The organism is Brucella oryzae (assembly GCF_041929965.1).
GTDB classification, from domain to species: domain Bacteria; phylum Pseudomonadota; class Alphaproteobacteria; order Rhizobiales; family Rhizobiaceae; genus Brucella; species Brucella oryzae.
The window spans coordinates 56,087-113,757 of the sequence record NZ_JBHEEO010000001.1 but is presented as its reverse complement, the minus strand read 5'-3'; the positions used below and the strand labels follow the sequence as shown (position 1 = coordinate 113,757).

Sequence of the window (57,671 nt, the reverse complement as noted above, 5' to 3'; positions counted from 1 at the left end):
CAAGGTTCTTCTTGAGCGCAGTTCCTACCGGCATTCCGAGAATGGATATTTCACCCTTTGCGAGTTTCACAAATCCCATGATCGCCTTGAACAGGGTCGACTTGCCGGATCCGTTGATGCCAACGAGTGCTGTAATCGTTCCGGTTGGAATTGTGAAACTTGCATTGTGCAGTGCCATATGACCGTTGCGGTATGTGACGGTCGCCTCCCTCACATTGATACCGTCGACTGCGGTTTTATCCAGCGTGGTGAAGGTATTTCCATGAAGGTCTATGGGGGCATTCATTGCTTGAGGCCTTCCGCAATCGTATCCGAGGTGACCTTTAAGAGATCGATATAGGTCGGCACGGGCCCGTCTGGTTCTGAAAGGGAATCGACATAGAGAACGCCCGCATATTTTGCGCCGGTTTCGCGGGCGACTTGCTCGGCGGGAGCGGGGGAGACGGTGCTCTCCGAGAAGACTGCCATAATGCTGTTTTCACGTACTGCATCGATCACCTTTCGCACCTGCTGAGGGGTGCCCTGCTGGTCGGCATTGATTGGCCAGAGATAAAGCTCCTTCAAACCGAAATCCCGCGCGAGATAGGAGAATGCGCCTTCACTGGAAACAAGCCAGCGCTTATTTTCCGGAATAGCCGCCAGTTCGGATCGAATAGGATCGATCGTGGCCTTAATCTTCGCCTTATAAGCTTCGGCATTTGCCGTGTAGTTATCAGCGTTTGCAGGGTCGTTTTTAACAAAGGCATCACGGATATTGTTGACATAGATCAAGGCCGCATTGGGCGACATCCATGCGTGCGGATTGGGCTTGCCGCTATAAGGCCCTTCGCTGATGTCGATTGGCTCAACGCCGTTAGAGACCACTGCACTCGGAACATCTTTTAGGCGTGAAAAGAATTTTTCGAACCATAGTTCCAGACCAAGGCCGTTCCAGAGAACCAGCTTGGCACCTTGCGCTTTGATCAGGTCTCCAGGAGTCGGCTGGTAATTGTGAATCTCAGCGCCTGGCTTCGTGATGGACTCAACCGTTGCGGCATCACCAGCAACATTCTTCGCAATATCTGCGATAACGGTAAACGTTGTGACTACCTTGAATTTCTCCGCGAATGCGGCGCTGACGCCTGTCCAAAGGAAAGTTCCAGTCACGAGACCCAGAGTTATTGATCGCAAAACAGAATGCTGCATACCCTAATCCTTGTTGCAAATAATTTGCAATCGCATAACTGATTGATCGTTTAAGAGCAAGTGCGATTGGAATTCATTTGCATAAGGGGGGAATTATCTTGCGGCTCAAGATTCTGATTGCAAAACAAGAATACACCCTTAAATTGTATTATGATGGCGGTGCTAAATCTTGATTTGTGTTGTTTCTAAATAAGTGAATGGCCAAGGGGGATCGCAAAAATTTTAGATGGGCTGCAACTTTGTATTTTCTGTTTTCGAGTGGTTTTATTGAGGTGATAATGAGCTTAGAGATTGATTTTCGCCCGATTATTTCAGCCAACCAAGAATTTGAGAGGAGGGCCGATATGGGCGCGCAGGTGAGCGTGACGAGGAGTGGTTTGAGATGTAGTGTTACCCAACTTGGACTGACGACTTATCGTGGAAATGAGACGATGTTTATCATCTTGCGACAGCAGGTTCGCAATCTAAGGTGGTATTCTTCTGCGCCATGGGATGAGGCACCCAGCTGTTCAGCCGGAACCGTTTTCATCATTCCAGCTTCGACGGATTTATCAATCAACTGGTCCGCGTCAGTGGAAATAATAATCGGGCACCTTGATGGGCGCGTTTTGCAGGACGTACTTCTTGAAAGTTCAATCTTCAGAAGAGTTGAGGAGAATAGGAGCGTTTTAAGATCGTCATGCAAAGAGTGTTTACCAATATCCCATATGATTTGGGACGAAGTTTTCCAGCGGGACGGGTACAACAAATCCTATCTGAATGCTCTCAGCTTGGTTCTCATGCACACGATAGCGCGTAGCGTGCTGAGCGATCACGTTTTAATCGAGAATAAAGCTGGGTTAAGCAAGCTGGCGTGCCAGCAGATCGAAATATATCTCAACCAGAATTTTCGTAAGTCTCTCTCGGTTCCTGATATGGCATCATTTTTAGGAATATCAGCAGGACATTTCTCAACTTGTTTTCGAGCCAGTTTTGGACAGACACCTCATCAGTATCTGCTGGGACTGAGGCTTGATGAGGCTCAGCGGTGTCTCAAAGAGACTTCCATGCCAATAAGCGAGATTGCGCGTCTGTTGAACTTTTCAAGCCAGAGCCATTTAACAACCGCTCTACGAAAACACCGCCAGATGACACCTGGCGAGCTGCGTAAATAGAGCTTTAAGGGCTTCCTCAATGTCAATGGTTGGGGCGTCGTTCTGCTATGAGGCGGATGCTCCAAGGGTTGTTGATTGCTGTCGTGGCGACATGGGGTTGTTTAAGGGAACTCGGTAACCGCTTAAGTGTCCGTTGATTTCCGTTTGAACCATTTGCGCCAAATGTGAATTTCGCTTTTACGACGCCAGCGACGGACGCGATGAGAATCATGAGAAAGGACGATGAATCCAAGTGGCAGCATCCAAAAACCTAGAATCGGGAGAAAGCCGAGCGAACCGCCGACAACGAGCGAACCACCAAGCATGCGGCGCATCACGACTGATTGCGGCATAGGGATTCGCCTACCGAGAATCACAATGGCTTTTTTTCGAGGCGTTTCGGCGTATTGATCACTCACAGGCGTATCTCTTAGGCTGATGTGTTACAATTCACAGGAGGAAAACGTCCTATGGAATATAGGGTTTCCAGGGCATAATGCAAAAAGATGAAAAAAAATGGATTTAGCCCTTTGCAAACCTGAAATCCTTTTGCTATACGCCACCTCGCTGACGCAGCGAGCACCTGTTCCCCGGTAGCTCAGCGGTAGAGCAACCGGCTGTTAACCGGTTGGTCGCTGGTTCGAATCCGGCCCGGGGAGCCACTTCCATTCGGAAAGTGCTTATTTCTCAATGTTTTCAATGCCTAGGGTTTCCTTCCAGTACATAACGCGGTACACGGGAAGGTACACATGGGTCTTACCTTGAAGTACGTACAGAAGACTCCTGCCGGGACGTTTCGATACACGCCACCAAGCATGTCTGTGATGTCATTGATCCGCCTTCCGATGTTCTCATTTTGTTCGCAAGACAAACAGAGTCAAGCATGTCGCACGGATTTGCCAGACTTTTTTGTAACCCTTTGTAATTTATGGGAATTAATTTGCAGCATGATGCGGCAAGGCTAGCGGATCCAATACTGGCGCTAAGCCGCATAACTCATTGAATATATTAGGATAAATGTTGGAGGCCTCGCCCGGAATCGAACCGGGGTGCAAGGATTTGCAGTCCTCTGCGTAACCACTCCGCCACGAGGCCATCCGTACAGCTGTTGCCAAATCAGTTAGCAGCACCTTGGTCCGTTCCAATATTGATAGAGATCGGCCTCGTCAAGCCGTTAGAGGCAAATGTAGAAAATTTCTACAGAGGTTTATTCGCATCCTCTAGTTTCAGGGCTGCTCATCTCGATCAGACGGCGTTTGAGGGTGAGCCAGATTGCCTCTCGAGAAAGTGTAGCCTGTTTCGACAGCACTTAATCCAAACTTGTTTCTCAATCGGTCTACGGCATTTTCGGCCACGGCACGTTTGGTTGCTTGGGTATCGACAAGATCGGGCGGGTCGGCGCATTCACTTGAGGACAGTTCGCTAACGCCAATTCCTAGCAGTCGAAACCGTGTTCCATCCAGTTCCCTCTCAAGAAGTTGTAATCCTTGGCGGAATATTCTATCCGCAAGCTGGGTCGGATCGGATAGCTGTCGATTGCGCGTCCGTGATTTAAAATCGTGGGTTTTTAGCTTCAGAACCACAGTGCGCCCGGCTAATTTACCTGCTTTAAGTCGTCGCGAGACTTTTTCGGCGAGCGCGCGAAGGATCGGAACAAGATCGTTTGCGTCCGACAGGTCGTTATTGAATGTCGTCTCTGCTGAAACGCTTTTCATGCCATGGTCTGGCTCGACCCTGCGACTGTCCAGGCCCCGGGACAAACGATAAAGACGCTGGCCCATAGTGCCATAGGCCTTCATGAGCGCTCCTTCTTCCATCGCCTGCAGCTGGCCAATAAAACGAATGCCGTCGCTCTCCAGCTTGGCTGCAAAGGCTTTGCCGACGCCCCAGATCGTGCTGACCGGTCGGCCCCGCAAAAAGGCCAGTGCTTCTGCTTTGCCGATGATGGAAAATCCGCGCGGCTTTTCTATATCTGATGCAACCTTGGCGAGAAACTTGCAATAGGAGAGCCCTATAGATGCCGAGATTCCAACTTCGTCTTCTACTCGCTTGGCAAAGCGGGCAAGAACGATGGCAGGTGGCGCCTTATGCAAGCGTTCTGTACCGCTCAGATCCAGAAAAGCTTCATCGATTGACAGAGGTTCGACCAACGGTGTCAGATCGCGCATCATCTGCCGTATTTCGCGACCAACGCGAACGTATTTCTCCATGTTAGGCTTGACTACAACAGCATTTGGACACGCTTCAAGCGCCTTGAACATCGGCATGGCGGATCGTACGCCGTGAATACGAGCAAGGTAGCAGGCAGTTGAAACAACACCGCGTTTCCCACCACCGATGATGAGCGGCTTGTCTTGAAATTCTGGATTGTCCCGCTTTTCGACAGAAGCGTAAAAGGCGTCGCAATCTATATGGGCCAGAGATAATCTATAAAGTTCTTTATGACGTAGAAGTCGAGGACTGCCACACGCATGACATCGCCTGACCGTGTCCGATTTCTGCGGCGAAAGGCAATCGCGGCACACGCCTTTTTCCGGCCTGTTGGGTGCAGTTGTGTCAACCATGAGGATGAACCGTATGATGAACATAAAAGGAACATCGATTTATAGCATCGAAAGGTCGGAGTGCCACATGAATATACGATATCAGTTGGTCTTACACTTGACATTGGCGGGAATATCACCAAGTTTAGCATCATGAATAACCGTTTTGCATCCATACTCCATCGGGTCCATCCGATCACGGGATAGCTACCCTCGAGTTCTGCCTAGCGCAGGGGGACTCCGGGGGACGGTACGCCGCTTGTTCAATAGCGGATTTCAAATAAGCGCTTTCACCAAAATCAATCTGAACAGCTTCGTGCCCCAAAAGCATGGAGACTATTATCTTTTAACAGCAGTGAGCACTCGCCATGAGCGGAAAAAATCGCAAGAAGCCCAATATTGTTGTCAGCGAAATCGACTATGAACGCTTGATGGGGCTGGCCACCAATGTTTCGGAACGTCTCGAGGAGATCGCCGAGGAATTGATGGTTGAACTCGACCGCGCGAAAGTCGTTCCTGCAAAGCGGTTGCCGCAGAACGTGATTCAGATGGGGTCTGCGGTTGAGTTTCGTTCCAATGATGGGCAAGAACGCCGGGTGACGCTGGTGTACCCTGGCGAGGCAGATATTGCACAAGGAAAAATCTCAATTCTCACGCCTATCGGCACCGCTCTGATTGGCCTTACGCCCGGCCAGTCGATCTCCTGGACGGCGCGCGACGGTAAACCGCATGAGTTGAACGTTCTGTCTGTTTCGAATGAAGCCGAGGTTTCTGCGGCAAATCCTGCTGCTGAATAATTACCAAAAGGCCCGGCTTTGCCGGGCTTTTAATTTGTAAATTGAGATTTTCATTAAAGATGCTGATGCAGCCCGCCAGGCAAATATGACGGGGCTTTCTCGATTGTTGCTGGATCACGACCAGCCTCCTCACAGTAGCGCAGCAATGTGGGCTCATGTGCCAGAAAAAACTGTAACACACCGGCAAGAAAACCGGGTTCTAATGCGGCCTGTCGGATTGACGTGGCCTCTATGCCTGTGAGTGAGAGAAAGCGAGGCAGCAGATCTTTGTCCTGCGCCAGCCATGCCAACGCCTCAATAGCGATTGCTTCTGCATCTGCTTGGCTCATTAGCGCTCTCATGTGGTGTCTCCGCCTTTTTCATTGCATCGCCGAATGTGTAACGATCGACTTGTCGAGGAACAATGGAATTATTTGCCTTTCATCAACGAAATGAGGTTAGACTATTCGCAGTCTAAAAAGTGGGACCCTTCAGGTAGAGAAGAAAATCGAGCGAATGCCGGATTGCTACAGGGAATAAGACCAAGGAATTTTCGATGCCGAAAAGCGTAATGATTGTCGAAGACAACGAACTGAATATGAAGTTGTTTCGCGATCTCATCGAAGCTAGCGGATATGAGACCATCAGGACGAGAAACGGGCTTGAGGCACTGGACCTCGCGCGCGAGCATCGGCCTGACCTGATTCTTATGGACATACAGCTACCTGAGGTGTCGGGGTTGGAAGTTACCAAATGGCTGAAGGACGACGACGACTTGCGGCATATTCCAGTTATTGCTGTAACGGCATTTGCCATGAAGGGGGACGAGGAACGTATTCGGCAGGGAGGCTGTGAAGCTTATATATCCAAGCCGATATCGGTGCCGCGCTTCATAGAAACAATTAAATCCTATCTGGGCGACGCTTAGCGGAAAATAGGGCGAGGGGCATCATGACAGCACGAATTCTCGTCGTTGACGATGTGGATTCCAACGTGAAGCTCCTCGAGGCAAGGCTGCTCTCTGAATATTATGAAGTTGTTACGGTTTTTAACGGGCCGGATGCCATAGAGATTTGCCTGGGTGGGCAAATCGACGTCGTGCTTCTCGACGTATTGATGCCGGAAATGGACGGTTTTGAAGTATGTCGTCGATTGAAAGACGATCCGCGCACGTCCAATATTCCTGTTGTCATGGTGACGTCGCTTGATAGTGCCGAGGACAAGATTCGCGGCCTTGAAGCGGGTGCCGACGACTTTTTGTCGAAGCCTGTCAGCGATCTTCAGCTATTGTCGCGTGTGAAGAGCCTGGCGCGGCTGAAACTGGTCTCTGATGAGCTTTTCCAACGAACGGGCACAGTTGCCGATGCAGAGGTGGAAACGCTGCTGGCAAGTAAAATGGGCGGTAACTATGCTGACAAGGATGAGGTCGCCCGAATTCTCATCGTGGATGAGGATGAACTGGCGGCTGCACGCCTTCGTCTCATTCTTGGAGAGACCTATCGTGTCGACGTGGCAAGCGATGCCAATACGGCTTTGATCCGGTCGATAGATACGGATTACGACAGTATCGTCGTTTCAACCAATTTTACTTATTATGATCCGCTTCGTCTTTGTTCGCAGTTGCGGACCATAGAGCGCACAAGGCTGGTACCGATCATCCTTGTTGTACGGGAAGATGAGGGAGCGATCGTGGTGCGCGCGCTGGAGCTTGGCGTAAATGACTATCTGATGCGCCCGCTTGAGAAACTGGAGCTGTTCGCGCGCCTGCGAACCCAGATCAAACGGAAGTGCTACAATGATCTGTTGCGGCAGAGCCTCAACCGCACGATCACGATGGCGGTGACGGACAGTCTCACGGGGCTGCACAACCGCCGCTATCTCGATACGCATATGCCTGTCCTGCTGACACGCGCCATGGGGCGCGAGAGACCGTTGTCCGTTATCATGCTCGACTTTGATCACTTCAAACAGATCAATGACCAATATGGGCACGATGCCGGTGATGATGTTCTTCGTGAGTTTGCGATGCGTCTGCGCAAGAATATTCGAGGGATGGATCTCATGTGCCGTTATGGCGGAGAGGAATTCGTCGTAGTGCTCCCGGATAGCGATGTGGAAGCTGCGAAGGCTGTTGCTGAGCGAATCCGCATCGCCGTTTCGGACACACCCTTTGCTGTCTCCAACGGCAAGCATAGGGTCAGTCTAACCATTAGTATGGGTGTCGCTGGCCTGAGATTGGTAGGAGACAGTGCCGACGCGCTTTTCTCCCGAACGGATGCTGCGCTTTATCAAGCGAAGAAAGGTGGGCGTAACCGTATCGTCTCGTCAGCTGCCTGAAGATTGAACGAAGGTTGGAAACAAAAAAAGCCGTCTCTCATGAGACGGCTCAGATTGATTACAAACCCCTCGATTTTTGGAAGCAGTCAAAAACGAGGGGTTTTGATTCCGATTTGTTCACGTTCTGAATCTGGGACGTTCCGTGAATCTGAGGTCATTTTGACCCTGCCGGAGGTTTGTCAGCAGTCTGAACCGTCTCTCATGAGACGGCTTTTTATTTCAATCGTCTTGTCGATGACGACTGGAAACGAATTACTTGATCTTCGTTTCCTTGAACTCGACGTGCTTGCGCGCAATCGGGTCGTACTTGGTCTTTGTCATCTTTTCCGTCATCGTGCGGCTGTTCTTCTTTGTTACGTAGAAGAAGCCGGTGTCAGCGGTCGACAAAAGCTTGATCTTGATCGTCGTAGCCTTGGCCATATCGAATTACCTGCTCTGTATCTTTGCCGGAGCATGACCTTGCCGAAAATCGGTTCCCAATCTTCGGGATCATGCTCAATGGATGGAAACCTCCAGCGATTCCGGTAATCTCATCCGGCAGCGGAAATTTGGCGCGACACTACGTATTGGCGGCGAAAAGTCAAGCCCGCTTCTTCCGCAAAAGCAGCCTTCCTGCCGCAAAGAGTGCATATGCCGCAAAAAACACACCGAGAGTCATCGGGAATCCTTTTGGCCCCAACATGTCCATGCCGACGCCGACGGCCTGCGGTCCTGCAAGCATACCGATTGCATAGCAGAACACAAAGGCGGCATTGGCGGATGCAAGCTCACGGCCGGTCAGCTCCGATCCGAGATGTGCAAGACCAATCGTATAGAGTCCAGCTACTACGCCTCCCCACAGGAACAGGATACCTGCCATGAGATACCAGTGCTGCATGAGGTAGGGCAGGGCGATCATACCGATCAGGCCCGTTGTGGCGCAGAAGAGCAAAAGTTTGCGGCGATCTGAAATGCGATCGCTGACGAGGCCTAATGGAATCTGCATCAGGACATTGCCGAGGCCGATCATTGTAAGCAACAGGGCGGCGTCGGCTTCAGGATAACCGATGCGCGCACCGAAGACCGGAAAGAGGGCAAAGCCGCCGGTTTCCACAGCGCCGAAAACGAAAACGGCCATGGTCGCGGTTGGAACGGCAAAGATAAAAGGGAGAAAGGGGACATGTTCGCCTTCCTCGAAGTCAGGACTGTCCCGCCATGCAAATGCAACCGGTATGAGGGCGATCATAATGATGATGAAGCCGACATAAAAAGGCAGGCCGCCGGTGCTTCCGATCTTCGAGAATAGCCAAGGTCCGAGTGCAAAGCCTAGCGAAAGGGATGTGGAATAGATTCCAAGCACCAGTCCGCGCTTTTCAGGCGGTGCGGAGGCATTGATCCAGTATTCTGACAGCACGAAAAGCACGGTCAGCGCAAAATGTAGAACGATGCGGAGCGTAAACCACGCCCATAGAGGCTGGAAGAAGTGAAAGCCGAGAAAAGCTCCACTTCCAATGATAAGCATAAGGAAGATGGCTTTGACCACCCCCAATCGTGCAGCGATTGGTGCCGCAAGAGGAGCCGCTACGATGGATGCCAAGCCTGCGACGGCGGTATTGGCACCGATCAAGCTCGCGGAGTGTCCACGACTTTCCAGAAGAACGCTTAAAAGCGGGATGCCCAGGCCAATCGCCGCGCCGACCGCGCTGATTGTGGCGATAGCTGCAGCAAGCGAACGCCAGTGCATCTGGCCCTCCGCTGGCCCGCCGCCTGGTTCCTGCGGGACAAGATCGGCGCAGTGAATTTCTTTATTCATCAGGTTCAGATCACTTCGCGAACAAAGCGGCCGTACCGCTTGCTATATTGCACCACCGGTAAGGTAGCAGGCAGTTCAGCTTCGGTGTCCATGAGAAGCACGCGGGCTTCTTTCAGGATCGCCTGGGTAATGTGGGCGACGTCGAGTTTATCGATTTGGTCGATGGAAACCCAGTCCAGATTCTCCAATTCACCGCTGGGAACGAGTGGCTGCTGGCCCAGTTCCGGTATATGATCTCGGAATGCGATAAAAAAACGGGTATCGAAACGACGAACATTGTCCGGCGGGGTTACGGCACGTGCAAAATAGCGCAGACTATTCAGCGCTGGCACGAGGCCACTGTCAAGGAATGCCGACCAGTCGTGATGCAGGGGCGAGGCAATAGGTACAGAAGCTGTTTGTCCGATGCGAAGTCCCGTCTCTTCAAAGGTTTCTCGAATAGCGCAAAGACCGAGTGCACGGGCGCGGCGCAGTGATGCGCGAGAGCCCATGCCCGCTAGTAATTTGACAACATCACTGTCATAGAGTTCAGCTGAAGCAGCTATCGTACCATCAATCGGGTCTGCCCGACCGCCGGGAAAAACGAACTTTCCCGGCATGAAAGCAAGGCTGGCGTGGCGTCTGCCCATGAGGATACGCGGCTTGCTACCCGACCTGTCGACAAGCAACAGGGATGCTGCATCACGTGGCCGCAAAGCTTTAGAAGCTTTGACTGAAGAGGAGGGAAGCTGAATCATGGCAGTCATGGTGACCTTCAGGTCACGTCGCTATATTCACCTTCGCCTTTCTCCCCGAAACCATGCATGTAGAGCGCCCATTGCAGGCCGATAGTCGCGCCCTTCATAGGTTGAAGAAGCAACAGCGACATAATCACAGTCAGCGGTCCCCAGATCGCCATATGAGCCCAGAGTGGCAGATTGGTGGTTGCTTCCACGCCCATGAAGGCGCCAACGACTACGTGCCCCACGATCAGAATGGTAAGATATGCAGGAAGATCGTCGGCACGTTGTTCAGTGTAGTCTTCGTCACACACGGAACACTGTGCTACTGGCTTCACAAACGACCGGAAAAGCTTTCCTTCACCGCAATGCGGGCAACGTCCGCGAAAGCCACGCCACATAGCTTCGCCCAACGGGCGCTTCGGGTGGGCAACTTTCGGATTTTCGCTACCGAAAACCTGCACATTTTGCGCGGAATTGGCCTCTAGCGTGCTCATCAGCGACCTCTTCTCTTCTGACGCGGAATACCCGCGGGTTTACCCCTTCGCCCACGCATCGTCCGGCTCGCCTTATGATGTGAACGGGTCGACATCGGCAATGGATGCGGTTCCGAAACCATCTCAAAACGAAGCGCGCCCGCAACGGGGAGCGCTTCCACAAGCCGAACCGTCACTGTATCACCGAGTCGGAAGCCTTTACCGCTCCGTTCCCCAGCGATGGCATGGTTCGCTTCGTCATATAAATAGTATTCATGACCCAAAGTTGAAATGGGTACCAGCCCATCCGCGCCATATGTCGCAAGATTCACGAAAAGGCCCGCCCGCGTGACGCCAGTAATGCGCCCCTCATATTCATCACCAAGGTGCGCGGCGAGAAAATGCGCGATAAGACGGTCCACGGTTTCCCGTTCTGCCAACATGGCGCGACGCTCCGTAGAAGAGATAAGCGCGGAGATTTCTTCGAGATTCGCTTCTTCCTCCGTCGTCAGTCCGTCATTTCCCAGGCTCAGGGCCTTTATCAGAGCACGGTGAACAATCAGATCGGCGTAACGGCGGATCGGCGAAGTGAAATGCGCATAACGGCGCAGATGCAGACCGAAATGTCCGATGTTGTCGGGGCTATATTCCGCCTGACTTTGTGTGCGCAGCACAACCTGATTGACCAGTTCCTGATGATCCGTGCCTTCCACAGTCTCCAGAATCCGGTTGAACTGTGCTGGTTGCAGTTCAGCGCCTTTGGCGAGACTGAGATCAAGCGTGCGCAGGAATTCCCGCAATGTTTCCTGCTTGGCAAGCGCTGGCGCATCGTGAATGCGGAAAATCAGCGGCTGGTGTCGCCCTTCGAGGGTTTCGGCGGCGGCGACATTGGCCTGAATCATGAACTCTTCGATGAGCTTGTGGGCATCGAGCCGTTCTGGAACGATCACCTTGTCGACCTTGCCATCGGGCGTGAGCAGGATTTTCTTTTCGGGCAGGTCGAGTTCCAGCGGTTCGCGGGCATCGCGGCCCCGCTTCAACACGGCATAGGCGTTCCAAAGCGGCTTCAAAATGCTGTCAAGAATGGGTGCGGTCTTGTCGTCCGGCGCACCATCAATGGCAGCCTGTGCCTGCGAATAGCTAAGTTTCGCCGCCGATTTCATCATGATGCGATGGAATTTGTGCGATTTCTTGCGTCCGTCGGCTGCAAAAACCATACGGACGGCAAGGGCAGGACGATCTTCCAATTCGCGCAGCGAGCAGAGATTGTTTGAAATCCGCTCGGGAAGCATCGGTACGACGCGATCCGGGAAGTAGACCGAATTGCCGCGCTTCTGCGCTTCACGGTCAAGAGCTGAATCAGGGCGGACATAGGCCGCAACGTCCGCGATAGCCACGATGACGATCTGTCCGCCGGGATTCTCCGGGTCTTTGTCCGGTTCGGCGTAAACCGCATCGTCGTGATCCTTGGCGTCAGCCGGATCAATGGTCAGAAGCGGAACATCGCGCCAGTCTTCGCAGCCTTCCATCGTCGCGGCTTGCGCGGCTTCTGCCTCGCTGAGTGCCTCAGCAGGGAAAACATGCGGAATCTCATGCTCGTGAATGGCAATCATCGACAGGGCTTTTTCGCTGTCGATCGATCCGACCACCTGTCGCACCTTGCCGCGCGGCAATCCTTGACGCCGCGAGGAAATGAGGTCCACTTCGACAAGATCGCCAGCCTCGGCATTTTCAAGCTGTGCCGGATCAAGCTGAACTTCCGGCTGCTTCCGGCTTACCGGGTCCAGACGCCATTCGCCATTTCCAAGCTTGCGTACAATGCCCAGCACCGCATTCGTGCGGTGTTCGAGACGCTTCATCACGCGGGCGGTATAGTCCGCACCGTCGCGATCTTCATTGCGGAAAATTTTTGCCAGAACACGGTCGCCGACGCCGACAGCCGGACCGCCTTCGGAGGCCTTGTTCAGCCGGGTGCGGCGGATCAGGACGATGGGCGGCTTGCCATAATTGGCTTCATCCCATTCCGACGGGCGCGCCAGCAAACCGCCGTCTTCGTCGCGCCCGGTAATGTCAAGCACGGTGACGGCAGGAAGGGCGCCGGGGCGCGATAGTTTACGGGCGCGTTTTTCAACCAGGCCCTCGTCAGAAAGCTCGCGCAGTAGATCTTTCAAATAGACCCGCGCATCACCCTTGATGTTGAATGCTTTCGCCAGTTCACGCTTGCCTGCACGATCAGGGTTCTCCTCGATATATTTGAGAACCTCTTCACGGGTTGGCAGGAACGCATTGGGATCGCTTCTTCCATCAATGGATTTTGCTTTGGCTGCACGCCGTTCGGTCCGCGCGGATCGGCCGGTATCGGATTTGGAAAAACGGCGTGCCAATTGCTACTCCTCTACCGCCTCGGCCTTGGATTTGGCTTTCGACTTGGCCTTTGCTGGTGCCTTTTTCGCGGCTGGCTTCTTTGCAGCAGCTTTTTTTGCAGTGCTGGCCGAAGCCTTGCGGGCAGGGGCTTTCTTGCTCTTGGAAGAACCGGCCTTTTCCGTAATCAGTGCCAGTGCTTCTTCCAGTGTGACGCTTGCCGGATCCTTGCCCTTCGGCAAGGTAGCATTGACCTTGCCCCAATTGACATAAGGCCCGTAGCGGCCGTCGCGGACGGTTATCGCACCGCCATCGGGATGGTCGCCCAGCGTCGCCAGCGCCGTCGGTGTGGAACGACCGCGACCGCCGCCCTTCGACTGTTTATCGGCCAGAACGGACACGGCGCGATTAAGACCGACAGAGAATACCTCTTCCGCATTCTCCAGATTGGCGAAAGTGCCGTCATGGCTGACATAAGGCCCATAGCGACCGATACCGGCAGCAATCATCTTGCCGGTTTCCGGGTGCTGGCCGATGTCGCGCGGCAGGGACAGAAGTGCAACGGCTTTCTCATGGTCGAGCGCGTCGACGGTCCAGCCTTTTGGCAGGCTGGCGCGCTTTGCTTCCTTGCCTTCGCCGCGCTGGAGATAGGGGCCGAAACGGCCGGTCCGCGCGGTGATTTCCTCGCCGGTGAACGGGTCCTTGCCGAGCGACTTGGGCTCGTCTGCCGCTGCGGCTTCACCATTGGCGTCGCCGCCCAGCTGGCGCGTATATTTGCATTCGGGATAGTTGGAACAGCCGACGAATGCGCCGTACTTGCCAAGCTTCAAGGACAGCATTCCTGTGCCGCAAGTGGGGCATGAACGCGGGTCGCTACCATCTTCGCGGGCCGGGAACACCAGTGGCGCCAGCTCTTCGTTCAGGGCATCGAGAACATTGGTGACGCGCAGTTCCTTGATGTCATCGACATTACCGGAGAAGTCGCGCCAGAAATCGCGCAGAACATCTTTCCAGGAAAGCTTGCCGTCGGAAATGAGATCGAGCTTTTCCTCAAGATCGGCTGTGAAATCATATTCCACATAGCGCTCGAAGAAGCTTTCGAGGAAGGCTGTAACCAGGCGGCCCTTGGGTTCGGGAATAAGCTTGCGCTTGTCGATGGTGATATATTCACGGTCGCGCAGCGTGGCGAGCGTTGCCGCATAGGTCGAGGGACGACCGATGCCGAGTTCTTCCATCTTCTTGATGAGCGAAGCTTCCGAATAGCGCGGCGGCGGTTCGGTCGAATGCTGGGTCGCATCGATCTTCTCACGCGCCAGGGCTTCACCAGAACGGATTTCCGGCAGCTTCGCGCTGTCCTCGTCGTCGTCCTCTTCCTCGCGGTGATCCATATAGGCGGCGAGGAAGCCGTCAAACTTCGTTACCGAGCCGTTGGCGCGCAGCATGGCTGAGCGCGCGCCATTGACCGCCTCGATGTCCACAGTGGTGCGTTCGATATCGGCGGCTTGCATCTGGCTGGCGATGGCTCGCTTCCAGATTAGTTCATAGAGTCGGGCCTGATCCTCATCGAGATAGCGGCGTACGTCCTTCGGGTGACGCGAGAAATCCGTGGGGCGAATGGCTTCGTGCGCTTCCTGAGCATTCTTGGCCTTGCTGGAATAATAACGCGGCTTTTCCGGCACATATATTGCGCCGAAGCTTTTGCCGATGGCGTCGCGGGCGGCGTTGATCGCTTCTGGGGCCATCTGCACCCCGTCGGTACGCATATAGGTGATCAGACCGGCAGTCTCGCCCCCAACGTCGACACCTTCATAAAGCCGCTGTGCCACTTGCATGGTACGCGATGCGGAGAAACCGAGCTGGCCGGACGCAGCTTGCTGCAAGGTTGAGGTGGTGAATGGCGGTCCTGGATTACGCTTGGTCGGCTTCGCTTCGACGGAAAGAGCCTTGAAGCTTGCACCTTCCAGCATAGTGCGAATGGCTGTTGCCTGTTCGCCATTCTTGATGTCGAGCTTGCCAAGTTTCTTGCCGTCAACGGCAGTGAGGCGTGCGGTGAAACTGTCATTGCGCAGTGTTTTCAATAACGCAGCAATGTTCCAGTATTCCTCACGGATGAAGCGTTCGATCTCGGATTCGCGATCCGCGACAAGACGCAGCGCTACCGATTGAACCCGGCCAGCCGAACGCGCGCCCGGCAGTTTACGCCACAGAACGGGCGAAAGCGTAAAGCCGACGAGATAATCCAGCGCACGACGTGCCAGATAAGCGTCAACCAACGGTTCATCAATGTCACGCGGATTGGCGATGGCATCCAGAACCGCCTTTTTCGTGATGGCATTGAAAGCCACCCGCTTGACTGTCTTGCCCTTGAGCGCCTTTTTCTGATTGAGCACTTCAAGCACATGCCACGAGATGGCTTCTCCTTCGCGATCCGGGTCGGTCGCGAGAATGATGCCGTCACTGTCTTTCAGCGCTTTGACTATATCAGCAAGACGTTTGGAGGAATTGCTATCCACCTCCCATGACATTGCGAAGTCTTCGTCAGGACGGACCGAGCCATCTTTAGCTGGCAGGTCTCGCACATGACCGAACGAGGCCAGAACCTTATAGTTCGAGCCTAGATATTTATTGATGGTTTTAGCCTTGGCAGGCGATTCGACAACGACGACGTTCATTTAAAGCAGCCCAGATTCGCGCCCCATGGAGATAAAATACCTCCTCTCCGCGTGAAATTCGTTGCCTTCACATGAACAGCAGGCGGCGTTTGGTCAAGAGCAGGACGACAAAAATCACGAAATACAACTTAAGATAGCCTTTAAGCTGTGCGTAACCAGTGATTGCGAGGGGCGTGAGAAAATCAGTTTATATCACGAGGACATAGATACGGAGGAGACTGCAAGTTTATGTGTGATTGGCTATATGGGGCGGCCGTCTCGTTGAGGCTCAGGGCGCTTCAGACTGAATCCAACTGGGGCTATTCTGGAGGGGCCAAAGCGACCTGATTGCCGGCATATCGATGGAGTCGTCCAGCCAGGTCCAATTCCAGCAAAATAAGCTGAATTGCTCCGGTGTCCATACCTGTATGGCGAACAAGTGTGTCGATGTCGGTCGGCACAGGACCTAGAGCATTGATGACAATATCCCGCTGCTCCTCCGTTGCTATTGGTTGAAATGATTCCGGTTCTTCCATTGCGGGCGATAAAAGATCAGGCTGTACCGTTATATCCGTCTGATAGGCATTTGAACCGGCTAGTGGCCGAAGTGCTTCGATAACGTCGTTTGCTTCTGTAACCAGTGTCGCACCTTGTTTCAGAAGCAGGTTTGTGCCACGAGCACGAGGATCAAGCGGAGAGCCTGGAACGGCGAACACGGTGCGTCCCATGTCGCCGGCCATACGCGCACTGATGAGCGAGCCGGAGCGCTCAGCAGCTTCAACGACGATCAGCCCCAGCGACAAGCCCGCAATAATGCGATTGCGGCGCGGAAAATCACGTGAGCGCGGCTCTGCGCCCATCGGCATTTCGCTTATAAGCGCGCCGCCTTGTTCCGGTATGGTACGATAGAGGGGCAGGTTTTCGGGCGGGTAGGGACGATCCAGTCCGCCTGCAAGTACTGCTACCGTGCCTGTTTTCATGCTTGCGCGGTGTGCAGCTGCATCAATACCGCGGGCAAGCCCCGAAATAACAGCAAATCCGGCTTCACCAAGATCATGCGACAGACGTTCGGTAAAACGCGCGCCGATCACAGAAGCGTTGCGCGAGCCCACAATGGCAACGGGCGGCTTTCTGAAAACGGCGGCACTTCCCTTGATCGTGACCAAGGGGGGCGGGGCCTCGCAATTCTTGAGCTGCTGGGGATAATCCGGCTCGCCCATTCCGACCAGGCGGGCACCTGCGCGCTCAATTGTTTCAAGCTCGCGCTCAGCATCGTCCATGGACATGACGCGGATCGGGCGGGCGCTGCCGCCTCTGATATTGAGATCGGGCAGCATTTCAATCGCGTTTGAGGCTGAGCCGCAAAACAGAATCAGATCGCGAAACGTAACAGGGCCGATATGGTCGGTTCGGATGAGACGCAGCCAGTTGAGCCGCTGGCGATCGGAGAGGCGAATTCCAGTTTTCGAATTCGCGCTTTCCTTCATCCCTTGGCTCCGATCTTGCTCTCGGTACCGTTCAAAAGGCGCGAAATATTCGCCTTATGTTTGAAGATAACAATGACCGTCATGATCGCAAAGAGAATTGCGATCGCGGAATAGCTTCTCGAATAAAGCGCGATGGGAACAACGATGCTGGCGATAAGTGCTGCAAGGGAAGAATAACGCGTCAGGAGTGCTGTTACGATCCAGACGGCAGCGAAGACCAGCGCACCGGGCCATGCAAGACCGATAAGAACGCCCAGATAGGTGGCAACTCCCTTGCCGCCCTTGAAACCGATCCATACCGGAAAGAGGTGACCGATGAAGGCCCCGAAACCAGCGCCAATGGCGGCATCCGGCCCGTAGCGTGAAGCGACGAGAACGGCGACAGTGCCTTTGAGCATGTCAAAAATCAGCGTTGCTGCGGCGAGCTTCTTGTTGCCGGTGCGCAGCACATTCGTTGCGCCAATATTGCCCGAGCCGATGGACCGGACGTCACCCAACCCGGCGAACCGGGTCAGGATCAAACCAAACGGAATGGAGCCAAGAAAATAGCCGAAGATGAACGCTCCCATGAGCGTCAAGCTAAGGAATCCCGCTTCGGCCATGAACGTCCCCTTGTTTCTTGATTCCGCCTACCCGGAATTTTCGGATGATTGTTCCGGGTTATGCGGAGTTTTTCAAGCCGAGTAAACGGTTTTGCCAGCCACTAAGGTGTGGACGACGCGACCTTGAAAGCGAGCACTTTCAAAGCAACTGTTCTTCGAGAGCGAGTGCAGCTCTTCCTCGTGCACGATCCAGGGCTCATCCAGATCGACAATGGCGATATCTGCTCTGGCGCCCGGCTTGAGAGTGCCCGCATCAAGGCCGAAAATACGAGCTGGAGCTGTTGATAGCACTTCAACCAGACGCAGCAGCGGAATGCTGTCATTATGATAGAGACGAAGTGCGGCCCCCAGCAATGTTTCAAGGCCGATTGCGCCCGCTTCTGCATCCGAGAAAGGCAGGCGCTTGGTATCGACATCCTGTGGGTCGTGGGCGGAAACGATGATATCAATAGTGCCGTTTTTTACGGCCTCTACCATGGCAAGGCGATCCTGTTCGCTGCGCAAAGGCGGCGAAAGTCGGAAAAACGTACGGAACTCTCCAATGTCGTTTTCATTGAGCGACAAATGGTTGATCGAAACGCCTGCAGTTACCTTGGCACCAAGGTCCTTCGAGCGACGCACGGCTTCCGCCGACATTTCGCAGGAAAGCTGTGCGGCATGATAGTTGCTGTTGGTTAGCGCTGCTAGACGCAGATCGCGTTCCAGCGGAATCACTTCCGCTTCACGCGGACTGCCGGAAAGACCGAGCCAGCTTGCAAACAGGCCCTCATTCATGACGCCATTCGCGCCAAGATAGGGATCGCGCGTTTCGCAGGCAATCACGGCATCGAAATCGCGGGCATAGGTGAGCGCGCGCCGCATGAGCTGCGTATTGGCGATTGTCCGTCTGCCTTCCGTGAAGGCAACTGCACCGGCATCGCGCAACAGGCCGATTTCGGTCATCTCCTCGCCACCGAGACCTTTGGTGATGGCTGCTGCCGGGTGCACATTGATGATGGCCGTATCGCGCGCAGTCCGCTTGACAAATTCCACCAGAGCCACGTCATCGATCACAGGATCGGTATCGGGCATCATGATGATGGAGGTCACACCGCCAGCGGCTGCCGCACGGCTCGCAGATGCGATGGTTTCGCGGTGTTCTGCGCCGGGTTCGCCAATAAAGACGCGCGCATCGACAAGGCCGGGTAATACGGCTTTGCCATTAAGATCGATGATTTGCGCACCTTCGGGCGCGCCGTGATTTCGAGCGTCAGCTCCGGCGGCAACAATCTTTCCGTCGTAGATCAGAACGCTGCCGGTTTCATCAAGGCCGCGCGACGGATCAACGATGCGCGCGTTTTCAAACAGGATCGCGCTCATGCCGCTTCTCCGTTGCTGGGATTACGACGCGGATCGAGCAGGGCTTCCATTACGGCCATGCGCACGGCAACGCCCATCTCGACCTGCTGCTGGATCACGCTCTGCGGCCCATCGGCAACGTCGGATGCGATCTCGACGCCGCGGTTCATTGGGCCGGGATGCATGACGAGCGCGTCTGGCTTGGCGACTTTGAGCTTTTCTTTATCGAGGCCATAGAAGCGGAAATATTCGCGTACCGAAGGCACGAAAGAACCTGCCATACGCTCACGTTGAAGGCGCAGCATCATGACGACGTCGGCATCTTTCAAGCCTTCTTCCATCGAATTGAAGACTTCGACGCTCATATCCGCCATGCCGGAAGGTAGCAGCGTGGATGGCGCGACGACACGTACCCGTGCGCCAAGCGCATTGAGAAGAATGATATTGGAACGTGCCACACGAGAATGAAGCACATCGCCGCAAATCGCGACGATCAGGTTTTCGATCTGACCTTTGGCGCGGCGGATGGTTAGCGCATCAAGAAGGGCCTGCGTGGGGTGTTCGTGCGCGCCGTCACCGGCGTTGACAACCGAACAGCCGACTTTCTGCGCGAGAAGGGCAGCGGCGCCTGCCGAAGCGTGACGGATAACCAATATGTCCGGCTGCATGGCGTTCAGCGTCATCGCCGTATCGATGAGTGTTTCGCCTTTCTTGACCGATGAATTGCCCACCGACATATTCATGACGTCGGCGCCGAGCCGTTTTCCGGCCAGTTCAAACGACGATTGCGTTCGCGTCGATGCTTCGAAGAAGAGATTGATTTGTGTGCGACCGCGCAGCACGGACTTTTTCTTCTCAGGCTGTCTGGAAACAGCGATTTCCTGATCGGAAAGATCAAGAAGGCAGAGAATGTCCAGGGGCGAAAGCCCCTTGATGCCCAGCAGGTGGCGGTGAGGGAAAAGCGGAGGGACCGTTTGATTTGTCATGGCAAGTCATCCGTATAGGACCATGAGGCAGGTCCCGCAACCGTCCTTATAATGGCTTGAGGCGATTCACCAAGAAAAACCTGTGCTGTTCTGACGACAAATTGCGCAGGGGATGGCAAAATTTTAGCAAATGCAGTGCAAGAAACGTAAACTGAATTGAATCGCACAATACGGAATGAGCTTTTGAAAACGCACGACGTTACCAACCAGACGCCGCCCATGACGGGCCACAATGCCTATCTGGGCGATCCGCTTCTGATGCAGATTGCGGCACCGTTCCCGAAGGAGCTGCACGCCGATCTGGAACAGACGGGCCGTTTCGTATTGTCGACGGAAGCTCAGGATCTCGCACGTCTGGCCAATACCGAACTGCCGAAACTGCGCACGCATGACAGGCAGGGCAACCGTGTCGATCTCGTGGAATATCATCCGGCCTATCATGCGCTGATGCGCCGTTCCATCGCGGCAGGACTGCATTGCTCGATCTGGGAAGGCAATCCACTCGAAAGCGGTCGCCGCCATCAGGCGCGCGCATCGCGCTTTTTCCTGACCGCCCAGCTCGAGGCGGGACATCTTTGTCCGCTAACCATGACCAGCGCGTCGCTTGCCGCACTCATGGCATCGCCGGAAATCTACAAGGAATGGTCGCCGGTTATCCTGTCGCGCAAGTATGATTTTTCTCAGAAACCCGCTTTTGCCAAGCAAGGCATTACGCTTGGCATGGGCATGACCGAAAAGCAGGGCGGAACCGATGTACGCGCCAATACGACGCGCGCGACCCGCAATGAGGATGGCACCTATGCCATTACCGGCCACAAGTGGTTCATGTCCGCGCCGATGTCGGATGCGTTCCTGACGCTTGCGCAGGCGGAAGAAGGGCTTTCCTGTTTTCTGCTCCCGCGTCTTGACCAAGAGGGAAGCGGTAACGGTTTCTTTTTCCAGCGCCTGAAAGACAAGCTCGGCAACAAGTCTAATGCCTCGTCGGAGGTGGAATTCGAGGGCGCCATCGGTCATCTGATTGGCAATCCGGGCGAGGGCGTCAAGACCATCATGGATATGGTCACGCTGACGCGGCTCGATTGTGCTGTCGCATCGGCGGGGCTGATGCGCTCGGGCCTTGCAGAAGCGGTCCATCACAGCCGTCATCGTCAAGTATTCGGCAAGGTGGTTATCGAACAGCCTTTGATGCAGCGGGTTCTTGCCGACATGGCGCTCGATGTCGCTGGCGCGACGGCGCTTTCCATGCGGCTGGCACGTGCGTTCGATATGGCCGCAAGCGATCGCGCCGAGGCAGCCTTTGCGCGCTGCATGACGCCGGTGGTGAAATACTGGGTGTGCAAGATCGCGCCTGCACTCCTCTATGAAGCAATGGAGTGCCTTGGCGGCAATGGCTACATCGAGGAAGGCAATCTTGCGCGCGCCTATCGCGAGGCCCCGGTCAATGCGATATGGGAGGGTTCCGGCAATGTCATGGCGCTGGACGTGGTGCGTGTGCTGTCGCGTGCGCCGGGACTTTTCGATGAGGTGCTGGAGTGGATCGGTGGGCAGCTTGGTCCGCGCGGGCAGGGAACGCTCGATGTCCTGCGTGCCGCATTGCAATTGACCGAAACCGATCCCGGTGTCGCACGCCTTTTGACCGAGCAACTGGCCTATGCCGCTGCTGCCGCGGAATTGCGCCAGCTTGGAGCCGACGACGTGGCCGATGCGTTCATCGAGACCCGTCTTGGCGGCCAGTGGCGTTCGACCTATGGCATGCTGGATGCGCGCCATAATGCCGAACGGATTCTCGATCAGCTTTATCCGGCGTCGTAATCGTCGGATGCCGACCGCCTGATGCTATGCAGGCGGTCGAGCGCACCTTGAAGAATGAAGGATGCTGCAGCCGAATCGATACGTTCGGCCCGCTTGCCGCGTGAGACGTCCATGCCGATCAGCGCCCGTTCGGCAGCGACGGTCGACAGGCGTTCATCCCAGAAAACGAAGGGCAGGTCGGTCAGAGGCTGCATGGTGCGCACAAATGCCCGTGTAGCCTGAACGCGGGGACCGGAAGTTCCGTCCATATTTATAGGCAAACCGATGACGATAACGCCGACCTTGTCGGCGTCGAGCGCTTTCAGAAGCACCTGTGCGTCGATGGAAAACTTCACCCGTTTGATAACAGGGCGCGGATGCGCGAAGGAAAGACCGAGATCAGACACTGCAAGGCCGATGGTCTTGGTTCCCAGATCCAGTCCGGCAATCGTCTGCCCGGACTGAAGCAGCGCCGGAATTTCCTCGATTTCAATGACGGCCATCGGTCCTCATCGGATTTTGAAGTGGTTTCATATTGCCTTCAACTTTATCGGCGTCATATCTGTTCGCAAACCGGAAATCGAGCCCGAAACAGAGATTGAGGAGAAACCTGATGAAACTTACATGGCTTGGCCACGCCGCTTTCCGCATTGAAACGGCAAAGGCTGTTATTCTCGTCGATCCGTTTCTGAACGGAAATCCCGGTGCAAAGGGGATTGATTTCAAAGAGGCGACCAAGGGCGTAACCCATATAGCGCTGACCCACGGCCATGGCGACCATGTGGGCGATACGGTTGCCATCGCCAGGGAGCATGGCACGACAGTCATTGCCAATGCCGATCTCGCAAGCTGGCTTGGTAGTCAGGGTGTGGAAAAGCTCGATCCTGGCAATACGGGTGGCACGGTGGCGCAAGACGGGTTCACCGTTACCTTCGTCAATGCACTCCACTCTTCGGCAATGCTGACGGAAAACGGTGTTTCGCAGGCACTGGGCAATCCGAATGGTCTGGTATTCCATTTCGAAGATGCACCGACGCTCTATCATATGGGGGACACGGACATCTTCTCGGATATGGGGCTTATCAATGAGCTCCATCAGCCAGAAATCGGCATCGTTCCCATTGGTGATCGCTTCACGATGGGTGGCGCGGTTGCGGCTCTTGCCTGCCAGCGATATTTCAACTTCAAGACCGTGTTGCCATGCCACTACGCCTCATTTCCGATCATCGACCAGACAGCGGACAAGTTCGTGGCCGGAATGGCAGAACATCGGGAAACGAAGGTTATCGCTGATCCAGCTGGTACTGTTCATTCGTTCTGACTTTGGGTTTGAAGCGCAAGAAATGTTGCGCTTCAACAATCGCGCCGTTATAGCCGGTAGGAAAACTTTTCAGGGTGGCAGTTCGCCGCCCAATCTAGCATTTGCGGAGAACAGGATGTCCGTCGATATTTCTACCGTCAAACGCGTTGCGCATCTGGCGCGCATCGCCGTCAGTGACGACGATGCCGAACGCATGACTGGCGAACTTAATGCTATTCTGGGCTTTGTCGAGCAACTGAATGAAGTCAATGTCGATGGCATCGAGCCTATGACTTCCGTTACACCGATGCAGATGCGCATGCGCGATGACAAGGTAACGGACGGCGGCATCGCCGCAGCCGTGGTCGCCAACGCACCAGTTACGGAAGACAATTTCTTCGTCGTACCAAAGGTCGTGGAGTAGACCATGGCCATACGGGTTTCAGTCGAGACCCCCTTGCAGGATGATGTGCGCGCACTGGTCGAGGGCCTGAATGCGCATCTTCTGCCGCTGTCACCGCTGGAATTCCAGTTCAAGATGACAGTTGAGCAGATGGCGGGGCCAGATACGACGGTTTTTGTGGCGCGCGATGAAGACGGCAAGGCAGTCGGCTGCGGTGCGTTGAAGATGCACGAAGATGGCGTCGGTGAGGTGAAGCGTATGTTCACCCTTCCGGAAGTGCGCGGAAAGCGCGTTGGTTCGGTTCTGGTGGATGCGATCGTCGATCAGGCAAGGGCCAAGGACATTTCCCGCCTAGTACTCGAAACGGGTACAGGGCCCGGTTTTGCCGGTGCATGGCGGCTTTATGAGAATTCAGGTTTTACGCGCTGCGGTGTGGTTCTGGACTATCCGGATTCCGAATACAGCGCCTTTTTTGAAAAGCGTCTCGTTGAGGCGCACTGACAGGATTTGACGATGAGCGAACTGACCGCACTGACCATTGCTGAGGCGCGCGACAAGCTGAAGGCCAAAGCCATCACCGCGACCGAACTCACCGACGCCTATCTTTCCGCTATCGATTCCGCGAATGAAACGATCAATGCTTACGTGAAGGTCACTCACGATCAGGCGCGTTCGATGGCCAAGGCTTCGGACGAACGTATCGCCAAGGGCGAAGCGGGTGCACTGGAAGGCATTCCGCTCGGCGTGAAGGACCTGTTTGCAACCAAGGGTGTGCATACGCAGGCCTGCTCCCACATTCTGGATAGTTTCAAGCCGGAATATGAATCGACCGTCACCGCCAATCTGTGGGCCGACGGTGCGGTGATGCTCGGCAAGCTCAACATGGACGAATTCGCGATGGGCTCGTCCAACGAAACCTCCTATTACGGTGCGGTCAAGAATCCCTGGCGCGCTAATGGCTCCAACGCCGATCTGGTGCCGGGCGGTTCGTCGGGCGGTTCGGCTGCCGCTGTTGCCGCACAGCTTTGCGCCGGCGCCACCGCAACCGACACGGGCGGCTCGATCCGTCAGCCCGCAGCCTTCACCGGTACGGTCGGCATCAAGCCGACCTATGGCCGCGTTTCACGCTGGGGCACGGTTGCCTTCGCTTCGTCGCTCGATCAGGCCGGACCGATCGCCCGCGACGTGCGCGATGCCGCTATCCTGCTGAAATCCATGGCGTCGCTTGATCTCAAGGACACGACATCGGTTGACCTGCCGGTTCCGGATTATGAAGCTGCCATCGGCAAGTCGCTCAAGGGCATGAAGATCGGCATTCCGAAGGAATATCGCGTCGACGGCATGCCGGACGAGATAGAAGAGCTCTGGCAGAAGGGTATCCAGTATCTGAAGGATGCCGGCGCGGAAATCGTCGATATTTCGCTGCCGCATACGAAATATGCGCTGCCCGCCTATTACATCGTGGCGCCGGCGGAAGCGTCTTCGAACCTCGCCCGCTATGACGGCGTGCGTTACGGCCTGCGTGTACCGGGCAAGGACATTGCCGACATGTACGAGCAGACCCGTGCGGCTGGCTTCGGCAAGGAAGTGAAGCGCCGTATCATGATCGGCACCTATGTCCTCTCGGCAGGGTATTACGATGCCTATTATCTGCGTGCGCAGAAGGTGCGTACGCTGATCAAGAAGGATTTTGAGGACGTGTTCGCCAAGGGTGTACATGCGATCCTGACGCCAGCGACGCCTTCTGCCGCCTTTGGTATTGCCGATGAGGAACTGGCCAATGATCCGGTCAAGATGTATCTCAACGACATCTTCACGGTAACGGTTAATATGGCGGGTCTTCCGGGCATTGCCGTACCTGCCGGTATCAATGACAAGGGCCTGCCGCTCGGTCTTCAGTTGATCGGGCGTCCATTCGAGGAAGAGACGTTGTTTCAGGCAGCTCACGCCGTCGAACAGGCTGCCGGACGGTTTACTCCGGCAAAGTGGTGGTAAAAACCGATCTTCTTGTTCGCCGGGGCCTCCCCGGCGAATTTGTTTTTATGGCTGCATTGGCCGTCAGAGCCTGGCGGAGTGCGGCTGGTGATGTTGCATTGACCGCCGAGCGGCAAGAAACTCTGGAAGCAAAGTTCCTGTGCGATCTGCAAGAGAATGCGGATGGCGTACTTGTCGCCGAACGCGGCGGGACCATCGTTGGCTGGGGCGCGAGTGTGCCCCAAAGCAATTACATTTCCGATTTATGGGGCGATCCACCTCATCACGGGCAGGGGATCGGCACGCATCTGCTGGATGCCCTGATGGCACAAATTCTGCTTGATGGTTTTGATGAAGTACTGATCGGCACGCACGCGGATAATCTTCCCGCCATCAGCCTTTATAAAAAAGCTGGTTTCCAGATCGAGTGGCAGGAAGAGGAGTGGTCCGAAAGTTTCGGGAAAACGGTCGAAAAGGTGAGGATGCGCGCAAAGCTTTGAAGCCAGCTATCGCAACCATTGCCGAACGTTCTGTTGCGCCTATTCTTCTTGAGAGTGGAATCATCAGGAGGAGGGCAAGCGATGTGGATCATGTTGACGGAAGTGAACGGTGAAAAGCTCGCCGTGAATTTCAATCATGTTCTGTGCTACAATACTTATGGAACCGGCACACGCATAGTGACGCTGAGTACGGATCAGACATTCTTCGTAAAAGAATCAATTGAGGAAATTGAAGCCAAGCTCGGTATCAATGTGAAAGCCTGATCTTCATTTATCAGTGGCTTAAATAGTTTTATTGAAAAAGAAAATGAACGGCATCGGGCTTGCAACTGCCGTTCATCCTGGAAACACACTTTAGATATCCAGCTCTTCGACAAAGGCTGCACGGTCCTGAATGAAACGGAAACGGGCCTCTGGCTTGGTGCCCATCAGTTCATCGACAGTGTTGCGGGTTTCATCGACATATTCTTCATCCACCTGTACACGCAGAAGCGTGCGCTTCTTCGGGTCCATGGTGGTTTCCTTTAGCTGTTCGGCGCGCATTTCGCCAAGGCCCTTGAAGCGACCGATTTCCACTTTGCCGCGTCCGGTGAATACGGTGCGCAGAAGTTCATCCTTATGCGCTTCATCACGCGCATAGGCGACCTTTCCGCCCTGGCTCAGGCGGAAAAGCGGCGGCACCGCCAGATAGAGATGACCATTGCGGATCAGATCGGGCATTTCCTGATAGAAGAATGTGATGAGCAGCGACGCGATATGCGCCCCGTCGACGTCGGCGTCGGTCATGACGATGACGCGGTCATAACGCAGATCGTCTTCCCGATAGTTCTTACGCGTGCCGCAGCCCAGAGCCTGAACCAGATCGGCAATCTGCTGGTTTGCTGTCAGCTTTTCTCGCCCGGCGCTGGCAACGTTCAAGATCTTGCCGCGCAATGGCAGGATGGCCTGATTGGCGCGGTTACGCGCCTGTTTGGCGGAACCTCCTGCCGAGTCACCTTCGACGATGAACAATTCTGCGCCGGCCGCCGCGTTCTGCGTGCAGTCGGCAAGCTTGCCGGGCAGGCGCAGCTTGCGCGTTGCGCTCTTGCGGACGGTTTCTTTCTCCTGACGACGGCGCAGGCGTTCGTCGGCGCGGTCGATCACCCATTCCAGAAGGCGAGATGCTTCCTGTGGGGAAGCGGCAAGCCAGTGGTCAAACGGATCGCGGATCGCATTTTCCACGATGCGCTGTGCTTCAACGGTCGCCAGCTTGTCCTTGGTCTGGCCGACAAATTCCGGCTCGCGAATGAAGACCGACAGCATCCCTGCGGCCGATACCATCACGTCATCGGTGGTGATGATCGAAGCGCGCTTGTTGTTGGTCAGTTCCGCATAGGCTTTCAGCCCTCGCGTCAGCGCAATGCGCAGGCCCGCTTCATGCGTGCCGCCATCGCCGGTCGGAATGGTGTTGCAATAGGAATGGACAAACCCGTCGCCACCAAACCATGAGACGGCCCATTCGACAGCGCCGTGACCGCCTTGTTTCTCGGTCTTGCCTGCAAAAACCTCGCGTGTGACCTGATGTTCCTTGCCAAGCGAGGCTTCGAGATAGTCCTTCAAGCCGCCGGGGAAGTGGAACACGGCCTTTTCAGGTGTTTCCTTCTTCGGGTCGAGCAGGGAAGGATCGCAGTTCCAGCGAATTTCAACGCCGCCGAACAGATAGGCCTTCGAACGCGCCATACGATAGAGGCGATGCGGATCGAATTGCGCCGTCTTGCCGAAAATATCGGGATCGGGGTGGAAGCGGACGCGGGTGCCGCGACGATTATGCACTTCGCCGAGCTCTTCCAGCCCGCCTTGCGGAATACCGCGCGAGAAGCGCTGGCGATAAAGACGGCGATTGCGTGCGACTTCCACTTCCAGCACGTCGGAAAGGGCATTCACCACCGAAACACCGACACCGTGCAAACCGCCTGACGTTTCATAAGCCTTGCCGTCGAACTTACCGCCCGCATGCAGTTTGGTCATGATGACTTCAAGCGTGGACTTACCGGGCACCTGGGGATGTTCATCCACAGGAATGCCGCGTCCGTTGTCCGAAACCGTTACAAACCCATCGGCATCGAAGCTCACTTCGATGAAATTGGCATGTCCGGCGACAGCTTCGTCCATCGAGTTGTCGATGACTTCGGCGAAGAGATGATGCAGAGCCTTTTCGTCTGTGCCGCCAATATACATGCCGGGACGCAGGCGCACCGGCTCCAGGCCTTCCAGAACACGGATGGATGATGCGTTATAGTCGTCGCCTGTGGATGAAGCAGGCGGCGTCTTGGCCGTGACCGGCTTTGGAACGGAGAGCGACGGCGCGGCCACCGGTTGCGCGACAGGCTGCGGCGCCACAGTTTTTTCGCTCTGTCGCCCTTGTTCCTGTTCCCGTTCTCGGGCCCGGGCATTGTTGACCACTCTCGAGAAGAGATCGTTGCTATCGTCCATCTGTTCCGAAAAGCTCTCTGTCTGAATTTCAGGAGGTCTGTGTCGAGCTTACTCGCCATCGACCGGAAAATACTGTTCGCGAATCACCTAAATGATGCCATGTACGCTTGCGAAAGGCGACTAAAGTTCGCCTTACGTTCCGCTTTCGCACGGCTTTTTCAAAGGGTTTTGTTCAGAACCGGACTGATTTGCACCGGAAAGAAGGCGAAAGTCAAACCGCCGCGACATTTCCTGTCAAATAGGATGGAAACGCTGCGGCAGTTCGCATAGAGCGATTATGGGGAATGTTGCAAATACCGAGAGTTTGAAATGCAGAGCAGCGCGACAAGCGGCGTGGAAGCGCACGTCAAGGGCATGGCGATCATGGTGCTCTCGGTGCTTTTGCTGCCGTTGATGGATGCGATCGGCAAGTGGCTCGCCATGGTGGACAGCATGCCTCCGGCCACGGTCACCTTCATGCGGTTCTTCGTTCAGTGTTGGCTGATGTGCATCATCCTGCTCCTCACAGGCGGCTTTGCGGCGTTGCGGACACAGTACCTCGCTGGAAACCTCATCCGTGGAGCCTTGATGGGATTCGGTGGCCTCTGTTTCTTTACGGCGGTCAAATACATGCCGCTGGCGGATGCGATGGCCGTTTTCTTTGCCGAGCCGCTCATCCTCACGCTTTTCTCAGCGATCTTCCTGAAGGAAAAGGTGGGCTGGAGACGATTCAGCGCCGTTGGCATCGGCCTCGTCGGCACGATGATCGTGATCCAGCCTAGTTTTGAAATCTTTGGCGCTGTTTCGCTGCTGCCGCTGGCAACCGCCGTGACTTTTGCGATCTACCTGATCCTCAACCGCAAATATGGCGCAAAGGAAAGCCCGCTTGTAATGCAGTTCTATGCGGGCGTCGGCGGATGGATGATCGCCGGGTTCGCCATGATTTACGGAACCGGGGCGGGGATCGGCGACCTTGGTTTCGGCCTGCCGCAAGGCATCCTGCCCTGGCTGCTTCTGCTACTTCTGGGAACGATTGGAACCGTCAGCCATCTGATGGTGGTGCAGGCGTTCAAGCTTGCCCCGGCTTCTATGCTGGCGCCGTTCCAGTATCTTGAAATCGTCAATGCGGTTCTGGTTGGCCTAATCGTGTTCGGTGATTTTCCGACACCTTCGAAATGGTGCGGCATCGCCATCATCGTCGGATCAGGGTTTTATGTTTTCATGCGCGAGCGCCGCGTGAAAGCCGACGCCGTGGCTTGAGACAGACTCATTTCAGCTGACGCGCGCCGAAAACTGTCTCAAACGCCTTTCCAAGTGCGACGTCCATGTCGCCCATCGTCACCGGCAATCCGAGATCTACGAGGCTGGTAACACCATGTTCCGAAATTCCGCAAGGGACGATGCCCGCATAATAACCGAGATCTGGTTCGACATTGATGGCGATGCCGTGAAAGCTCACCCAACGACGGAGGCGGATGCCTATCGCAGCGATCTTGTCTTCGCACATGCCGCCATTGGCAAGGCGAGGCTTTTCAGGTCTTGTTACCCATACACCGACGCGATCCTCGCGACGTTCACCTTTAACGTTGAACTCGGCAAGGCTCTCGATGATCCATTGCTCAAGGGCAGTCACAAAGGCGCGCACATCCTCGCGGCGGCGTTTCAGGTCAAGCATCACATAGGCAATGCGCTGACCGGGTCCGTGATAGGTATATTCACCGCCTCGCCCTGTATTGAAGACAGGGAGGCTGTCTGGCGTCAGAAGATCGCTTGAATTGGCGCTCGTCCCCGCCGTGTAAAGCGACGGATGTTCCACCAGCCAGACAAGCTCGTTTGCTGTGCCGTCCCGAATGGCCTGAACGCGCGCTTCCATGAAGGCGAGGGCTTCTTCGTAGTCCGTCAGTCCTTCTGCAACGACCCAGTCTACGGGAGGCGCGTCGGCTCGTTGCGGCAGGAAATGCGTTTCCAGCGCATCGCGCTCGCGGGGTTTCTGTAAAGCTGTCTCGAAAATGGGGGAGGCGGAACTATTCGTCATGAGGAAAACATATGGCGGTTTTGCAGCGTAATCGCCAGATGTCAAAATGCCTCTCTGATCAATGATTCGCGAGCGGCGCTTCCTTTTCACAGCGATTGCGTCCTGTCTGCTTGGCCCGATATAATGCCCGATCAGCCGCGTTGACGAGATGGCTATAGTCGGGATGACCGTTGAATGCTGCAACGCCGATGGACAGAGTTACAGACTGACGTGCGCCATCAGGAAGGTTCAGGGGCTGTTTCGCTATCTGTCTGCGCAGCTCCTCGCCGATTGCAAAAGCTTTATTCTCGTCAGCTTCTACAAGAGCGACCAGAAATTCTTCTCCCCCATAGCGAAACACGAAATCACTCGGGCGACATAATGAAAGGATAGCTTCGGCTACTTGCTGAAGGACTGCATCGCCACTGCTATGTCCATATGTGTCATTGATGTTCTTAAAATGATCGATGTCGATCATCAAAATACTCAAATCCATAGCCTTTTGCGATGCCATTCGCACTTCGCGGGTCAGTATTGAGGGCATGAAACGGCGATTGAGGGTGCGTGTTAGAGGATCACGGCCTGTTTCCATTGCAGCCGCGGCCTGAAACAGTTCGGACAGCAGGAACTTCACCTCACCAATCTTGGTTTGAAACAGCCCAAGCGACGCTGCGAGTTCAGTCGGATTATCTTTGCGAGCGCTGTTAATGGCTGGCAAGAGCACATCATCGATATGTTCTACGTTCCGGCGGATGTTCTCCAACGTGCCGGAGTTAGAGAACATCAAATCTGCTTTATGCTGCAACCACAATCCGAAATCCGAGCTTGCAAGTGAGTGAAGCGGACTGTCGGAATTGCCATACAGGTTGAACAGAAGCGACTGGCTCCATTCCATGAGCGCGGCGCGTTGTGATTCACGTTCAAGCGGAAAATCGTGGCTGAGCGTGAAAGCCCGATAGGCTTCGTCGGTCTGGGCGCTTTCGCGTGCATCCTTCACAAAAGCTTGGCTCATGATTTCAATCGCGATGTCGATGGCATTGCTCACATGGACGATAAGGCGCGCCAGCACCTCGCGTGAAGCAATCTCCAGCCCGAGTTGACGAATGATCTCGTTTTTGAGCAGGCGTGCCCCCTGCATAACGACATGGATCGGCACATCGATACGAGCGTGAACTTCGCCGACCTTGCGCTGTTCGCGAATGAAAGCGTCAACATCGTCAGCGGTTCTCTGAAACATCTTCAGCAACCAGTCGCTCAGCGAATTATGCAGGCGTTCCTGCACTATTTTCTGGGACAGGAAAACTGCCGCATCGCGGTTACTCATAAGGCGGTCGTAAAACACACCGACAAACTGTTCACGGTGACGGGTAATCAGATTACGAAGACTGATGGAATGGTCCTCTGGCAAACTGCGGACAAGCTCGACCCATTCTGTCTGGGTCGTGCCCAGTCCGGTTTTCGACCCCCATGTAGTGTCGAGTTCAGAGGTCGAATAATCCATGTTCGTACTCCTTGCTAAGCCGCAAGGCTCCGCCCGCTACCGGTGCTGGACCGGTTCCGGATTGGCGTCGCGGATCGGAGATTCTGCGGTTCGCCCTTCCTTAGAAGGGACTATGTGCGAATTCAACAGGCTTCTGATATTCCGACTTTCTTAAAAATTATCCCAGCAAAACGGCTAGCTATTAATTAGGATTAATTCGGGCGTGCTTTTGTAAAGTGCGGTCGAGATTGATAGAGCGTCGTAAGATTAAGTGACTTTACCAAATGGCTGTTTGGCCTACCTATTTGCGGGCAAGATTCCAATTCTGGCCAATTCTCGAAAGGAACCCGGAATGAGATTTAAGTTACTTTCTGTAGCTGTCGCGCTTTTTGCGGTTACCGCCACCGCTGAAGCAGGTACACCTGTTGCTCCGACTCCAATTCCGGCAATCGCCACCGATGGCGCTGTCTCGGCTATTCAGGTCGATTACCGCTGCCGTCGCGGCATGGTCCGCACGCCTAGTGGTCGTTGTGTTACGGATCGTCGCTGGAGGGATGATCGCCGTCGATGGGATCGCCATTCACCACGTTATTATCGTGAACGCGATCGGGATCGACGCTGGCGCCGTGATCGCGACCATCGTCGCGAAAGAATCTATATCGAGCCACGTCGTCGCGGCCCACATAACTAAAAAAGAGCAGCGAGTTCGCTGCTCCTTTTATACTGTCTCAGTCTGTGTATCCGTGAATTTATCGAGTTGCGGAAAGACATCCGGTGTCATTGGGGCCAAGACATCAATGATCAATCCGCTCGGTGCAAAGTTTAAATCGCAATCGGCTTTTAATTCGCCTGTGAGTACGGAATAGAGCAGTCGCTGACCGAAACCGCGGTGCACAGGGCGTTCGACCGCGGGACCTCCACATTCGACCCAAAGCATGTGGAATTTCCGCTCCCCGTGCTTTTCGATGACATCCCAACTGAATTGGACCGTGCCGCTTTCATTCGAAAGTGCACCATATTTTACAGCATTAGTTGCGAGTTCGTATAAACCGAGCGTAAGCGAAACTGTTACTCGGTCACTCACGACGAGTGCTGGACCCTGTATCCGGATACGGTGGCCGAATGTACTGTTAAAAGGGGCAAGGGCGGTTTCGGAGATCTGACTGATTGTAGTGCCTGTCCAGTCTTCTCTCAGCAACATGTCGTGAGCCTGACTAAGCGCACGGAGCCGTTCGCTGAACAGTGTGTTTGCTATTTGGGGGTTGGTGGCATTGCGCAAGGTCTGGTTCGCTATGGATTGCACCATCGCCATTGAGTTCTTGAAACGGTGCGATATTTCGCGCGTAACCAACGCCTTGTCTGCCTCGACCTTTTTGCGTTCGGTGACATCTATGACAATGCCCAGAAAAGCAGGTTTTTTGCCGAGAAGGGCCTTAGCACGAGTTTCCACCCAACGCACCTGACCCAGCCTGTTGGTAATGCGATATTCAACCTGGAAAGACTTGCCGGTAGAAAGGGACTCCTGTGATCGCTGGATCAGTGTCATCCGGTCTTCAAGCATCACCATGTCAATGATTTTGTCGTAATTGACGGGTTCATCCGGTGTCAATCCAAAAATGCGTCGGTATTCGGCTGAACAGCTGATTTCACCAGTGTGGTAATCTCGCGTCCAGAAACCGATATTCGCCACATCGACAATGTATTGGAACTGATCATTGCTGCGTTGGTTTTCGATGGAAAGCGTTTCGCGTTCCTTTTCCAACTCGACCAGTTTGCCGAGCTCCAGCGTCACATCCAGCTGCGATGAAACGAAGTAATGAAGTTCGCCGTCATCCGTTTTAACTGGAGAAATATGAAGCCGGTTCCAGAATGGTTCGCCTGATTTCTTGTAGTTAAGGATATCAATATCGATTGACTGTTCGGTGTCGAGTGCCGCACGGATCATCTCGACATGTTTGGGATTCGTTGCCGAGCCCTGAAGGAAACGGCAATTCTTTCCGATGATTTCGCTGCTATCGTAACCAGTGAGGTTTTGGAAGGCCTTGTTAGCAAAGACTATCGGATTGTCCGGCAGACGTGGATTTGTAATGAGCATTGGCATGGGTGTCAGTTCAACTGCTGCCGTAAAAGGATTTGCCCCCTGGGAGAAGGATGCTTCCAACACTCTTACGGACGGCTGTACTTTTGTTGCCAATGCAAACCTCACTCGATGAAAACACTTACAAGCTGCCCTACTTTAAGCAAGCTATCTTACTGTCGCGCAATTTGCTAACAAAAATAAAGCCGTAGCCTGAACGAAATATTGTTTTTCGTTAAATTTTTGATGAAATCTCTATGGATTGCGAAATGAATACAACATCCACGTATTTTCCGCCAATATTCAGCGAGCATTCATAAACTGCCAGCAATGATAGCATCATTGAAATGGAGAAGCACAGGATGAACACCTTCAAAAAGATGATGGTTGGTCTTGTTGGTGCAGGCTTTCTGATCGGCGCAATGGCTCCGGTTCTGGCTGCACCTGTCATGTCAACTGCGCCTGCGGCAAAGAATGAGAATGTTCAGCACGTTCGTGATGACCGCTGGCGCCGGGGATCTCGGCATGGGCATTGGCGTGGACACCGGCCTGGGCCGAGGCCAGGCTGGCACGGACGTCCTTACCGTCCGGGGCCGGGGTATTGGAATGGCTATCGCGGCGACCGCTATTATCGCCACGGCTATCGCCGCCATAATGATGGATGGTGGTATCCGCTAGCAGCGTTCGGCGCTGGAGCAATCATCGGTGGTGCGATTGCCGCTCCGCCTCCGCCGGTCTATCGTGCCCCAGCCTATGGTTATAGCAATTCGCACGTCCAGTGGTGCTATAATCGTTACCGGTCGTATCGGGCTTCGGACAACACTTTCCAGCCGTATAACGGTCCACGTCAGCAGTGTTATTCACCATACTGACAGTGAAGTTCTGCCAGAATCAAAGAAGCCGCTCTTTAAGGGGCGGCTTTGTTTTTGTGGACTAAGTCTATCAAACGTATCCAAGAATAATTGTCATTCATATCAGTGCACTCTAAAAGGCGGTCGGAGCGTAGTTCGTGGCGTACTATTGAAGCGCTATCGGTCTCCGCTATTTTCACAAATGAGCGCCAGAGGAGGCGGGATGCGCCAGATTTTACCTAAAGCATTGGCTGGTATTGTTCTACTTGGAATACTGAGCGTAGTACTTGGTTCTTGGTACACGGTTGACGAAGGTGAGCGCGGTGTTGTTTTGCGCTATGGAGCAGTCTCTGGTGTTGCACAACCGGGACTTGGTTTCAAAATTCCACTGATCGATTCGATCGTAAGAATATCCGTGCAATCCAAAGCTGCGATTTACAACAGCATGGAAGCCTACAGCCGCGATCAGCAACCGGCCACGATGAATCTTTCCGTCAACTACCGCATTCCGCCAGATCGTGTGGAAGAGGTCTACGCGACCTATGGTGGCGAAGACGGACTTCTGTCTCGTCTTGTCGAGCGGCGCGTCTTTGAAGAAAGCAAAACTGTTTTCGGAAAGTTCAATGCTGTTGAGGCAATTCAGGAGCGTAGTCGTCTCAATCAGGAAATTGCGGAGGCGATACAGAACAGCGTACGCGGTCCGGTTATCATCGATACGGTGCAGATCGAAAATATCGATTTTTCGGACTCCTATGAGCAATCCATTGAACAGCGCATGCTGGCCGAAGTTGAGGTGCAGCGCCTCCGTCAGAATGCTGAGCGCGAGAAAGTGCAGGCTGAAATTACCGTGACGCAGGCAAAAGCGCAGGCAGATGCGCGTCGTGCCGAAGCACAGGCCCAGGCTGATGCTGTTCGCCTCCAGGCCGAGGCAGAGGCCGAAGCGATACGGCTGAAGGGGGAAGCCGAAGCAACTGCCATCAAGGCGCGTGGCGATGCGCTACGCGATAATCCAGGTCTTGTTGCATTGACGCAGGCAGAAAGATGGGATGGGCAACTGCCAAGCACAATGCTGCCGAACGGGGCGATTCCAATGCTGAACTTGAATAGTTCTCAGGAGGCGCCACAGAAGTCACCGAACTATTGATACAACCGAACAAATGAACAGCGTGGTTTTACCCACCGCGCTGTTCGTAGCCTTCGAGGTTTTCTGCATCCATTTTCATGCGCAAGTGCTGCTTGAGCATCGTGATCTTGTCGGTGTCCCATCCGGTTACGCCAGTTACTTCCAGCCAAGCATCGACATAGTGCTCTGGAGCATAGACATGCCCGTGTCCGATCGGCGTTGTCGTCCCAAAGGCCATATCGAGCGCGAGCTGGAGCATGGTAACTACTGGATACCACCGCAATTCTGGTGAAACATCCGGGCCACGCGGTGCCTGCATCCAGTCAGGTTGACGGTAGAAAGACAGGCTATCGAAGAAGGTTACCGGATCGCTGGCATATTGTAGGTAAACGACGCGCAATGGGCCCCAACGTGTTCCGTTTCCCGGCGCTTCGCCGTTCTGATTCATGAACCGTGCAAAGGAGCCGTCCCGGAATACTGGAAGCCATTCGGGCGTTCCCGGATTTCTCCTTCTGGTCATGGCCTTCCAGTCACGGCTCGAGAAGGGCGGGCCGCTCCACAGAGCGCCGTTGATCGGATCATCGAGCATTTCGAACAGTTCAGCCGAGACCTCGGAGTTCATTGCACCAAGGCTCAAACCATAGAGATACAGGCGAGGGCGCCGATCATGTGGCAGTTCTTTCCAGTAGTTATAGATGGTTATGAACAACGCCCGGGATGCTTCTGCTCCATATTCAGGTTGAAAGAACAACGATAACGGGCTGGAAAGATAGGAGTATTGCATGGCAACACTGGCCACGTCACCATCATGCAAATACTCTAGTCCGTCTATTGCTGCGGGGTCCACCCATCCCGTGCCGGTCGGCGTTATGACAACCAACACAGACCGCTCGAAACCGTTCTGCCGTTTTAGTTCCAGAAGCGCGAGTTCAGCCCGTTGCTCAGGCGTGTCGGCGACTTGCAAGCCTGCATAGACGCGTATCGGATCGACGGCCTTTTTGTCAGTCAATGTCGAGATATCAGCGGCGGCAGGACCAGAGGACACGAATTCACGTCCGGCCCGTCCAAGTTGGTTCCAATGCAGAAGTGAAGCGGCGCTACCGGTCTTGTTTGGCGCCGTCGGTTGCGGACGATCTGGCTCGATCAGCGCATCATATTCGCGAAATGAACGATCCAGAACCTTGAAGGTGGACTGAATGAGCAGGCCATTGGCGATTGTCCAGATAAGTATGATCGTGATTGCGACACCCAGTACATTTGCTACCCGACGCGGCATGACCAGTTGCACTTTGGCTGATACGAATCTCCCCAACCAAATTAGAAGCCGAATCAGGACCAACAGAACAAGAAATGTCAAAACCGCCAAAGCGGAAACGCTCATTGGGTAGGCGCTTGGGACTGGCTCCATGCTCATGACAGCCCGAACTGAGTTCTGCCAGCCAGCGGCCAAATAAAGCGCAGCAATAGCCACCGCAAGACAGACGACACCGACACCCAGATTGACTCTGCTGCGTAATCGATTTCGAGGTTCGGGCAGCTCAAGATAGTGCCACAACCAGCGCCACAATACGCCAATACCGTAACCGGCCCCGAATGCGATACCTCCCAGAATTCCCTGCATGACATAGGTTCGTGGAATCAGGCTCGGGGTAAGCGCTGCGGAAAAAAACAGCGTGCCGAGTGCTATGCCTACGCCTGATAAGGAGCGCCGGAAATGGGAAAACGCTTTGGTGGCAAGAAACATGAAGCACCACACGCCGATTAGAATACTTGAATGAATCTAGCCGTAGTATGGGTAGGCAGCAAGGCCCGGCATGGAGAAGTAAAAGCTGGATAATCTCGTTTCGGCATTTCGCGATTCAGAATCGCCTTTCCGTTGAGGAGTAGTCAGCGCTTGAACGAGCGTTGAAAGCGTCAGTTCAGCAACACTGCGCGACGACGTATGTCCCAGCCCTGTGATTTTTTTGAGTTTATGTTGGAGAAACCTGATTTTATGGTGTTGACCAATCCGCAAGCCGCCCTTATGTTCCGCCGCACTTCCGGGGGCGATTTGCTCCTTCTGGGAGCGCGTAGCTCAGCCGGTAGAGCAACTGACTTTTAATCAGTAGGTCCAGGGTTCGAATCCCTGCGCGCTCACCACTTCCTCTTCCACTCAGTTCACTCCACCTTTGTCGCAGTGACTTTGCACTGCAAGAATGTCATGAACTATCATGATCTTGCGGAAAAGAATTATTGGCGATCGGTCGGATACAGCCCTTTGGGTCGTATCACTGACGCTTGTTATTCTTTTACAGGGATTAATAACGGCATATGCGCAGGCTTCCATGGCTGCATGGAGTGCCGGTCCTTCATCTGTGATCTGTTCGGTTCACGCGCCGCCAACCGATGCAGACGCTCCCCTTAAAGAGCTCGCCCGGCATTGCTGCTCGACTCTGTGTCAGGCGGCGTGTGCGATCGGAACCGGACTGACGCAACAGCTGGTTGCGGCATCTTTCGATTCGATTGTTACGAAAGACACTGTCGCTTTTCCTTTGGCTGTTCGTGCGCCTCCCGGTCAGCTTGTTATAGCTGCGCAAGCCAGAGGCCCGCCTAGTTTGCACGATCTTTGAAAAACGAAGCCGCCGCTTCGCGACGGCAATTTTTTATCGTTTGGAGATATCGATGCAAAACCATCGTTTTATCGTGGTGGTCGTGGCTGACTACGCACGCAATTTCATAGATCACGCGCCGCGCTTCCCTCTCTTTTCAAGGAGGGCTCCATGACGGATACTCTTCTTGAGAGGAAAGCTGGCACACAAATACAGCAGAATGCCGCGAGCACCGGCTTTCACGCTTTCGTCACTCGACTTCATTTCTATGTCGGTCTGTTTGTCGGACCTTTTATTATGATCGCAGCCGTGACCGGCACACTTTATGTTCTCACGCCGCAGCTTGAAAACTACATCTACCGTGACCAGCTGCGGACCGCGTCACTTGGAACGTTACAGCCACTGGCAGAGCAGGTGAAAGCGGCAGAAACATTTATAGGTGAGGGCCCAAAACTTTTTGCCGTGAGACCTTCAATCGGTCCAGGCTGGAACACACGGGTTATGTTCAACCAGCCGGGATTGGGAGAATCTGAAAGCCGGGCAATTTTCATTGATCCCGTCACACTGTCAGTGAAAGGTGATCTCGTTGCCTATGGCACAAGTGGAACATTGCCGCTTCGCGCAGCGATTGACTATCTGCACCGCAATCTCATGCTCGGGGATTTTGGGCGTTATTACAGCGAACTCGCTGCATCCTGGCTTTGGGTAGCGACGCTTGGCGGTGTACTGCTTTGGTGGTGGAAACGGGACATCCGGCGCAAACAGCAGCAAACAAAAAATCTCCACCTGAAGACCCGCCATTTTCACGGTCAGATTGGCATCTGGATTGCTGTTGGTCTTTTATTCCTCTCAGCGACCGGCATGACGTGGTCGCAACTGGCCGGAGGAAGGATTGACCAATTCAGAGCGGCGGTCGGCTGGATTACGCCATCCGTCTCTACTGTTTTGAACAGGGCAGCGGAAACAGATCAACAGGATGCGCATCACGACCACAGTGGCATGCCGATGCCGTCCTTAGTCGATACAGCGAAGGACTATGTTGGGCAGCTGGATGGTGTTTATCTGGCTGCACGGCAGGCCGGACTCGATTCACCCATGATCGAGATTCGACTGCCTCGTTCATCGGATCAAGGCTGGCTGGTGCGTGAGTACGACCGGTCCTGGCCCACGCAAGTAGATACGGTTGCTCTAGATCCAAGCGATATGGGTGTGATCAGTCGTGCGGATTTTGAAAGCTTCCCCATCATCGCAAAATTGATCCGCTGGGGCATTGATCTTCATATGGGCGTCCTGTTCGGGGGCGCCAATCAGATATTGATGGCTGCACTTGGCCTGTCGCTGATTGTGATGATTGTTTACGGCTATCGCATCTGGTGGCAGCGGCGCCCACCGGCGGGGTCGGTGCCGAGGACATTGATCGTGAGCTGGAAACGCCTCTCTGTTGTGCAGCAAGTCGGGGTTGTAATCGCTTCCCTTGCTATCGGCTGGGCTTTGCCGCTGATTGGAATCAGTCTGATTGCATTCCTGTTGATTGATTTCGTTCGCTGGCAGCTTGGCGATCAAAAATCTGCTGTCGGCTGAAACATCAAACTGGCGCCGGCAATGCGGGCGCCAGTTTCGACAGAACTGTCAACTTGCTGGTCGCGGCGGCAATCCAGCCCGGGCGCGCATCTTTTCCAGAAGGCTCGCAGCAATAGGCTCATAATTTTCATCAAAATGATGGCCGCCAGCTAATTTCATGACTTCTATGCCCCTCAATTCGGTAGCTGTACAGGCGGTATCGTCCTCTTCCTCACCGTAGACACAAACCACACGGTCGAGCGGGATTGTCGAGATGGCCGGAACGACATCCTTGTCGCCATCCATTCCGAGCCAGCCTTCGATGGACACCTGAAACGTCGTCGTTGTTTCGACACCGAGAAGACCGATCATTTTTGTTCGGTCCTGTATGGCAGGGTCCAGATATTTCCACGCGAACGGGAACGTATCGGCACCGAATGAATAGCCCAGAACGGCAACGGGCAACTTGTTTGTCGGGTCTGCTTTTTTAATCATGGCGGTGGTGTCGGCGGCGATTTCTTCCGGTGTCCGTTCCGACCAGAAATAGCGAAGCGAATCCACCCCGATCACATGGACGCCATGAGCCTGCAACCATTCGCCAATGGACTTGTCGAGATCGCGCCAGCCGCCGTCGCCGGAATAGAAAACGGCAACCATGTCGGCTTTTCCTCCCTTGGCAGGCAGGTCGACAATGGGCAGGGCCTCGTTCTTGGCATCCTGGTCTGCCATGGCGACGACATTGTCGACGGCCATTTTGAGCCGGGCGGGAAATTCCGGTGCCGATTGAAGCACCGCGATATTTTCCTGGCGGGCTGTAATCGGATTGTTGACCGGTGAACCGGCAGGGCCGATCACAAGGGCAGGGGCCGGAAGTGCCGCATTGAAGCCATAGGTGAAGCCGCCATCCGGAGTCCTGATTGCATTGGCTTTTTCCGTGCACGAAGGCAGACGGGTTTTCGCCGGAACCGGATCAAGGGATACGGCACCTGCAATCGTTGCATCGGGAGAATCGGAGGCGGCGGCATAAGCGATGGTTGCGCCCTGGCCAATTCCTGTCAGGACAGGATGGAAATAAACGCCGAGATCGAGCCCGCGCAGCGCTTCCTTGGCGATAGCTTCGAAATCGGAGTCCAGATAATTGCATTCGCCGTCTTCCTTATCGAGAGCGGCGCGCCAAGGGCCAAGCTCGACGGGAAGGACAATCATGTTACGAGCGAGCATGGCATCCATGAAGCTCTTTTCCCGGTCGCCAATGCCGCCTTCGTCACTCAGCAAAATCGCGAGGCCGACAGGATCATTCTTCGGCATGTAAACAGGGATATTGGACAGTCTTTCCGCGCTGGCATGGATAACCGGCTCATCGGAATTGGTGATTCTTGTCCAAAGCCGAGCAATTTTGCCTGTATGCATTGCGCCATACACGCCTGCCGCGACCACCAGCGTCAGCCCAAGAATAATAAAGAGAACACGTCTTTTGGTCATTTGCGAATGAACTCCAGAGGGCTGCCATTGATGAGGGTTGTGGCATCGAGAAGGGCGCGGGGTGTCTCAAGGCCGCCTGGACAAACCATGTAATGCGGGGTCCAGACAGGGTCGAATTTTTCCTTGAAAGCTTTCAGACCATCGAAATGATAGAGGTCCGCGCCGCGGCGATAGATGAAGGCGCCAAAACGGTTCCAGCGGGACGCCAACCTGCTGCCGCTCAGGCCGGAAAGCGGAGCCGCACCGAGGTTGAACCACTTATAGCCTTCTTCCTTGCTGGCCATCAGCAGCTTGGCGAAGAGCGCGTCCATCAGGAGCTTGTGCACATTGGGCATATAGCGCATGAGGTCGACAGTGATTTCATATTTGTCCGCGCCGCGCCACATATTGGCGAAAGCCACGATTTCTCCGTCCTGTTTCAACACCGCGACGTCGAAACGTTTCATATATTCGTCATCGAAATAGCCCAGCGAAAATCCCTTTTCGCTGCCGGACTTGAAATCGAGCCAGGCGTCGGAAATCTCGCGCAGCCGGGGAATGAGCGGCAATACGTCGGATGCCGGAATGATTTCGAATGTCAGGCCATCCTTGTCGATCTTGCGGTCGGCATAGCGGAATGGCTGGCGGCGCGGGCCGTCAAGCGAAAAATTGGTAAGGTCAACGCGAGCGACTTCGCCGAGCTTCAGCGCGACCAATCCCATATCCAGAAACAGCGGCAGACTTTGCGGGCCAACACCGTAGAATACGGTTCGCAAGGCAAGCTTGTCGGCCAGTCCATGAAATGACCATGCAAGCTCCTTGCCGGTTTGTTCGTTGCCAATGGGATCCCCAAGCGCGATCAGGCTGCCGCCGGATTGCGCATACATGATGAAGGCGCTGTTATCGGGAGCGAGAAGAAATTGTTTGTCGCCGAGCAGTGCCAGAGCGGCATCCGTGTGCGGCCATCGAGCGACCAGTTCAGGCACGGCATCGGGTATCGAATAATCCACCTTCCGTTTGCGATGACCGTTTCGGTTGATAATCGAATAAAGACCCACTGCCGCGACAACGGCGAAGACAAGAACAGTCGCTCGCAGGAACCGGGGCGCATTGCCGTTCCAAGCGAAATCCCACCATAGATCGTTGGAATATTCCACATGACGGTAGACGAAAAAGCCAAGCCAAGTGGAAACAAGAACGGTTGTACCAACCGTCGCGATCCAGTTCCAGCTCAAGTCGAATGGCCCGGAAATCGGGCGACGGTAGAACGAATCCCGGAACCCCCAGAGCGTGAAGGCGAAAATGCAGAGAATGGTCGCTTCTTCCCAGTCGAGACCTTTCGCCAGAGAAAAAGTCGCACCGCTGAGGAGAAGGATTTGTGCGGCCACCCAAGCACGCGCCAGTCGTTTTGATAGCCCGCGTGCAACGATGAGCAGCGCGACGCCGACCAGGCTGGCGGCGAGATGCGACATCTCCATGAAAAACTCAGGAACAATGTCTGAAAGTACTTCAACGCGATAGCGAAGATCAGGCGTAGCTCCGGAAATGAGAAGAATGATGCCGCCGAGAAAGATAATGCTGGCGGAGAGACCCGGAATGAGAGGCTCGACCAGACGTTTGGCGAAGCGCGCCTGCTTGCTGAGCTTATGGCGGCGCCGCATGATCTCCCATATGAGAATGCCCGCCGTCGCCATAACAAGCGGCATGACCGTATAGACAAGCCGATAAGCGAGAAGCCCAGCAATGGCATCCGGTTTTCCGCCAAGGCCGAGCCCCGCAATGATCGTTGCCTCAAAAGTGCCGAGACCACCTGGAGCATGGCTGGCAATTCCGAGCACGATGGCGATCACATAAACCAGTGCGAAAATCGCAAAGCTTGGTACAGCATCGGCAGGCATGAGGACATAGAGCGTAGCGGCTGCAGCACCTACATCCACTAGTCCTGCGAAAATCTGGGTTAGCGCTCCTTTGGAATTTGGCAGACGTAGGTTGAACGACCCTATCGTGAAACTGCGCTGCCCATGCGATAGCCAGTAGATAACCCAGCCTATACTGCCCAGAATAGCGATACCCGCGACAATATCGATGCGGGAATCGATGGCGGAAAGCCAGGGCACATCTTGTGGATCGATGAGAAGCGCCACACCGACCATTATAATCAGTGCGAACCAGATCGCGAACCATGATGTTCCGACGATCTTGCCTATATCGGCGAGACTGACACCTTCGGCAGCATAGATGCGATAACGCAGAGCACCTCCGGTCAGCAGGGAAAACCCAAGCGCGTTGGAGATAGCGTAACCGGCTGCACCCGCAACGGCAGCAATGCGGCGTGGTATCTGGTTGGGTGCGATCGTATCAACTGCCACCACGTCGTAGAGCGCGACGGCTGCATAGCTCAGCGCCGTGAAGAATACAGCCAGAGCGAACGTCGTCCATGAGATATTGTGGAACGCTGCGAGCGTTTCCGTGCGAGACGTATGCTGGAGCAGATTTTCCAGCACATAGATCGCAAGCAACGCAATGGCGATGCCTGCCATTGCAAATAGAAAATGTTGATATCGCTTGAACCAGCTGAAATGTCTTGTCGACGTCGCAGTTGGCTTTGAAGGCGCTTCATTATCAATAAGGCTCATAGGAACGTCGTCCGGTTGGAGCAATATACTAAAAATCGCGCAATGATCTCGATTTAAGGCGAACTTGTGTTCGAGCGAGATGCCGCATTGAAAATATTCAAAGTAGAGCAGAAGTTGGTCTATATAAGACTGCGGTTGGGCTAGGCCGCAAGTGATTTGATAAATTGAAAGAGGTATTGGTGTTCGATATTTCATATATGACCGCCGCAGGAGCCGGTGCACTGTCGTTTCTGTCGCCCTGCGTTCTGCCGCTTGTGCCGCCTTATCTGTGCTACATGGCTGGCGTGAGCGTCGAGGATTTCCGCGCAGAGAAGGCGACAGCCGTTGCAGCAGCGCCTTCGGCGCGCCGTTCGCTGGCGTTTGCGGCAATTTGTTTTGTTCTTGGTTTCACGACGGTTTTTGTGGCACTCGGTGCCGGAGCGTCGTCCATCGGCGCTTTCCTGCGCGCATGGCAGCAAGAGATAGCAATTGTTGCGGGTATCGTCATCATTTTGATGGGACTGAATTTCCTTGGTATTCTGCGTCTGTCGTTCCTGTCTCGCGAAGCGCGGTTTCAGGCACGCAACGCTCCCGCATCGCCGCTTGGAGCTTATGTCATGGGGCTGGCATTCGCCTTTGGGTGGACGCCTTGTATCGGGCCGGTTCTCGGGCCGATCCTGACACTTGCCGGTGGTAGCAGTACAGTCGGTGAAGGTGCGTTATTGCTTGCGACCTACTCGCTTGGCCTCGGTATTCCATTTTTGATTGCCGCCCTTTTTTCCGGCGCATTCATGCGGTTTCTTTCGCGTTTCCGGGTGCATCTCGGCAAGGTGGAGAAAGCGATGGGCGCGCTTCTTGTTGCGGCAGGCGTCTTGTTCCTGACCGGAGGCATGCAATCATTCTCGTACTGGATGCTTGAAACCTTTCCTGCACTCGGGCAAATCGAAGGTCTTTTCCTGAAGACTGGCGTGTAAGTTTTCATAGACGCTTTGATGTTATGAGCGAAGATCATCTCAATTTTCTGGACGACACAATGACAGATCGTACCTGCCTTTCCATCGTGCTAGCTGCTGGCGAAGGCACACGCATGAAATCCAGCCTGCCCAAGGTGCTGCATCAGGTGGCAGGCTTGCCGCTGGTCTCTCACGTGGTCAAGGCAGTTCAGGGCACCGGCAAGAGCGATGTTGCGCTGGTCGTAGGACGCGGCGCCGAGGATGTGCGTGCAGCGGTGGAAAAGAATGCAGGCCCTGTGTCGGCTTTCGAGCAAAAGGAACGCCTCGGTACGGCCCACGCCGTTCTGGCAGCGCGCGAAGCAATCGAACATGACTATGACGATCTGCTCATTGTTTTCGGTGACACGCCGCTGATCGAAGCACAATCTCTGCAAAAGGCCCGTGAACGACTGTCCGCAGGCGCTGATGTTGTCGTTATCGGTTTCCGTCCAGATAATCCTCACGGTTATGGTCGTCTGATCGAGGTGGACGACAAACTTGTTGCCATCGTTGAGGAAAAAGAAGTAACGGAAGCGCAAAAGCAGATCGGTTTCTGCAATGGCGGGCTGATGGCCGTTCGCGGTCAACACGCTCTGGCGCTTCTGGATGCGGTGGGTAATAACAACGCCAAGGGTGAATATTACCTGACCGATATCGTCGCTATCGCCCATAGCAAAGGCATGAACGTAACGGCCATCGAAGTGCCGGTGGATAATGTCATCGGCATCAACAATCGTGTCGAACTGGCCGAAGCAGAAGCCATCTGGCAGCAGCGCAAGCGCCGCGAAATGATGCTTGCAGGCGTGACTCTTATCGCTCCGGAAACAGTATTCTTTTCGCACGACACGCTGATCGAGGCTGATGTTATTATTGAACCGAATGTCTTCTTCGGTCCAAATGTGCGTGTATCGACAGGAGCCTTGATCCATTCCTTCTCACATTTGGAAGGTGCCGATGTCGGTCCGAGGGCAGAGATAGGACCGTTTGCGCGCTTGCGTCCCGGCGCAAATCTCGGTGAGAAGACCAAGGTTGGCAATTTTTGCGAGGTGAAGAACGCCATCGTACACAAAGGCGCAAAAATCAATCATCTGACCTATATCGGCGATGCAACAGTCGGCGCATCCAGCAATATCGGTGCTGGCACGATCACCTGCAATTACGATGGCTACAACAAGTATAAGACGGTGATCGGCGAAAACGCATTCATCGGCTCGAACAGTTCGCTGGTTGCGCCGGTGGAAATTGGCGACAACGCCTATATCGCATCGGGCAGCACGATTACCGACAATGTTCCTGCCGATGCGCTGGCCTTCGGTCGTGCCCGCCAGGAAACGAAAGAAGGGCGGGGGAAAATCCTGCGAGAGAAGTACGCTGCCATCAAAGCGGCTAAAACCTTTACCAAATGAATCGTCGAATTGTTTAAGCGAGCGGCAATCCCTTGGGTTGCCGTTCTGCATTAGAATCTTTAAACCGCGATGCAACACGCCTGAACGTCGGATTTGGAGCAGCCTATGTGTGGAATTATCGGCATTATCGGAAATAACGAAGTTGCTCCGCTTCTTGTGGATGCACTGAAGCGGCTCGAATATCGCGGCTACGATTCTGCCGGTATCGCCACACTGCAGAACGGTAAGCTCGATCGCCGCCGCGCGGAAGGCAAGCTGGTCAATCTGGAAAAGCGTCTGGCCGGAGAGCCACTTCCCGGCGTCATCGGTATCGGGCATACCCGTTGGGCCACGCACGGTAAGCCTGTAGAACGCAATGCGCATCCGCACATTACCGAGCGTCTCGCGGTCGTTCATAACGGCATCATCGAGAATTTCGCCGAGCTTCGCACCATGCTTGAGGCGGAAGGCTACGATTTCCGGACGGAAACCGATACCGAAGCTGTTGCCCATCTGGTGACGCGCGAACTGGCAAAGGGCAAGTCTCCAGTTGAAGCCGTGCGCGACAGCCTGCCGATGCTGCATGGTGCCTTCGCACTCGCTTTCCTGTTCGAAGGAGACGAAGAACTCTTGATCGGTGCACGTCAGGGGCCGCCGCTTGCCGTCGGTTATGGCGAAGGAGAAATGTTCCTTGGTTCCGACGCCATCGCACTTTCGCCTTTCACGGATACCATTGCCTATCTCGAAGACGGCGATTGGGCCGTTCTGACGCGCAAGGGTGTGACCGTTTACGATGAAAACAACAGCGAAGTTGAGCGCCCAATCCAGAAGACGCAGACGGCAAATATGCTCGTCTCCAAGGGTAATCATCGTCACTTTATGCAGAAGGAGATGTTTGAGCAACCGGAAGTGATTTCCCACACGCTTGCCAACTATCTCGACTTCACGACGGGTAAGGTGCGCCAGGAAGCGATTGGTATCGATTTCAGCAAGATCGACCGCCTGACGATTTCTGCTTGCGGCACGGCTTACTATGCGGCATCCGTCGGCAAGTACTGGTTCGAACAGATAGCGCGCCTGCCGGTCGATAGTGATATCGCTTCCGAATTCCGCTATCGCGAAATGCCGCTCTCGAAGGATTCGCTGGCGATGTTCGTGTCGCAGTCAGGCGAAACAGCTGATACGCTGGCTTCGCTGCGCTACTGCAAGTCGCAAGGATTGAAGATCGCTGCAGTCGTGAATGTCACCGGCTCGACCATTGCGCGTGAATCGGACGCCGTTTTCCCGACGCTTGCAGGCCCTGAAATCGGCGTTGCTTCCACCAAAGCCTTTACCTGCCAGCTCTCTGCGATGGCCTCACTTGCAATCGCGGCGGCGAAATCACGTGGTGCAATCGATGACACGCGTGAGCAGGAGCTGGTACGCCAGCTTTCGGAAGCACCACGTTTTATCAATCAGGTTCTGAAGCTGGAAGATCAGATCGCTGCGATGTGCCATGAACTGGCCAAGGTCAATCATGTGCTTTATCTCGGTCGCGGCACGTCCTTCCCGCTGGCGATGGAAGGCGCACTGAAGCTGAAGGAAATTTCCTATATTCACGCCGAAGGCTATGCTGCCGGTGAATTGAAGCACGGTCCGATTGCGCTGATCGATGAAACCATGCCGGTTATTGTCATTGCACCGTCGGATCGCCTTTACGAAAAGACTGTTTCCAACATGCAGGAAGTTGCCGCCCGCGGCGGTCGCATTATCCTGATCACCGACAAAAAGGGCGCCGAGGCAGCCAGCATCGACACGATGGCTACCATCATTCTGCCGGATGTGCCTGAATTTATCACGCCGCTCGTCTATGCGCTGCCGATCCAGATGCTGGCCTATCACACCGCCGTTCTGATGGGCACGGATGTCGACCAGCCCCGCAATCTCGCAAAGTCGGTAACTGTTGAATAAAATCAGCTTATTGTAGCGCTTACTTTATAGAGTGATTGAAGTGGCCGCGTCAGCGGCCATTTTGCTATCCTGCTCTCAGAAGCCTGATCGCTTCGTCGCGCCCGAAAAGATAAAGCAGGACGCGCAATGCCTGTCCGCGCTCGGATTCCAGATCTGGGTCGCTTGTCAAAATATAGCGCGCATCCTTGCGGGCGATTTCCAGAAGATCGCCATGCGCTTCAATGGATGCCAGACGGAACCCCGGAGTGCCGGATTGGCGCGTGCCGAGCAATTCACCTTCGCCGCGCAGTTTCAAATCTTCTTCGGCGATGCGAAAACCGTCTTCCGTCTCGCGCATGACCTTTAGCCGGGCTTGTGCAATTTCACCCAGAGGCCCCTTGTAAAGCAGCAGGCAGGTCGAGGGCCGGTCGCCGCGTCCCACGCGGCCGCGCAGCTGATGCAATTGCGACAGACCGAACCGTTCAGCATGTTCAATAACAATGATCGTGGCATCGGGGACATCCACGCCGACTTCGATCACGGTCGTCGCGACCAGAACTCGCGTTTCGCCCTGTTTGAATGCTCGCATGGCCTCGTCTTTCTCAACACCGTTCATGCGGCCATGGATAAGGCCGATGCGCTCACCGAAGACGGGCTTGAGGCTTTCGAAACGTTCTTCCGCCGAAGTCAGTTCAACGACTTCGGATTCCTCCACGAGCGGGCAAATCCAGTAGATTTTTTGTCCTTCTCCAACGGCTTTTCGGATGCGCTCGACAAGTTCGCCCATGCGTTCCATTGGCACAATGGCAGTCGTGATGGGCTGGCGTCCGGCAGGCTTCTCGGTCAGTTTCGACACGTCCATATCGCCGAAGGCGGTAAGGACGAGGGTCCGCGGGATAGGCGTAGCCGTCATGACCAGCATATCAGGTGCGGAACCCTTGGCAGTCAGCATCAGACGCTGATGCACGCCGAAGCGGTGTTGTTCATCGATGATGACCAGAACGAGGTCGTGATATTCGACCTTTTCCTGAAACAGCGCGTGCGTGCCGATGACGATGTCGATGTCACCGCTTTTCAATCCTTCAAGTACGGCGTTCCGGTCACGACCCTTTTCGCGGCCAGTCAGGAGCGCTGCCTTTAGTCCTGCCTTTTTGGCAAGCGGTGCAATCGTCGCAAAATGCTGGCGTGCGAGCACCTCGGTCGGAGCCATAAGAGCGGATTGACCGCCGGATTCGGCAGCGTGCGCCATGGAAAGCAAGCCCACCACCGTCTTGCCGGAGCCGACATCGCCTTGCAAAAGCCGCAACATGCGCTCCGGCGATTTGAGGTCTGTGATGATTTCGCGAACGGCCTGATCCTGCCCCTTGGTCAAGCGATAAGGCAGGTGCCGCATGATTTCGGCGACGATGCGTCCTGTGCCTTCCAGAGGGCGACCGGAAAGTCGCCGCGTCTTGGCGCGGACAAGGGCGAGCGCCAGTTGCCCGGCCAAAAATTCGTCATAGGCAAGCCTGCGTCTTGAAATACTTTCAAGCGTGATGTCGGAAGGGTCTTCCGGCAGGTGAAGCGTGGTGAGCGATTGCTGGAAACTGGTGAAGCGTTCGCGTGCCAGCAAGGGTGGGGCGATCCATTCCGGCAGCAGAGGCACGCGGCTCAAAGCTTCCTTGACGGCGCGTGCCAGTGTCTTGGGCGACAGGCCCGCAGTCAGCGGATAGACAGGTTCGACCATCGGCAGATTGGCCGCATCTTCGAGGCTTGCGATATAGTCTGGGTGGACCATGGAGGCCCGACCGTTGAACCATTCCACCTTGCCTGACACGATGACCGTTTCGCCTTCAGGGAGCATTTTCTGCAACCACGGCAATTGTGCATGGAAGAAGGTCAGCGCGATTTCGCCGGTGTCGTCATGGGCAAAGACGCGATGTGGAACATTACTTCTGCCGGGCGGTGCGGGTTGATGCTGGTCGACGGTGACTTCCAGCGTGACGATGGTACCTTCCTGTGCAAGCGCAATGCCTGGGCGGTTGCGTCGGTCAATCACACTATTCGGCGGCAAGAAAAGAAGCTGGCCGACTTTCGGTTCGGCACCGGGTACATCGGTACCTAGAAGTTTTCCAAGCAGGCCGGCAACCTTCGGGCCAATGCCGGAAAGCGAACGAACGGAAGCAAAAAATGGATCAAGCATCGATGGGCGCATAGGGCTGAGCATTAACTGCTTCGTCTCACGGTGCAAGGGCGGTGCGCAATCTTTCTGTGCTCTTTTTGTTCTTGTTGGATAAACGGGTTCCCGTTTGCGGCGCAGATGCTATATACCAGCAGCAATTTGAATGATTGGAGCTTACCGAGGATGACTGGCAGCACACTGGCGACGGAAAATCTGGATGTACGGCGCCGCAAGCTTCTGTTTCGCGCTTGGCATCGCGGTATGCGCGAGATGGATCTGATCCTTGGGCAGTATGCGGACGAGTATATTGTCGGCTTCAACGATCCGCAGCTTGATGAGTTTGAGCATATTCTTGAAGTGCTTGACCGCGATCTTCTCAAATGGGTGACGGGTGAAAGCCCGATCCCGGCAGACTACGATACACCTCTGTTCCGCGATATTGTCGCCTTCCGCGACCGCATAGAATTCTGAGTACAAGATTCCCATGCCCGTTTTCAGCAAACTAGGTCTCAAGTCCTCCAGCGCGCTCGGGGCAAATCGTCATGTCGTGATCGATGGCGTTGCCGACGGTTACGAGGCGTTCTGCCTTATCCGTCTGGCGGAAGAGATCGGCGAACGCGGGCCGATCATGTATATCGTGCGCGACGGGCAGCGCATTGCCGATCTGGAGCAGGTCTTGAGTTTTGTGGCACCGGATATGCCGGTTCTGCATCTGCCGGCCTGGGACTGCTTGCCTTATGACCGCGTATCGCCCGGTGCCGATGCATCGGCGCGCAGGCTCGCTGCTCTCAGTGCGCTGTCCCAGCTTAAAAAGACGCCGCATCCGGCGATTATTCTCACGACCGCCAATGCCGTTCTGCAAAAGCTGCCGCCGCAAGCGGCGATTGCCGAACAGGTAATTTCCGCGCGTCCCGGCAATCAACTCGACATGAACGATCTGGCCTCCAGGCTGGAGCGTAATGGTTTCGAGCGCGTTTCCACCGTCCGTGACATCGGTGAATTTGCGGTTCGTGGCGGCATTCTCGATCTTTATGCGCCGGGTGCGGAAGAACCGCTGCGGCTTGATTTCTTCGGCGATACGCTGGAATCGATCCGTGCTTTTGATCCCGCTTCGCAGCGCACCACGGGCACGCGCAAGGAATTCGTGCTCCAGCCGATGAGCGAAATCACGCTCTCGCCGGACATGATCAGCCGTTTCCGCAAAAATTACGTCGCGATGTTCGGGGCGCCCCAGCGCGAAGACGCGCTTTATCAGGCCATCAGCGAAGGCCGCCGCTTTGCAGGCATGGAACACTGGCTGCCGCTGTTCTATGATAAGCTCGATACCGTATTCGATCATGCAGGCAATATGCCGGTGGTGTTCGACCATCTGGTCCATGAGGCGCTGACCGAACGCCACACCATGGTCGTGGATCATTACGAAGCGCGGCTGAGGCAGGCGGAAGGCAAGGAGCCGGGCAGCGATGCCGTGCCGTACAAACCGGTCAAGCCGGAAACGCTTTATCTCACACCGTCAGAGGTCGAGAAGCACGCGGAAGCCGGGGGCATGCGCATTGACCTGACGCCGTTCGGTGCGCCGGAAGTTACAGGGCGGACGATTGTTCATGCCGATGTGCATAAGGGGCGCAGCTTTGCCGAGGAGCGCGCCGCCACCGACGTGAACCTGTTCGAGGCGGTGGTGAAGCATATTGCCGAACTGCGTGCAGCGGGCAAGAAAGTGCTGGTTGCTGCCTGGACTGAAGGTTCTCTCGACCGTCTTTTGCAGGTGCTTGATGAACATGGGCTGGAAAAGATCGAGTCAGTTGACCGGCTTTCTACCGTCAAGGCGCTATCGCGCGACAAGGTAACGGCGGCTGTGCTGGCCGTCGAGAGCGGCTTCGATGCTGGCGATCTCGTCATTGTGGCCGAGCAGGATATTCTGGGTGATCGTCTTATCCGCCGTTCCAAGCGTCGCAAGCGCGATCAGGATTTCATCTCTGAAGTCGCCTCGCTAAACGCTGGCGATATTGTCGTCCATGTCGATCACGGTATCGGCCGCTTCATTGGTCTCAAGACCATTACCGCCGCTGGCGCTCCGCATGACTGTCTAGAAATCCATTATGCGGGTGATGACCGGCTGTTTCTGCCGGTCGAAAATATCGAGCTGCTCTCGCGTTATGGTTCGGAAAGCTCCGATGCGGTTCTCGACAAGCTTGGCGGCGGCGCATGGCAGATGCGCAAGGCCAAGCTCAAGAAACGCCTGCTTGAGATTGCCGGGCATTTGATCCAGATCGCCGCCGAACGGCAGATGCGCGGTGCGCCGGTGATGACGCCGCCGGACGGACTTTATGCCGAATTCTCCGCTCGCTTTCCCTATGATGAAACCGATGACCAACTAACTGCTATCGAGTCCGTGGCGGATGATCTGGCTGCTGGTAAGCCGATGGATCGCCTGATCTGTGGCGATGTCGGCTTTGGCAAAACGGAAGTAGCGCTGCGCGCCGCCTTCATTGCTGCGATGAGCGGTGTTCAGGTGGCGGTCGTCGTGCCGACGACGCTTCTGTCACGCCAGCATTTCAAGACCTTCTCGAAGCGCTTCCATGGCCTGCCGATCAATGTTGCTCATGCCTCGCGTCTTGTCGGCACGAAGGAACTTGCCGCGACCAAGAAGGGGCTGGAAGAGGGAACGGTCGATATTGTCGTCGGCACGCATGCGCTTTTGGGTAGTTCCATCAAGTTCAAGAACCTTGGCCTTCTCATCATCGATGAGGAGCAACATTTCGGCGTCAAGCACAAGGAGCGGCTGAAGGAACTGAAATCCGACGTCCATGTGCTGACCCTTTCGGCAACGCCGATCCCGCGCACCTTGCAACTTGCGCTGACCGGCGTGCGAGAACTCTCGCTTATCACCACACCGCCCGTCGATCGTATGGCAGTGCGCACCTTCGTTTCGCCGTTCGATCCGCTCGTCATTCGCGAAACGCTTTTGCGCGAACGCTATCGCGGTGGCCAGAGTTTCTACGTCTGCCCGCGCATTTCGGACCTCACGGATATCGAAGAGTTCCTGAAAACGCATGTGCCCGAACTGAAAGTGGCCGTGGCCCACGGACAGATGGCGCCGGGCGTGCTGGATGACATCATGAATGCCTTCTATGACGGCCAGTATGACGTGCTTCTGTCTACGACCATTGTGGAATCCGGCCTCGATATTCCGACGGCCAATACGATGATCGTGCATCGCGCCGATATGTTCGGCCTGGCACAGCTCTACCAGCTGCGCGGTCGTGTCGGTCGATCCAAGCAACGCGCCTTTGCACTATTCACACTCCCGGCGGGTAAGATGTTGACGCAAATGGCGGAACGTCGCCTCAAGGTTCTGCAGTCGCTCGACACGTTGGGCGCAGGCTTTCAGCTTGCCAGTCACGATATGGATATTCGCGGGGCAGGCAATCTGCTCGGTGAGGAGCAATCGGGCCATATCAAGGAAGTGGGCTTTGAGCTTTATCAGCAAATGCTCGAAGAAGCGGTTGCTACGCTCAAGGGTACGGGCGAAGTGGAAGACAGCCAGTGGTCACCGCAGATTGCGATCGGCACCGCCGTGATGATCCCCGAAGCCTATGTGCCCGATCTGCAACTGCGTCTTGGCCTTTATCGGCGGCTTGCCGACCTGGAGGAGCCGCAGGATATCGACGCCTTCGGTGCGGAGCTCATTGACCGTTTTGGTCCGATGCCTGACGAAGTGCAGCATTTGCTCAAGATTGTTTACATCAAGGCGCTCTGCCGTCGCGCCAATGTTGAGAAGCTCGACGCCGGTCCGAAGGGTGTGGTCATCCAGTTCCGCAATGGGACATTCGCAAATCCGGTCGGGCTGGTGAAAATGATCGGCGAACAGGGCTCCATGGCCAAAATCAGGCCGGATCAGAGCATCGTCTTCATCCGCGACTGGCCGACACCGGAAAAGCGTCTTAACGGTTCCGCTGTTATCATGACGCAACTCGCCAAGATTGCGGCGGGTTAATTACCGGTCCTCGGCAATTCCCGGCTCGAAGCCTTCCGCTGTCTGGCGGATGGCATCGGCAAGAACATCTGCCGTCTGTGCGCCCATGACGGCATATTTTTGATCGATGATGAAACAAGGCACGCCGCGCACGCCAATGCGGCTGGCAGTGTCGATTTCTTCACGAATCGTTGCCTTGTCGGCCTCGCTTTGCAGGAGGCGGGCAACAACTGCGGCATCCATGCCGACACTTGCCGCCGCATCCACCAGCACTTCATGATCGCTGATATCCTGTCCCTGCTCGAAATAGAGCGAGAACAACATGCCAACCATCCGGTCCTGCGTATCAGGAGCAGCCTGTGCAGCCCAGTGGATGACGCGATGTGCATCGAGCGTGTTGGGTGCCCGTGCAATCGCGTCGAAATCGAAAACGATACCGTTCTCGTCACCGAGCTGGGTCAGTTGCTTGTGGATGTCATCGATTTTCCCACCACTGCCGAATTTCTCCCGCATATAGGTTTGGCGATCCTTACCCCGCGGCGGCAGGGTAGGATCAAGTTGGAAGGGACGCCAGCGCACTTCCGCCTCCACATCCGGGATCATGGCGAGGGCGGCTTCAAGGCGCTTGCGCCCCAAAAAGCACCATGGGCAGACGACGTCCGAGACGACATCGATCGTTATCTTTCTGGCGGCCATGGCAATCTCTCCGTGCAGGAACCGGAGGCATCGCCTCCGGTTGAATACTCATCATATATCGGGTGCATGTAGGGCGCGTTACACTGACGTTAAAGCCCGGTCACGGTTCTGCGCGCCACCATGTCGGCAGTTGATAGCCGTAGAGCGAGGTTTTCTGCGGATGCTCTATGCGATCCCAGCGCGCCACCCACTGATAGGGCAGGTGGTAAAGCGGAACGTAGTAATCCCCGGAGATAAGCACACGATCAAGCGCGCGGACCGCACTCACGAAATCGGCGCGGCTTCGGGCTGCCAGCAGTGCTTCAATCATCGCATCTACTGCCGGGTCGGCAACGCCCGGATAGTTGAAACTTCCCTGAACGTCACGCGAGGCTGCGCCCCACCGCATCCATTGTTCGTTGCCGGGTGACAGCGACCCGGTCAGTGCGCCCAGAATCATGTCGTAATCAAATGTCTGAAGGCGTTGTTGATATTGTGCATCGTCTGCCGTGCGTATCTCTGCCGTGATCCCCAGTCGTGCCAGATTGCGCTTATAGGCCAGCGCGACCTTCTCCTCATCGGGTGATCGCGTCATGATCTCGAAAGTCAGAGGCTTACCCGAAGGGTCCATGGCGAGGCCATGTTCAAAATGGAAACCGGCTTCCATCAGGAGATCATAAGCTTTCTTTGCTGGCGTACGGTCGTGGCCGCTGCCGTCTGTTACGGGCGCATGCCATGTACCGTTCATGACATCTGCGCGAACAGCATCCGGGAAAGGCTTGAGCAATTGCTTTTCGCGGTCATCGGCCGGCTTCCCGACAGAAGAAAGTTCCGAGCCTTCCCAGAAGCTCTGTGTGCGGCGGTACTGATCGGCGAAAAGGTTGCGATTTGCCCATTCGAAGTCGAACAATAGCCCAAGAGCCTGCCGGACACGGCGGTCAGCGAAAATCGGACGGCGTGTGTTGAACACGAAGCCCAGCATGTTGGCTGGTGTGCCCTTTTTGAAGCTGTCCTTGATGACCCGGCCCTGTTTTACAGCCGGGAAATCGTAGAGCTTTTCCCATCGGGTCGGGTTTGCCTCGATGAAGATATCCAGTAGGCCCTTCTTGAAAGACTCGAACAGGGACGTCTCGTTTCGATAATATTCAATCGTCAATGTATCGAAATTGTCGAGGCCGCGCTGCGATGGGAGATTCTTGCCCCAATAGTCAGGGTTACGCTTGTAGATGATACGCTGCCCCGGTTGCACACCGGAAACGAGATAGGGACCGCTGCCGACTGGCGGCTTCAGGGATGAATTGCCGAAGGTCTCCGGATCGATAGCGTGTTTCGGCAGCACGGGCATCGATGAAGCGATCAGCATCGGAAATTCGCGGTCCGACTTGTCGTTGAAAGTGAAACGAACGGAGCGCTCGCCTGTTTTCTCGATCTTTTCGATGCGACTCATCCGGTTGTTAAAAGGAGGACGTCCTTTTTCCGTCAGAATATCATAGGTAAAGAGTACGTCGTCTACCGTTACGGGCTGGCCGTCCGACCATTTCGCGTTCGGATTCAAAGTGAATTCGATCCATTTGCGGTCCGGATCGATGGCAACTTTTTCCGCAAGCAGGCCATAGAGCGTAAAAGGCTCGTCCCGCGAGCGCTGCATGAGCGTCTGGTAGACCATATTGCCGAGATCGATATCGCCGAACAGGCCGCGTGCGGTCGTACGCATGCTTTTGAGCACAAATGGGTTGAGGCTGTCGAAAGTACCGACAACGCCCATCGTGAAGGCACCGCCCTTCGGGGCATTAGCGTTTGCGTAAGGAAAATGGGTGAAATCAGCCGGAAGCGCCACATCTCCGTGCATGGAGAGCGCATAGTCGGGCTGTGCTTCGGCCATCGCCTGCACCGGCATCGCGCCGACGACAGCTCCGGCAAGGCTCGCAAGAACCACCTTGCGGAGGAAGGCAATCAATCCGTTCAACTTCAATCGTCCA

48 protein-coding genes and 3 tRNA genes (1 of these 51 cut by a window edge) are annotated in these 57,671 nt (G+C 55.0%); 23 read left to right on the top strand and 28 right to left on the bottom strand.

Translation table 11 applies throughout. The features are described from left to right. Both JNC70_RS00545 and JNC70_RS00540 read right to left on the bottom strand, forming a co-directional pair. Positions 1-286, bottom strand: the 5' portion of a protein-coding gene (locus tag JNC70_RS00545; protein WP_280952389.1) for a manganese/iron ABC transporter ATP-binding protein. It extends 620 nt beyond the left edge of the window; the window shows 286 of its 906 coding nt (coding positions 1-286); the start codon lies at positions 284-286; its stop codon lies off the left edge, out of view. Continuing rightward, the gene (locus JNC70_RS00540; RefSeq protein ID WP_104757551.1) at positions 283-1,185 is read right to left on the bottom strand and encodes a metal ABC transporter substrate-binding protein; all 903 of its coding nucleotides are present in this window, start codon (positions 1,183-1,185) and stop codon (positions 283-285) included. Before JNC70_RS00540 ends, JNC70_RS00545 begins: the two co-directional genes overlap by 4 nt. Positions 1,186-1,382: 197 nt before the next feature. On the opposite strand from JNC70_RS00540, the gene JNC70_RS00535 reads away from it, so the two are divergent. After that, positions 1,383-2,339, top strand: a complete 957-nt coding sequence (locus tag JNC70_RS00535) for a helix-turn-helix transcriptional regulator (protein ID WP_245414830.1) — start codon at positions 1,383-1,385, stop codon at positions 2,337-2,339. Between the two features lie 122 nt (positions 2,340-2,461). Here the strand turns inward: JNC70_RS00535 and JNC70_RS00530 are convergent, their stop codons facing one another. Then, entirely contained in the window at positions 2,462-2,671 is a 210-nt protein-coding gene (locus JNC70_RS00530; RefSeq protein ID WP_249126780.1) for a hypothetical protein, read from the bottom strand. Positions 2,672-2,905: 234 nt separating this feature from the next. On the opposite strand from JNC70_RS00530, the gene JNC70_RS00525 reads away from it, so the two are divergent. Then, positions 2,906-2,980 (top strand) — tRNA-Asn (locus tag JNC70_RS00525). Positions 2,981-3,339: 359 nt separating this feature from the next. Here the strand turns inward: JNC70_RS00525 and JNC70_RS00520 are convergent. Both JNC70_RS00520 and JNC70_RS00515 read right to left on the bottom strand, forming a co-directional pair. Then, positions 3,340-3,413: transfer RNA gene (locus tag JNC70_RS00520), tRNA-Cys, on the bottom strand. A gap of 131 nt (positions 3,414-3,544) precedes the next feature. Next, entirely contained in the window at positions 3,545-4,882 is a 1,338-nt protein-coding gene (locus JNC70_RS00515; RefSeq protein ID WP_104756986.1) for a DNA polymerase IV, read from the bottom strand. Between the two features lie 347 nt (positions 4,883-5,229). Here JNC70_RS00515 and rnk point away from each other — a divergent pair, with 347 nt between their 5' ends. Next, complete coding sequence (rnk, locus tag JNC70_RS00510; RefSeq protein WP_104756951.1) at positions 5,230-5,658, top strand: nucleoside diphosphate kinase regulator; 429 nt, start codon at positions 5,230-5,232, stop codon at positions 5,656-5,658. A gap of 53 nt (positions 5,659-5,711) precedes the next feature. On the opposite strand, the gene JNC70_RS00505 is transcribed toward rnk, so the two are convergent. Continuing rightward, positions 5,712-5,999, bottom strand: coding sequence for a DUF3572 domain-containing protein (locus tag JNC70_RS00505; RefSeq protein WP_104756952.1), 288 nt, complete (start codon positions 5,997-5,999; stop codon positions 5,712-5,714). 194 nt (positions 6,000-6,193) lie between these two features. Between JNC70_RS00505 and JNC70_RS00500 the strand changes: the two genes are divergently transcribed. Further along, positions 6,194-6,565, top strand: coding sequence for a response regulator (locus tag JNC70_RS00500; RefSeq protein WP_104756953.1), 372 nt, complete (start codon positions 6,194-6,196; stop codon positions 6,563-6,565). 23 nt (positions 6,566-6,588) lie between these two features. Beyond that, positions 6,589-7,974: a PleD family two-component system response regulator gene (locus JNC70_RS00495; RefSeq protein WP_104756954.1), complete on the top strand. Its 1,386-nt coding sequence runs from the start codon at positions 6,589-6,591 to the stop codon at positions 7,972-7,974. A gap of 252 nt (positions 7,975-8,226) precedes the next feature. On the opposite strand, the gene rpmG is transcribed toward JNC70_RS00495, so the two are convergent. The 10 genes from rpmG to JNC70_RS00445 all read right to left on the bottom strand — a co-directional run bounded on the left by rpmG (position 8,227) and on the right by JNC70_RS00445 (position 20,386). Next, on the bottom strand, positions 8,227-8,394 hold the full coding sequence (gene rpmG / locus JNC70_RS00490) for a 50S ribosomal protein L33 (protein ID WP_002966024.1): 168 nt from the start codon (positions 8,392-8,394) through the stop codon (positions 8,227-8,229). Between the two features lie 160 nt (positions 8,395-8,554). Continuing rightward, entirely contained in the window at positions 8,555-9,697 is a 1,143-nt protein-coding gene (locus JNC70_RS00485; RefSeq protein WP_104756987.1) for an MFS transporter, read from the bottom strand. Between the two features lie 74 nt (positions 9,698-9,771). Further along, positions 9,772-10,512 carry an NUDIX hydrolase gene (locus tag JNC70_RS00480; protein WP_104756955.1) on the bottom strand — a complete coding sequence of 247 codons (741 nt, stop codon included), beginning with the start codon at positions 10,510-10,512 and terminating at the stop codon, positions 9,772-9,774. An 8-nt stretch (positions 10,513-10,520) separates the two neighbouring features. Next, the gene (locus tag JNC70_RS00475) at positions 10,521-10,982 is read right to left on the bottom strand and encodes a DUF983 domain-containing protein (protein ID WP_104756956.1); all 462 of its coding nucleotides are present in this window, start codon (positions 10,980-10,982) and stop codon (positions 10,521-10,523) included. Beyond that, entirely contained in the window at positions 10,982-13,345 is a 2,364-nt protein-coding gene (gene rnr, locus JNC70_RS00470; RefSeq protein ID WP_104756957.1) for a ribonuclease R, read from the bottom strand. Before rnr ends, JNC70_RS00475 begins: the two co-directional genes overlap by 1 nt. 3 nt (positions 13,346-13,348) lie before the next feature. Then, positions 13,349-15,994 (bottom strand): type I DNA topoisomerase, encoded by a 2,646-nt coding sequence (topA, locus tag JNC70_RS00465; protein WP_104756958.1) that lies wholly within the window; start codon positions 15,992-15,994, stop codon positions 13,349-13,351. 299 nt (positions 15,995-16,293) lie between these two features. After that, positions 16,294-17,460, bottom strand: coding sequence for a DNA-processing protein DprA (gene dprA / locus JNC70_RS00460; RefSeq protein ID WP_104756960.1), 1,167 nt, complete (start codon positions 17,458-17,460; stop codon positions 16,294-16,296). Beyond that, the gene (plsY, locus tag JNC70_RS00455) at positions 17,457-18,062 is read right to left on the bottom strand and encodes a glycerol-3-phosphate 1-O-acyltransferase PlsY (RefSeq protein WP_104756961.1); all 606 of its coding nucleotides are present in this window, start codon (positions 18,060-18,062) and stop codon (positions 17,457-17,459) included. The genes dprA and plsY overlap by 4 nt, the downstream gene beginning before the upstream one ends. A 72-nt stretch (positions 18,063-18,134) precedes the next feature. Next, positions 18,135-19,421 (bottom strand): dihydroorotase, encoded by a 1,287-nt coding sequence (locus JNC70_RS00450; protein ID WP_104756962.1) that lies wholly within the window; start codon positions 19,419-19,421, stop codon positions 18,135-18,137. Then, positions 19,418-20,386, bottom strand: a complete 969-nt coding sequence (locus JNC70_RS00445) for an aspartate carbamoyltransferase catalytic subunit (protein ID WP_104756963.1) — start codon at positions 20,384-20,386, stop codon at positions 19,418-19,420. The genes JNC70_RS00450 and JNC70_RS00445 overlap by 4 nt, the downstream gene beginning before the upstream one ends. 183 nt (positions 20,387-20,569) lie before the next feature. Here JNC70_RS00445 and JNC70_RS00440 point away from each other — a divergent pair, with 183 nt between their 5' ends. Beyond that, entirely contained in the window at positions 20,570-22,198 is a 1,629-nt protein-coding gene (locus tag JNC70_RS00440) for an acyl-CoA dehydrogenase family protein (protein ID WP_104756964.1), read from the top strand. On the opposite strand, the gene ruvX is transcribed toward JNC70_RS00440, so the two are convergent. Further along, positions 22,183-22,680 carry a Holliday junction resolvase RuvX gene (gene ruvX / locus JNC70_RS00435; RefSeq protein WP_104756965.1) on the bottom strand — a complete coding sequence of 166 codons (498 nt, stop codon included), beginning with the start codon at positions 22,678-22,680 and terminating at the stop codon, positions 22,183-22,185. The genes JNC70_RS00440 and ruvX overlap by 16 nt on opposite strands. Before the next feature lie 110 nt (positions 22,681-22,790). Here ruvX and JNC70_RS00430 point away from each other — a divergent pair, with 110 nt between their 5' ends. The 6 genes from JNC70_RS00430 to JNC70_RS00405 all read left to right on the top strand — a co-directional run bounded on the left by JNC70_RS00430 (position 22,791) and on the right by JNC70_RS00405 (position 26,618). After that, positions 22,791-23,498 carry a metal-dependent hydrolase gene (locus JNC70_RS00430; RefSeq protein ID WP_104756966.1) on the top strand — a complete coding sequence of 236 codons (708 nt, stop codon included), beginning with the start codon at positions 22,791-22,793 and terminating at the stop codon, positions 23,496-23,498. Positions 23,499-23,613: 115 nt separating this feature from the next. After that, positions 23,614-23,901 carry an Asp-tRNA(Asn)/Glu-tRNA(Gln) amidotransferase subunit GatC gene (gene gatC / locus JNC70_RS00425; protein ID WP_104756967.1) on the top strand — a complete coding sequence of 96 codons (288 nt, stop codon included), beginning with the start codon at positions 23,614-23,616 and terminating at the stop codon, positions 23,899-23,901. 3 nt (positions 23,902-23,904) lie between these two features. Next, positions 23,905-24,381, top strand: a complete 477-nt coding sequence (locus JNC70_RS00420) for a GNAT family N-acetyltransferase (RefSeq protein ID WP_071634066.1) — start codon at positions 23,905-23,907, stop codon at positions 24,379-24,381. Positions 24,382-24,393: 12 nt separating this feature from the next. Further along, a complete protein-coding gene (gene gatA, locus JNC70_RS00415) occupies positions 24,394-25,875 on the top strand; it encodes an Asp-tRNA(Asn)/Glu-tRNA(Gln) amidotransferase subunit GatA (protein WP_104756968.1) in 1,482 nt (493 codons plus the stop codon). Continuing rightward, positions 25,869-26,354, top strand: coding sequence for a GNAT family N-acetyltransferase (locus JNC70_RS00410; protein ID WP_245414799.1), 486 nt, complete (start codon positions 25,869-25,871; stop codon positions 26,352-26,354). The genes gatA and JNC70_RS00410 overlap by 7 nt, the downstream gene beginning before the upstream one ends. Positions 26,355-26,435: 81 nt before the next feature. Next, positions 26,436-26,618, top strand: a complete 183-nt coding sequence (locus JNC70_RS00405) for a hypothetical protein (protein WP_104756970.1) — start codon at positions 26,436-26,438, stop codon at positions 26,616-26,618. Between the two features lie 90 nt (positions 26,619-26,708). Here JNC70_RS00405 and parE read toward each other — a convergent pair whose 3' ends face one another. Further along, the gene (gene parE, locus JNC70_RS00400) at positions 26,709-28,826 is read right to left on the bottom strand and encodes a DNA topoisomerase IV subunit B (RefSeq protein ID WP_104756971.1); all 2,118 of its coding nucleotides are present in this window, start codon (positions 28,824-28,826) and stop codon (positions 26,709-26,711) included. A 309-nt stretch (positions 28,827-29,135) separates the two neighbouring features. Between parE and JNC70_RS00395 the strand changes: the two genes are divergently transcribed. After that, complete coding sequence (locus tag JNC70_RS00395) at positions 29,136-30,065, top strand: DMT family transporter (RefSeq protein ID WP_104756972.1); 930 nt, start codon at positions 29,136-29,138, stop codon at positions 30,063-30,065. Positions 30,066-30,072: 7 nt separating this feature from the next. Here the strand turns inward: JNC70_RS00395 and lipB are convergent, their stop codons facing one another. Beyond that, the gene (gene lipB, locus JNC70_RS00390; RefSeq protein ID WP_104756988.1) at positions 30,073-30,840 is read right to left on the bottom strand and encodes a lipoyl(octanoyl) transferase LipB; all 768 of its coding nucleotides are present in this window, start codon (positions 30,838-30,840) and stop codon (positions 30,073-30,075) included. Between the two features lie 58 nt (positions 30,841-30,898). Then, on the bottom strand, positions 30,899-32,320 hold the full coding sequence (locus JNC70_RS00385; RefSeq protein WP_104756973.1) for a diguanylate cyclase: 1,422 nt from the start codon (positions 32,318-32,320) through the stop codon (positions 30,899-30,901). 331 nt (positions 32,321-32,651) lie between these two features. Between JNC70_RS00385 and JNC70_RS00380 the strand changes: the two genes are divergently transcribed. Next, positions 32,652-32,990 carry a hypothetical protein gene (locus JNC70_RS00380; RefSeq protein WP_104756974.1) on the top strand — a complete coding sequence of 113 codons (339 nt, stop codon included), beginning with the start codon at positions 32,652-32,654 and terminating at the stop codon, positions 32,988-32,990. Between the two features lie 27 nt (positions 32,991-33,017). On the opposite strand, the gene JNC70_RS00375 is transcribed toward JNC70_RS00380, so the two are convergent. Beyond that, a complete protein-coding gene (locus JNC70_RS00375; protein ID WP_280952375.1) occupies positions 33,018-34,460 on the bottom strand; it encodes an HWE histidine kinase domain-containing protein in 1,443 nt (480 codons plus the stop codon). A gap of 151 nt (positions 34,461-34,611) precedes the next feature. Further along, on the bottom strand, positions 34,612-34,827 hold the full coding sequence (locus tag JNC70_RS00370; RefSeq protein WP_104756976.1) for a hypothetical protein: 216 nt from the start codon (positions 34,825-34,827) through the stop codon (positions 34,612-34,614). On the opposite strand from JNC70_RS00370, the gene JNC70_RS00365 reads away from it, so the two are divergent. Then, positions 34,739-35,248, top strand: coding sequence for a BA14K family protein (locus tag JNC70_RS00365; protein WP_104756977.1), 510 nt, complete (start codon positions 34,739-34,741; stop codon positions 35,246-35,248). The genes JNC70_RS00370 and JNC70_RS00365 overlap by 89 nt on opposite strands. 202 nt (positions 35,249-35,450) lie before the next feature. After that, complete coding sequence (locus JNC70_RS00360) at positions 35,451-36,371, top strand: prohibitin family protein (RefSeq protein ID WP_104756978.1); 921 nt, start codon at positions 35,451-35,453, stop codon at positions 36,369-36,371. A 28-nt stretch (positions 36,372-36,399) separates the two neighbouring features. Here the strand turns inward: JNC70_RS00360 and JNC70_RS00355 are convergent, their stop codons facing one another. Further along, positions 36,400-38,094, bottom strand: coding sequence for an alpha/beta hydrolase (locus tag JNC70_RS00355; RefSeq protein ID WP_104756979.1), 1,695 nt, complete (start codon positions 38,092-38,094; stop codon positions 36,400-36,402). A gap of 319 nt (positions 38,095-38,413) precedes the next feature. Between JNC70_RS00355 and JNC70_RS00350 the strand changes: the two genes are divergently transcribed. After that, positions 38,414-38,489 (top strand) — tRNA-Lys (locus JNC70_RS00350). A gap of 620 nt (positions 38,490-39,109) precedes the next feature. Continuing rightward, complete coding sequence (locus JNC70_RS00345) at positions 39,110-40,519, top strand: PepSY-associated TM helix domain-containing protein (protein ID WP_104756980.1); 1,410 nt, start codon at positions 39,110-39,112, stop codon at positions 40,517-40,519. 48 nt (positions 40,520-40,567) lie between these two features. Here the strand turns inward: JNC70_RS00345 and JNC70_RS00340 are convergent, their stop codons facing one another. After that, positions 40,568-41,980 (bottom strand): virulence factor family protein, encoded by a 1,413-nt coding sequence (locus JNC70_RS00340; protein WP_208623487.1) that lies wholly within the window; start codon positions 41,978-41,980, stop codon positions 40,568-40,570. Next, positions 41,977-44,595 carry a bifunctional lysylphosphatidylglycerol flippase/synthetase MprF gene (mprF, locus tag JNC70_RS00335; RefSeq protein WP_208623488.1) on the bottom strand — a complete coding sequence of 873 codons (2,619 nt, stop codon included), beginning with the start codon at positions 44,593-44,595 and terminating at the stop codon, positions 41,977-41,979. Before mprF ends, JNC70_RS00340 begins: the two co-directional genes overlap by 4 nt. A 179-nt stretch (positions 44,596-44,774) precedes the next feature. On the opposite strand from mprF, the gene JNC70_RS00330 reads away from it, so the two are divergent. From JNC70_RS00330 to glmS, 3 genes are all read left to right on the top strand, one after another. Next, positions 44,775-45,548, top strand: coding sequence for a cytochrome c biogenesis CcdA family protein (locus tag JNC70_RS00330; RefSeq protein WP_104756990.1), 774 nt, complete (start codon positions 44,775-44,777; stop codon positions 45,546-45,548). A gap of 59 nt (positions 45,549-45,607) precedes the next feature. Beyond that, positions 45,608-46,972, top strand: coding sequence for a bifunctional UDP-N-acetylglucosamine diphosphorylase/glucosamine-1-phosphate N-acetyltransferase GlmU (glmU, locus tag JNC70_RS00325; protein WP_104756991.1), 1,365 nt, complete (start codon positions 45,608-45,610; stop codon positions 46,970-46,972). A 105-nt stretch (positions 46,973-47,077) separates the two neighbouring features. After that, on the top strand, positions 47,078-48,901 hold the full coding sequence (gene glmS, locus JNC70_RS00320; protein ID WP_104757578.1) for a glutamine--fructose-6-phosphate transaminase (isomerizing): 1,824 nt from the start codon (positions 47,078-47,080) through the stop codon (positions 48,899-48,901). 64 nt (positions 48,902-48,965) lie between these two features. Here glmS and recG read toward each other — a convergent pair whose 3' ends face one another. Beyond that, the gene (recG, locus tag JNC70_RS00315) at positions 48,966-51,086 is read right to left on the bottom strand and encodes an ATP-dependent DNA helicase RecG (RefSeq protein ID WP_208623485.1); all 2,121 of its coding nucleotides are present in this window, start codon (positions 51,084-51,086) and stop codon (positions 48,966-48,968) included. A gap of 138 nt (positions 51,087-51,224) precedes the next feature. Between recG and JNC70_RS00310 the strand changes: the two genes are divergently transcribed. Both JNC70_RS00310 and mfd read left to right on the top strand, forming a co-directional pair. Beyond that, positions 51,225-51,512, top strand: coding sequence for an FAD assembly factor SdhE (locus JNC70_RS00310; protein ID WP_104756868.1), 288 nt, complete (start codon positions 51,225-51,227; stop codon positions 51,510-51,512). Between the two features lie 13 nt (positions 51,513-51,525). Continuing rightward, complete coding sequence (gene mfd, locus JNC70_RS00305; RefSeq protein ID WP_104756867.1) at positions 51,526-55,038, top strand: transcription-repair coupling factor; 3,513 nt, start codon at positions 51,526-51,528, stop codon at positions 55,036-55,038. Here mfd and JNC70_RS00300 read toward each other — a convergent pair whose 3' ends face one another. After that, a complete protein-coding gene (locus JNC70_RS00300) occupies positions 55,039-55,713 on the bottom strand; it encodes a DsbA family oxidoreductase (RefSeq protein ID WP_104756866.1) in 675 nt (224 codons plus the stop codon). Positions 55,714-55,813: 100 nt separating this feature from the next. Then, positions 55,814-57,664, bottom strand: a complete 1,851-nt coding sequence (locus JNC70_RS00295; protein ID WP_104756865.1) for an extracellular solute-binding protein — start codon at positions 57,662-57,664, stop codon at positions 55,814-55,816. Positions 57,665-57,671 lie beyond the last annotated feature (7 nt).

Coding starts and splice junctions, on each gene's coding strand:
- JNC70_RS00540 (WP_104757551.1), bottom strand. CDS start 1,185: ATGCAGCATTCTGTTTTGCGATCAATAACTCTGGGTCTCGTGACTGGA.
- JNC70_RS00535 (WP_245414830.1), top strand. CDS start 1,383: ATGGCCAAGGGGGATCGCAAAAATTTTAGATGGGCTGCAACTTTGTAT.
- JNC70_RS00530 (WP_249126780.1), bottom strand. CDS start 2,671: ATGCCGCAATCAGTCGTGATGCGCCGCATGCTTGGTGGTTCGCTCGTT.
- JNC70_RS00515 (WP_104756986.1), bottom strand. CDS start 4,882: ATGGTTGACACAACTGCACCCAACAGGCCGGAAAAAGGCGTGTGCCGC.
- rnk (WP_104756951.1), top strand. CDS start 5,230: ATGAGCGGAAAAAATCGCAAGAAGCCCAATATTGTTGTCAGCGAAATC.
- JNC70_RS00505 (WP_104756952.1), bottom strand. CDS start 5,999: ATGAGAGCGCTAATGAGCCAAGCAGATGCAGAAGCAATCGCTATTGAG.
- JNC70_RS00500 (WP_104756953.1), top strand. CDS start 6,194: ATGCCGAAAAGCGTAATGATTGTCGAAGACAACGAACTGAATATGAAG.
- JNC70_RS00495 (WP_104756954.1), top strand. CDS start 6,589: ATGACAGCACGAATTCTCGTCGTTGACGATGTGGATTCCAACGTGAAG.
- rpmG (WP_002966024.1), bottom strand. CDS start 8,394: ATGGCCAAGGCTACGACGATCAAGATCAAGCTTTTGTCGACCGCTGAC.
- JNC70_RS00485 (WP_104756987.1), bottom strand. CDS start 9,697: ATGCACTGGCGTTCGCTTGCTGCAGCTATCGCCACAATCAGCGCGGTC.
- JNC70_RS00480 (WP_104756955.1), bottom strand. CDS start 10,512: ATGACTGCCATGATTCAGCTTCCCTCCTCTTCAGTCAAAGCTTCTAAA.
- JNC70_RS00475 (WP_104756956.1), bottom strand. CDS start 10,982: ATGAGCACGCTAGAGGCCAATTCCGCGCAAAATGTGCAGGTTTTCGGT.
- topA (WP_104756958.1), bottom strand. CDS start 15,994: ATGAACGTCGTCGTTGTCGAATCGCCTGCCAAGGCTAAAACCATCAAT.
- dprA (WP_104756960.1), bottom strand. CDS start 17,460: ATGAAGGAAAGCGCGAATTCGAAAACTGGAATTCGCCTCTCCGATCGC.
- plsY (WP_104756961.1), bottom strand. CDS start 18,062: ATGGCCGAAGCGGGATTCCTTAGCTTGACGCTCATGGGAGCGTTCATC.
- JNC70_RS00450 (WP_104756962.1), bottom strand. CDS start 19,421: ATGAGCGCGATCCTGTTTGAAAACGCGCGCATCGTTGATCCGTCGCGC.
- JNC70_RS00445 (WP_104756963.1), bottom strand. CDS start 20,386: ATGACAAATCAAACGGTCCCTCCGCTTTTCCCTCACCGCCACCTGCTG.
- ruvX (WP_104756965.1), bottom strand. CDS start 22,680: ATGGCCGTCATTGAAATCGAGGAAATTCCGGCGCTGCTTCAGTCCGGG.
- JNC70_RS00430 (WP_104756966.1), top strand. CDS start 22,791: ATGAAACTTACATGGCTTGGCCACGCCGCTTTCCGCATTGAAACGGCA.
- gatC (WP_104756967.1), top strand. CDS start 23,614: ATGTCCGTCGATATTTCTACCGTCAAACGCGTTGCGCATCTGGCGCGC.
- JNC70_RS00420 (WP_071634066.1), top strand. CDS start 23,905: ATGGCCATACGGGTTTCAGTCGAGACCCCCTTGCAGGATGATGTGCGC.
- gatA (WP_104756968.1), top strand. CDS start 24,394: ATGAGCGAACTGACCGCACTGACCATTGCTGAGGCGCGCGACAAGCTG.
- JNC70_RS00405 (WP_104756970.1), top strand. CDS start 26,436: ATGTGGATCATGTTGACGGAAGTGAACGGTGAAAAGCTCGCCGTGAAT.
- parE (WP_104756971.1), bottom strand. CDS start 28,826: ATGGACGATAGCAACGATCTCTTCTCGAGAGTGGTCAACAATGCCCGG.
- JNC70_RS00395 (WP_104756972.1), top strand. CDS start 29,136: ATGCAGAGCAGCGCGACAAGCGGCGTGGAAGCGCACGTCAAGGGCATG.
- lipB (WP_104756988.1), bottom strand. CDS start 30,840: ATGACGAATAGTTCCGCCTCCCCCATTTTCGAGACAGCTTTACAGAAA.
- JNC70_RS00385 (WP_104756973.1), bottom strand. CDS start 32,320: ATGGATTATTCGACCTCTGAACTCGACACTACATGGGGGTCGAAAACC.
- JNC70_RS00380 (WP_104756974.1), top strand. CDS start 32,652: ATGAGATTTAAGTTACTTTCTGTAGCTGTCGCGCTTTTTGCGGTTACC.
- JNC70_RS00365 (WP_104756977.1), top strand. CDS start 34,739: ATGAACACCTTCAAAAAGATGATGGTTGGTCTTGTTGGTGCAGGCTTT.
- JNC70_RS00370 (WP_104756976.1), bottom strand. CDS start 34,827: ATGACAGGTGCAGCCAGAACCGGAGCCATTGCGCCGATCAGAAAGCCT.
- JNC70_RS00360 (WP_104756978.1), top strand. CDS start 35,451: ATGCGCCAGATTTTACCTAAAGCATTGGCTGGTATTGTTCTACTTGGA.
- JNC70_RS00355 (WP_104756979.1), bottom strand. CDS start 38,094: ATGTTTCTTGCCACCAAAGCGTTTTCCCATTTCCGGCGCTCCTTATCA.
- JNC70_RS00345 (WP_104756980.1), top strand. CDS start 39,110: ATGACGGATACTCTTCTTGAGAGGAAAGCTGGCACACAAATACAGCAG.
- JNC70_RS00340 (WP_208623487.1), bottom strand. CDS start 41,980: ATGACCAAAAGACGTGTTCTCTTTATTATTCTTGGGCTGACGCTGGTG.
- mprF (WP_208623488.1), bottom strand. CDS start 44,595: ATGAGCCTTATTGATAATGAAGCGCCTTCAAAGCCAACTGCGACGTCG.
- glmU (WP_104756991.1), top strand. CDS start 45,608: ATGACAGATCGTACCTGCCTTTCCATCGTGCTAGCTGCTGGCGAAGGC.
- glmS (WP_104757578.1), top strand. CDS start 47,078: ATGTGTGGAATTATCGGCATTATCGGAAATAACGAAGTTGCTCCGCTT.
- recG (WP_208623485.1), bottom strand. CDS start 51,086: ATGCTCAGCCCTATGCGCCCATCGATGCTTGATCCATTTTTTGCTTCC.
- JNC70_RS00310 (WP_104756868.1), top strand. CDS start 51,225: ATGACTGGCAGCACACTGGCGACGGAAAATCTGGATGTACGGCGCCGC.
- mfd (WP_104756867.1), top strand. CDS start 51,526: ATGCCCGTTTTCAGCAAACTAGGTCTCAAGTCCTCCAGCGCGCTCGGG.
- JNC70_RS00300 (WP_104756866.1), bottom strand. CDS start 55,713: ATGGCCGCCAGAAAGATAACGATCGATGTCGTCTCGGACGTCGTCTGC.